Below are 57,479 nucleotides of genomic sequence, written 5' to 3' on the forward strand. Positions count from 1 at the left end.
GGCGCAGGTCCTTCTCCATCTGCACCAGGTCGTCGCGCTTCTCCGCCAGCATGGAGCGGGTGTAGAGCAGGTTGAGGTCGTCGGGGAACTGCTTGGTGCCCTGTTCGATGACCTGCCAGGCGCGGTCGGTCTGGTTGCGGTTGGACAGGCCCTCGGCCTCGATCAGGTACAGCTGGATGGCGTAGTCGGGCTGGCGCTCGCGGGCCTCGGCGAGGCGCCGCGAGGCTTCGGCGCTGCGCCCGGAGTCCATGAGGATTTCGCTCTGGCGCAGCTGTGCCGGGAGGAAGTCGTTGCCCGGGCCGACCTGGGCGTATTCCTTCAGTGCGGTTTCCGGGTCCTTCTGCTCCTCGGCGAGGCGGCCGAGGTTGAAGTGCGCGGCGTCGGTGTGGCTGTCGCGCTCGACCAGTTCCTGCAGGTAGACCTTGGCTTCGTTCCAGGCCTGGGCCTCCAGGCACACCAGGGCCAGGGAGAAGCGCAGGTCGTCGTCGTCGGGGAACTGCTGCACCAGGGCGGAGAACTCGGCCTTGGCGTCGTCCAGGCGGTTCTGCTCCACCAGCAGGCGGGCGTAGGCCAGGCGCACGCGCTTGTCGTCCGGGTGTTCCTTGATGCCGGCCTTGAGTAGCGGCAGGGCCTCGTCGCTGCGCTTCATGCTCTGCAGCAGGCGCGCGCGCAGCAGCATCGGCGCCACTTCGTGGCGGCTGGCCGGCTTGCTCTCCAGCAGGCTCAGGGCCTCCTGCGGGCGGCCGTCCTGCTGCAGCAGCAGGGCCTTGCCGAACAGCAGCTGGCCGTTGTCGGGGTACTTCTTCAGCAGGCGGTCGAAGCTCTGCAGCAGGCCGGCGCGGGTGTCCGCGTCGGTTTCCGCGGCGGACAGGGCGAGGAAGTCGAAATGGGTGTCGCCCTGGCCGTTGAGGACCTTCTCCATGTACACCATGGATTCGTCGTACTGGCCGGTGCGCGCCAGCTGCAGGGCGGCGGCGCGCTGCGCGTCGAGGTCGTCGGGGGCGGCCTTGGCCCAGATCAGCGAGGTGTCCAGGGCTTCCTGGTCGGCGCCCAGGTACTCGGCGATGCGGAAGGCGCGCTCGGCCACGCCCGGGTCCTGGGTCTGCTTGGCCTGGTCGACGTAGTTGGCCAGGGCGATGTCGAAGCGGTTGCGCTGGCCGGCGATCTCCGCCACCAGCAGGGAGTACAGGGTGTCCTCGCTGAAGGAGCCGTACTTGCGGCCCTTCTCTGCGCTGGCCGCACTGTCCTTGGCCGGTTTCGGCGCCGGTTCCTTGTGCAGCATGGATTGGCAGCCACCGAGCAGCAGCAGGGCGGTCAGCAGCGCTAGGGATTTGTTCATAGACGAAAGAGAGGGACCTGAACGGCGGGTTGTGCCCCATCATGACATAAGCCATTCGGCAAGCCCATGGGGTGGGGGCCGCCAAACCCAGCATAGACGCACAGATCGGCTGCTTGTATTGCGGTGGTTGTCCTCCACCGGTCGACGTAGGACAATTGCGGGCTTCCCGAATTACCTCAGCGATCCCGCATGGCCTTCATCGCCCTTGGCATCAACCACAAGACAGCTTCCGTGGCCGTCCGCGAGCGCGTGGCGTTCACCCCCGGGCAGATGGTCGAGGCCCTGCAGCTGCTCTGCCGGCTGACCGCCAGCCGCGAGGCGGCGATCCTCTCCACCTGCAACCGCAGCGAGCTGTACCTGGAGATCGAGCATCCGGAAGCCGAGGACGTGCTGGCCTGGCTCGCCGACTACCACCGCCTGAGCCTGGACGAGCTGCGCAACTGCGCCTACGTGCACCAGGACGAGGACGCGGTGCGCCACATGATGCGCGTGGCCGCCGGCCTGGACTCCATGGTGCTCGGCGAGCCGCAGATCCTCGGCCAGATGAAGTCCGCCTACGCCGTGGCCCGCGAGGCCGGCACCATAGGCCCGATGCTCGGCCGCCTGTTCCAGGCCACCTTCAGCACCGCCAAGACCGTGCGCACCGACACCGCCATCGGCGAGAACCCGGTGTCGGTGGCCTTCGCCGCGGTCAGCCTGGCGCGGCAGATCTTCAGCGACCTGCACCGCAGCCAGGCGCTGCTGATCGGCGCCGGCGAGACCATCACCCTGGTCGCCCGCCACCTGCACGAGCAGGGCGTGAAGCGCATCGTGGTGGCCAACCGCACCCTCGAGCGCGCCAGCCTGCTGGCCCAGGAGCTGGGCGCCGAGGCGATCCTGCTGGCGGACATGCCCGAGCACCTGGCGCACAGCGACATCGTCATCAGTTCCACCGCCAGCCAGTTGCCGATCCTCGGCAAGGGCGCGGTGGAGCGGGCGCTCAAGCAGCGCCGGCACAAGCCGATGTTCATGGTCGACATCGCCGTGCCGCGCGACATCGAGCCGGAAGTCGGCGAGCTGGACGACGTCTACCTCTATAGCGTCGACGACCTCCACGAAGTGGTCGCGGAAAACCTCAAGAGCCGCCAGGGCGCCGCCCAGGCCGCCGAGGAGCTGGTCGGCGACGGCGTCCACGAATTCATGCAGCGCCTGCGCGAGCTGGCCGCGGTGGACGTGCTGCGCGCCTACCGCCAGCAGGCCGAACGCCTGCGCGACGAGGAACTGCAGAAGGCCCAGCGCCTGCTGGCCAACGGCGGCGACCCGGCGGACATCCTCGCCCAGCTGGCCCGCGGCCTGACCAACAAACTGCTGCACGCGCCCAGCGTGCAGATGAAGAAACTCTCCGCCGAGGGCCGCATCGATGCGCTGGCCCTGGCCCAGGAACTGTTCGCCCTCGACGAGGGCCCTGAGAAGCGATGAAAGCCTCCCTGTTGACCAAGCTGGACACCCTCAGCGACCGCTACGAGGAGCTCACCGCTCTGCTCGGCGACGCCGAGGTGATCAGCGACCAGACCAAGTTCCGCGCCTATTCCCGCGAGTTCGCCGAAGTCGAGCCGGTGATCCTGGCGTTCCGCGACTTCCGCAAGACCCAGGCCGACCTGGAGGGCGCCCAGGCGCTGCTCAAGGACAGCGACCCGGACCTGCGCGAAATGGCCGAGGAAGAAGTCGCCAGCGCCAAGGCGCGCCTGGCCGAGCTGGAAGACGCCCTGCAGCGCATGCTGCTGCCCAAGGACCCGAACGACGGGCGCAACGTGTTCCTGGAAATCCGCGCCGGCACCGGCGGCGACGAGGCGGCGATCTTCTCCGGCGACCTGTTCCGCATGTATTCGCGCTATGCCGAGCGCCAGGGCTGGCGCGTCGAAGTCCTCTCGGAGAACGAGGGCGAACACGGCGGTTATAAAGAGGTGATCGCCCGCGTCGAGGGCGACAACGTCTACGCCAAGCTCAAGTTCGAGTCCGGCGCGCACCGCGTGCAGCGCGTGCCGGCCACCGAATCCCAGGGCCGCATCCACACCTCCGCCTGCACCGTGGCGGTGCTGCCGGAGCCCGACGAGCAGGCGGCCATCGAGATCAACCCGGCCGACCTGCGGGTGGACACCTACCGCTCCTCCGGCGCCGGCGGCCAGCACGTGAACAAGACCGACTCTGCCGTGCGCATCACCCACATCCCCTCGGGCATCGTGGTCGAGTGCCAGGAGGAGCGCTCGCAGCACAAGAACCGCGCCAAGGCCATGGCCTGGCTCGCGGCCAAGCTCAACGACCAGCAGCAGGCCGCGGCGCAGCAGGCCATCGCCAGCACCCGCAAGCTGCTGGTGGGCTCGGGCGACCGCTCCGAGCGCATCCGCACCTACAATTTCCCCCAGGGGCGGGTCACCGACCACCGCATCAACCTTACCCTGTACTCCCTGGGCGAGGTGATGGAGGGAGAAGTGGAGCAGGTGATCGAACCGCTGCTGCAGGAATACCAGGCCGACCAGTTGGCCGCCCTGGGGGATTGAGGCGCCATGGCCACCATCATGACTCTGCTCGCCGAAGCGCAACTGCCGGATTCGCCCAGCGCGCGCCTGGACGCCGAGCTGCTGCTGGCCGCCGCCCTGGGCAAGCCGCGCAGCTTCCTGCGCACCTGGCCGGAGCGGGTGGTCGACCGTGAGGTGCGTGAGCGCTTCGAAGGCTGGCTGGTACGCCGCCGCGCCGGCGAGCCGGTGGCCTACATCCTCGGCCGCCAGGGCTTCTGGAGCCTGGACCTGGAAGTGGCGCCGCACACCCTGATCCCGCGGCCGGACACCGAGCTGCTGGTGGAAACCGCCCTGCAACTGCTGCCGGCCAGCCCGGCGCGGGTGCTCGACCTGGGCACCGGCACCGGCGCCATCGCTCTGGCCCTGGCCTGCGAGCGCCTGAGCTGGCAGGTCAGCGGCGTCGACCGCATTCCCGAGGCCGTGGCCCTGGCCGAGCGCAACCGCGAGCGCCTGCGCCTGGCCAACGTCGGCTTCCGCCAGAGCCACTGGTTCTCCGCCCTGGAAGGCGAGCGCTTCGCCCTGATCGTCGGCAACCCGCCGTACATCCCCGGCAGCGACCCGCACCTGCAGCAGGGCGACGTGCGCTTCGAGCCGAAGAGTGCGCTGGTGGCCGGCCACGACGGCCTCGACGACATCCGCCTGATCGTCGCCCAGGCCCCGCGCTTCCTCGAACCGGGCGGCTGGCTGCTGCTGGAGCACGGCTATGACCAGGCCTCGGCGGTGCGCGACCTGCTGCTGGGCAACGGTTTCAGCGAAGTGGAGAGCCGCCGCGACCTGGGTGGCCACGAACGCATCAGTCTGGGGCGCCTGCCATGTTGAACGACCAAGAGTTGAACGACGACGAACTGCTGCGTTACAGCCGGCAGATCCTCCTGCCGCAGATCGACATAGACGGCCAGTTGCGCCTGAAACAGGCCCGCGTGCTGATCGTCGGCCTCGGCGGGCTGGGCTCGCCGGTAGCGCTGTACCTGGCCGCGGCCGGCGTCGGCGAACTGCACCTGGCCGACTTCGACAGCGTCGACCTGACCAACCTGCAGCGCCAGGTGGTGCACGACAGCACCCAGGTCGGGCGCAGCAAGGTGGACTCGGCCATGGCCCGCCTGGCCGCCATCAACCCGCAGGTGAAGCTGGTGCCGCACCGCCAGGCGCTGGACGAGGATTCCCTGGCCGCGGTGCTGGCCCAGGTCGACCTGGTGCTGGACTGCTGCGACAACTTCTCCACCCGCGAGGCGGTCAACGCCGCCTGCGTCGCCGCCGGCAAGCCGCTGGTCAGCGGCGCGGCCATCCGCCTGGAAGGCCAGCTCTCGGTGTTCGACCCGCGCCGCGACGACAGCCCCTGCTACCACTGCCTCTACGGCCACGGCAGCGAAGCCGAGCTGACCTGCAGCGAAGCCGGCGTGGCCGGGCCGCTGGTGGGCCTGGTCGGCAGCCTGCAGGCGCTGGAGGCGCTGAAGCTGCTGGCCGGCTTCGGCGAGCCGCTGGTGGGCCGCCTGCTGCTGGTGGACGCCCTGGGCACGCGCTTCCGCGAGCTGCGCGTCAAGCGCGACCCGCAGTGCGCGGTCTGCGGCGTGGCGCATGGCTGACGAGCGGCCGATAGGGGTCTTCGACTCCGGCGTCGGCGGCCTTTCGGTGCTGCGCGAGATCCGCGCGCGGCTGCCGGACGAATCGCTGGTGTACCTGGCCGACTGTGGCCACGTGCCCTACGGCGAGAAAACCCCGGAATACATCCGCGAGCGCTGCCGGCGCATCGCCGAGTTCCTCATCGCCCAGGACTGCAAGGCCCTGGTGCTGGCCTGCAACACCGCCACCGCGGCGGCGGCCTCCGACCTGCGCGAGCGTTATCCACAGCTGCCGATCCTGGCCATGGAGCCGGCGGTGAAACCGGCCGCCGCTGCAACGCGCAGCGGCGTGGTCGGCGTGCTGGCCACCACCGGCACGCTCAAGAGCGCACGCTTCGCCGCGCTGCTCGACCGCTTCGCCAGCGACGTGCGGGTGATCACCCAGCCCTGCCCGGGGCTGGTCGAGCGCATCGAGGCGGGCGACCTGGAGGGGCCGCAGACCCGCGAGCTGCTCCAGGGCTTCGTCGAGCCGCTGCTGGCCGAAGGCTGCGACACCCTGATCCTCGGTTGCACCCATTACCCCTTCCTGCGCCCGCTGCTGGGCCGGATGCTGCCGCCCGGCGTATCGCTGATTGACACCGGCGCCGCAGTGGCCCGCCACCTGCAGGCGTCGCTGGCCAGCCGCGGCCTGGAGGCGCGGGGGCCGGCAAAAAAAACGCACTTCTTCACCAGCGGGGCGGTCGAGATGTTCGAGAGGGTGTTGCCGGTGCTGTGGGGCCTTGATGAATCGGTCAGTTTTTTTGCCGATTGAGCAAGGAAGTTTCCGCGCATACGTAACAATGCGCTGACATTTCGCAGGCCATATCTGGCAAATCGCCTTATAATCATTAGCTATTCGCGGGGATTTTTCATTCAGCTTATCCATAAGGATCTTTCGATGAAGAAGCTACTCTCGCAGGCCGCCTTGGCCGCAATCATGATGGTGGGTGCCGCCGGCGCAGCGCAGGCCGCGAATCTGACCGCCGCGGCAGGCGCCACCGGCCAGGGCGACATGACCCTGCGCCTGGGCGCGAGTTTCGACTGGGACAAGACCTGGTGGGAAAGCAGTACCGGCCACCTGACCGGCTACTGGGACACCGGCGTCACCTACTGGGGGGCCGGCGACCGCGCGGGCGCCCGTTATTCGCTGTCCGTCGCGCCGGTGTTCGTCTACCAGTTCAACGGCGACAGCGTGAAGCCCTTCATCGAGGCCGGCATCGGCATCGCCGGCTTCACCGGCTCCGAGGTCGGCGACCATGACCTGGGCAGCGCCTTCGCCTTCGAAGACCGCCTGGGCTTCGGCCTGAAGTTCGCCGGCGGCCAGTCGGTGGGCATCCGCGCCATCCACTACTCGAATGCCGGGCTCGCGATGCCCAACGACGGCATCGAGTCCTACAGCCTGTTCTACAGCCATCCGCTGTAAGTTCTAGCTGTGCGAAAAAACCGGCCCTGGTGGCCGGTTTTTTCATGCCCGCTTGCCGACTACGCCAAAGGGTTTTTCGTAGGATGGGTTGAGCTTGCGAAACCCATGCGGTCATGGCGATGGGTATCGCTTCGCTCAACCCATCCTACGGGGTGCTTCTTCCGGACCATGTCACACCCCGGCGCGATTCGCGGATGAGATCCGCCTACGCCGCCCCACCCACACCATTCCATGTAGGAGCGCGCCCTGCGCGCGATTTCGCGGGCAGGGCCTGCTCCTACAGGCCCCGAGAAGCCATGTTCGCCTGCAACGTGGGCAGACTAGGCAGCTCCCGGCAGATTGCGGAAGGCCTCCAGCACCCGCTCGCGGCTCGCCGCCAGATCGAGCATCGGCGCCGGGTAGCCGGGCGCGCCGAACAGGCCCAGGCGCGATGGCTCGTGCAGGCTTTCGTTGTCCAGCCCGGCCAGCTCCGGCAGCCACTGGCGCAGGAAGCGCCCGTGGGGATCGAAGCGGCGCGATTGCGCCAGCGGGTTGAACAGGCGGAAGTAGGGCGCGGCGTCGGTGCCGGTGGAGGCGCTCCATTGCCAGCCGCCGTTGTTCGCCGCCAGGTCGCCGTCCACCAGGTGGCGCATGAACCAGCGTTCGCCTTCGCGCCAGTCGATCAGCAGATTCTTGCTGAGGAACATGGCGGTGAGCATGCGCAGACGGTTGTGCATCCAGCCGGTGGCCAGCAGCTGGCGCATCGCCGCGTCGATGATCGGGAAGCCGGTGCGGCCCTGCTGCCAGGCTTCCAGCTCGGCCGGCGCGTGGCGCCAGGGCAGGGCCTCGGTTTGCGCGCGGAAGGCGCGGCCGCGGCTGACCTGCGGGAAGCCGACCAGGATGTGCTTGTAGAACTCGCGCCAGAGCAGCTCGTTGATCCAGGCCACGGCGCCCGGGCCGCCGCTCTCGAATTCGCCCCGGTTGTTCGCCAGCGCTGCGTGCAGGCACTGGCGCGGCGAGAGCACGCCGGCGGCCAGGTAGGCGGAGAGCTGGCTGGTGCCGTCGAGGTCCGGGCGGTCGCGTCGCTCGTGGTAGTGCGCCAGGCCATCTTCGGCGAAGCCGGCCAGGCGTTCGCCGGCGGCCTTTTCCCCGGCGGGCCAGAACTCCCGAGCCAGTGCTGCGCTGGGCGTGAAGCCGGGCAGTTCCCCTGGCACGGGGTCGCTGTCCACCTCCAGCGGCGCCTGCGCTGGCGGTACCGGCAGGCAACTGGGCAGGGCAGTGGCCAGGCGCTGGTAGCAGAGCTTGCGGAACTGGCTGAAGACCTGGAAGTAGCTGCCGCCGCGGGTGAGCAGGCTGCCGGGGGCGAACAGCAACTGGTCCAGGTGGCTGTGGAAGCCGATGCCGGCTTCGGCCAGTCGCCGTTTCACCGCCTCGTCGCGGCGGCTTTCGTGGATGCCGTACTCCTCGTTCACCCGCACCGCGGCGATGCCCAGGCTGCGGCACAGCTGCAGCAGCACTTCCGGCGCCTGGCTCCAGGTGTCCGCCTCGCGCAGCAGCAGCGGGATGTTCAGCAGCTCCAGGTCGCGCTGCAGCGTGTGTAGGTTGCGCAGCCAGAAGTCGACCTTGTTCGGCGAATCGTCGTGAGCGCGCCACTGGCCGGGGCTGAGCAGGTAGCAGGCGACGATCGGGCCGGCCTGGGCGGCGGCGGCCAGGGCGCTGTTGTCGCGCACGCGCAGGTCGCTGCGTAGCCAGAGCAGTTGGCGCCTCATTCGCCACCCCCGCTGTTGAGCAGGCCCAGGGCGTGCAGGGTGGCGCGCGCTTGCAGCGGGTCCTGCGCCAGGTGCAGGCCCGGGTGGCTTTCACGTTGCAGCTCGGCCAGCTCCTGGGCATGGATGTCCACGCTGGCGCCCACCAGCAGGGTGGGGCAGATGCAGCCGGCGAGCAGGCGCGACAGCTGCGCCGGGCTCAGGCTCTGGTCGGAATAGAGGAGCAGGGCGCGTGGGTTCAGGCGCTGCTCGACCAGGGCTATTTCGGCGCAGGACAGCGGGCCGTCGAATACCTGCACCGGGCACCCGGCGGAGCTGGCCAGCCAGGCGCACAGCCAGTGGCCGGTTTCCCGCGGGTGTTCCGACTGGTTCACCAGCAGCAGCGGCCGCCCCTGGTGCTGGCGGTTGTAGTGATACAGGCGGCCGCCCAGCTTGCTGCGCAGCCAGGAGTGGTAGAGCAGGCGCTCCAGGCCGCTGCCGAACTGGCCCTGCCAGCGTAGCTGGAGGTCGCGCTGCAATGGCAGCATCAGGTGCTCGCACAGCGTCTGCGCCGGGTAGATCGACAGCGCGCCGTTGAACAGCTCGTCCAGGCGTGGCTCGTCGAGCCGGGCGATGGCGCTCAGCGCCTGCTGGCGCAGGTCGTCCCAGGGCGAGTGGGTCTCGGCTGCCGCCCGCGGCGGTTCGTCGAGCAGGTCGCGCACCTTGCCGACCGCCACGCCGCGCTCCAGCCAGGTGAGCACGCGGCGGATCCGCTCCAACTGCTCGGCGGAGTACAGGCGGTGGCCCTTGGCGGTGCGCTGGGGGATGACCAGCCCGTAGCGGCGTTCCCAGGCGCGCAGCGTCACCGGGTTCACCCCGGTGCGCCGGGCTACTTCGCTGATCGGCAGCCAGCCGGCGGCCAGCGCCTGGCGATAATCGTCGGGAAGGGTGTTGCTCGGTTCAGATGGCATTGCGTAGACCCAGGGCCTCGGGGTGGGGTTGCAGGTACGCCTGGCGGGCGATGTACGGGTGCGGGTGGCGGCGGAAGTGGTGCTTGAGCAGCGCCAGGGGCACCACCAGCGGTACCTCGCCGTGGCGGTACTGTTCGATCAGCCGCTGCAGCTCGGCGCGGTCGTCCGCCCCCAGCGCGCGCTTGAGGTAGCCGGCCAGGTGCTGCAGCACGTTGCTATGGCTGCCGCGGCTGGCGCAGTGGCCCAGCGCCTGGCTGAAGGCCCGGTAGTACTGCGGGCCGAACTGCCCCGCTGGGTAGCGGCCGATGTCCGCCAGCAGCCGGCCCAGTTCGGCGTACTGGCGCGGGTCGTGGGCGAGCAACTGGTACTTGTGGCGCGAGTGGAAGTCGAGGATCGCCTTGTGCGTCAGCCCCGCGCGGCACAGGGCGAGCCAGTCGAGGTGGGCGTAGACGCGGGTGACGAAGTTCTCGCGCAGGCGGGGATCGTGCAGGCGGCCTTCCTCTTCCACCGGCAGCTCGGGGCGGGCGGCGCAGAAGGCTTCGGCGAACAGGCCGCGGGCGCCGGCCATGGGCGGCTGGCCATCTTCTGCGTAGAGCTTGACGCGGTGCAGTCCGCAGGAGGGGGACTTCTGCATGAAGATGAAGCCACCCAGCTCGCTCAACTGGTCGGCCTGTTCCGCGCCATAGCGACGCAATGCCGCACTGTGGTCCAGGGTCGCATCGCGGCTATCTACCGCACTGGCCACCGCGCGCGGCTGCGTGGCCTCGCCGACCAGGCGCAGGGTAGGGCGCGGCACGCCCAGGCCGATGGCGACTTCCGGGCACAGCGGGACGAAGTCGAAATGCCGGGCGAAGTCCTCCAGGCACAGGCGCGAAGCCTTGTGCCCACCGTTGTAGCGGACGTTCGCGCCGAGCAGGCAGGCGCTGATGCCGAGCTTGGGCCGGGGAGGGGAGGTGGACATGGTCGGACCCTGTACAAGTAGGCTTTGCGTGTACAACTATTTTTCAGCATAGGCCGAACGTTGTACAGCCGCAAATCATTTGTACAGGGTGCGGCGCCCAGGCGGGCGCCGTGGGGCTCAGAGGTGTTGCAGCAGCCGGCGCGCCGCTTCCAGGCCGCTCAGCCAGGCGCCTTCGACACGGCCGGAGAGGCACCAGTCGCCGCAGGCGTAGATGCCCAGGTCGGCATCGGCCAGTGCGCCCAACTGGTGCGCTTCCAGCGGCCGGGCATAGAGCCAGCGGTGGGCCAGGGCGAACACCGGCGCTGGCACCGCGCAACCGATCATCTCGGCGAAGGTGCCCAGCAGGTGCTCGATGACGGTTTCCTTGGGCTTGTCGATGTTCTGCCGGCTCCAGCTGCTGCTGGCGTGCAGCACCCAGGTGTCCATGTGCTCGTCGCGGCCGGGCTTGCAGCGGTTGCTGGCCATCCAGGTCAGCGGGCCTTCCTGGACGAAGCAGCCTTGCACCGGCGTCTGCAGGGGCTCGGCGAAGCCCAGGGCCACGGCCCAGGTCGGCTCCATGGCGATGCTCGCCGCCGCTGCTGCCAGCTTGGGCGCGCCGGCCAGCAGCGCCGCGGCCTGCGGCGCCGGGGTGGCGACCAGGACGTGGCTGAACGGGCCGTGATTGCAGCCTTCGGAGTCCTGCAGGTGCCAGTGCTGTTGGCCGCGGAAGACTTCGGTGATGCGGCAGGAGAAGGTGACCTGCAGCCCCTGCAGCAGCGCGCGGGTGATGGCGCTCATGCGCGGGGTGCCGACCCAGCGCGGCTGCTCGTCCGGCGATGGGCTGAGCATGCCGTCGCGGTACTGGTACAGGGCCGGGTCCCACTCGGCGACCCAGCCGGCGTCGCGCCAGTGCTGGATGGCGTCGAGGAAGCGGCGGTCGCGGGCGGTGAAGTACTGGGCGCCGAGGTCGAGCGCGCCAGCATCGCTGCGCTTGCTCGCCATGCGGCCGCCGCTGCCGTGGCCCTTGTCGAAGAGCTGGACTTCCTGTCCCGCGTCGAGCAGGGCGTGGGCGGCTGAGAGTCCGGCGATTCCGGTGCCAATGATGGCAATGGGGGCGCTCATGACATGCCTCGCAGGTTGTTGTGTTCAGGTTAGCGAGTCGAACAACCTTGTACAATCTGTTTTATTTGTATAGTTGTTCGGTCGCCGTTCGAACGGTCGAGTGGGAATCCGTCCACGCTTCGCGGTCACTCCTTCGGGGACGTCGCGTATCGGTTCCGGCATTTACAGCGTAGACGTTCACCACACTCGGACGGGTGCAGGAATGCAAGCGTCGTTCCCTCGTCCAGACTGATGGTAGGTGTGGGAGTTCAGCGCAAGGAGGTCCAGATGCACATCTTCATTACCGGCGGTACCGGCCTGATCGGCCGCCGCCTGTGCCGCCACTGGGGCGCCGCCGGTCATCGGCTGACGGTGCTCAGCCGCCGTCCGGAACGCGTCGCCGAGCTCTGCGGGAACGAAGTGCGGGGCGTTTCCAGTTTCGAGGCCGTGGGCGACGAGCCTGTCGATGCGGTGGTCAACCTGGCCGGCGAGCCCATCGCCGAGCGGCCCTGGACATCGCGGCGCAAGGCGCTGCTGTGGGACAGCCGGGTACGCCTCACCGAGCGCCTGGTGGAGTGGCTGGAGGGCCGCAGCCAGCGGCCCTCGGTGCTGATCAGTGGCTCGGCGGTGGGCTGGTACGGCGACGCCGGCGAGCGGCCGTTGGACGAGGGCAGCGCGGCGGCCGGCGAGGATTTCGCCAGCGAGCTGTGCCTGGCCTGGGAACAGATCGCCATGCAGGCCGAGGGCCTGGGCATCCGCGTGGTGCGCCTGCGCACCGGGCTGGTGCTGGCGCCGGAGGGCGGCTTCCTCGCGCGCCTGCTGCCGGCCTTCCGCTTCGGCCTGGGCGGCCAGTTGGGCAACGGCCGGCAATGGATGTCCTGGGTGCACATCGAGGACATGATCGGCCTGATCGATTTTCTCTTGCAGCTAAGCGACGCCAGCGGTCCGTATAATGCGTGCGCGCCGCAGCCGGTGCGCAACCGCGACTTCACCCGGGCCCTGGGCCAGGCGCTGCACCGCCCGACCCTGCTGGGCGTGCCGGCCTTCGCCCTGCGCACCCTGCTCGGCGAGCTGTCGCTGCTGTTGCTCGGCGGCCAGCGCGTGGAGCCCCGGCGCCTGTTGGAAGCCGGCTTCGTGTTCCGCTACAACGATCTGCCGGCCGCCCTCGCCGATGTCCTCGCGCATCGCCCGGCGGCCGCCGCCCACCGTCACTAAGGATGCTGCATGACCCTCAACGCCCTGCTGCTGGTCAACCTGGGCTCGCCGGCCTCGACGGAGGTGGCCGACGTGCGCCGTTACCTGGACCAGTTCCTCATGGACCCGTACGTCGTCGACCTGCCCTGGCCGGCGCGGCGCCTGCTGGTGTCGCTGATCCTGCGCAAGCGCCCGGAGGAGTCGGCGCACGCCTATGCCTCCATCTGGTGGGACCAGGGCTCGCCGCTGGTGGTGATCAGCCGCCGCCTGCAGCAGGTCATGCGCAAGTACTGGCCGCACGGCCCGGTGGCGCTGGCCATGCGCTACGGCCAGCCGTCCATCGAGAACGCCCTGCTGGACCTCTACGAGCAGGGCGTGCGCCAGGTGACCCTGGCGCCGCTGTACCCGCAGTTCGCCGACAGCACCACCACCACCGTCATCGAGGAGGCCCGCCGGCTGATCCGCCAGCTCGGCCTGCACGGCATGCACCTGCTGGTGCTGCCGCCGTTCTACGCCGAGCCGGAATACCAGCAGGCCCTGCTGACCAGCGTGCAGCCCTACCTGGAGCAACCCTACGACCACTTGCTGCTGAGCTTCCACGGCCTGCCCGAGCGGCACATCCGCAAGCTGGTGGGCGACCGCAAGCATGACCTCGACGCCGCCGACAGCCGCCACGTGCGCCCGGAGGTCCTGGCGCTGTGCTACCGCAGCCAGTGCCTGCGCACCGCGGAGCTGTTCGCCGAGAACGCCGCCCTGGAGAAGGGCCGCTGGTCGGTGTCGTTCCAGTCGCGCCTGGGCCGCGCCAAGTGGATCGGCCCCTACACCGACGCGCAGCTGGAAGTCCTGGCGAAGCAGGGCGTGAAGCGTTTGCTGGTGATGTGCCCGGCCTTCGTCGCCGATTGCATCGAGACTCTGGAGGAAATCGGCCAGCGCGGCCGCGAGCAGTTCATCGCCGCCGGCGGCGAGGAGCTGGTGCTGATCCCCTGCCTGAACGACCAGCAGGCCTGGGCGCTGGCGCTGGCGCGGCTGTGCGAGCGGTTGCCGGAGCCGCTCTGACGGCCGACTTTGCGCCCGCAGGAGAAACGTCATCGTAGGATGGGTTGAGCGAAGCGATACCCATCACCACGGCTCGGCCTTGGCCCGGCGGCTCCGGGGCTGGCCTTGGCGTTGGCTATGGCCCCGGTGTATCGGCGGATAACCGCGAACGGTTATTCGCCCTACGTCCCGGTCGGGCCTGGCGTAGGGCGCATAACGCCTACGGCGTTATCCGCCGCTTGGCCTTGGTTCCCGGCGGCTCCGGGGTTGGCCTGGGCGTTGGCTGTGGCCCCGGTGTATCGGCGGATAACCGCGAACGGTTATTCGCCCTACGTCCCGGCCGGGCCTGGCGTAGGGCGCATAACGCCTACGGCGTTATCCGCCGTTTGGCCTCGGTCCCCGGCGCCTCCGGGGCTGACCTGGGTTATGCCGATTCAGGGCGGCAGCCAGGCCCTACACCTTGAATTGATTCACCAACCGCCGCTGCTGCTCCGCCAGCCGCGTCAGCTCGGCGCTGGCCTGGGAGGCCTCGTCGGCGCCGCCGGCCACCTGGTTGGCGACCAGGCCGATGTTGGCGACGTTGCGGTTGATGTCCTCGGCCACCGCGCTCTGCTCCTCGGCGGCGCTGGCGATCTGGGTGTTCATGTCGTTGATCACCGACACTGCCTGGGTGATCGACTCCAGCGCATGGGCCGCCTCGTGGGCGTGGCGCACGCTGTCGTCGGTCTTCTCCTGGCTCTGCTGCATCACCTGCACCACTTCGCGGGTGCCGTTCTGCAGCTGCTGGATCATGCTCTGGATTTCCTCGGTGGCCTGCTGCGTCTTCTGCGCCAGGTTGCGCACTTCGTCGGCCACCACGGCGAAGCCGCGGCCCTGCTCGCCGGCCCGCGCCGCCTCGATGGCGGCGTTGAGCGCCAGCAGGTTGGTCTGCTCGGCGATGCCGCGGATGGCCACCAGGATGGCGTTGATGTTCTCGCTGTCGCGGGCCAGCGACTGCACCACGCCGACCGCGCGGCCGATCTCGGTGGCCAGGGCCTGGATCGCCGCCGAACTGCTCTCGACTATCTGCTTGCCCTGGTGCGCGGCCTGGTCGGCGTGGCTGGCCGCTTCCGCCGCGTGGGTGGCGTTGCGCGCCACGTCCTGGGCGGTGGCGGTCATCTCGTGGACGGCGGTGGCCACCAGTTCGATCTCCGCCAACTGCTTCTGCACGCCCTGGTTGGTGCGGATGGCGATGTCCGCGGTGTGCTCGGAGGAGTCGCTGACGTGCTGCACCGAGGTCACCACCTGGCCGATCATGCCCTGCAGCTTGCCGAGGAAGGTGTTGAAACCGCGGGCGATGGAGCCCAGCTCGTCGGCGCGCTCGCTGGTCAGGCGGCGGGTCAGGTCGCCTTCGCCCTGGGCGATGTCGTCGAGCATGCCGACCAACTGGCGCAGCGGCCGGGCGATGCCGTGGCCCACCAGCCAGATCACCAGCAGGCCGCCGGCGGCGATGAGCAGGCCGACCAGGGTCATGCCCAGGGTGTCGGAATCGCTCTGCGCCTTGAGCGCGCCCTGCAGTTGCTTGAGTTCGCCGAACACGGCCTGCCGCGGGATCTCCAGCATCAGCGTCCAGCGCGTGCCGGTGTCGCCGATGGCGAAGGGCAGGAACACGGCGATGGTGTCGCGGGCCTCGTCCTGCTGGTACAGCGGCTGCTCGCCCTGCAGCTTGCCGAGGCTGGCGGCCTGGCTCGCGTCCAGCACCTTGTCGGCCGGTTCGCCGAGCTTGCCGGCGTCCTTGGTGTAGGCCACCAGGCGGCCGTTGGCGGAGATCAGCGCCAGCTCGCCGGCGCCGTCGTAGAGGGTGGCGTCGGCGGCCTTGAGCAGGTCCTGGATGAAGTCCAGGGACAGGTCGGCGCCCACCGCGCCGCGGAACTGGCCGTCGACCAGGATGGGCGCGTTGAAGGACGACATCATTACCATCCTGCCGCCCATTTCATAGGGCGCGGGGTCGATCACGCAGGGCTTGTGGCGTTCCTTCGGGCACAGGTAGTACTCGCCCTCGCGCACGCCGGTGGGCAGCACCTTCTGGCTTTCCAGGGTGTCGCCCATGGCTTCCACGGTGAGGCTGCCGTCGGCCTTGCGGTACCACCAGGGCATGAAGCGCCCGCTGGCGTCGTAGCCGGCGCCGGTCTGCCCGGCGTAGAGGCTGTCGGGGCCGGCGAAGGCGCCGGGTTCCCAGCCGGCGAAGGCGTCCAGCAGCTTGGGGTTCTGCTGCACGGTCTGGCGCAGCAGGTTGGACATCTCGCCGCGGCTGATGCCCAGCAGCGGCTTGCCCTCGGCATCCTTGCCGTCCATCAGCATGTTGGCCTGGGCCAGGCCCTTGACCACCGTCAGCGGGTATTCCAGCTCGCGCTGGATCTGGCTGGCCTGGGCGCGCGCCAGGGCCACCAGGCGTTCGTCGATGACCTTCTCCAGCAGCGCCTGGGTGCGCTCCTGCACCAGCGCCTGGGTGCGCCCGCCGGCGAACAGGGCATAGAGTACCAGCGCCGCCACCACGGCCAGGACACTGGCCCCGGCCAACGCCACCACGGAAAACTGGATCGACTTGAACTTCATGGCGAAATACTCGCGTACCAGGGACAGCCTGTTCCGCTGTATCGGCAGGACTTCAGAGTTTCCTTAGGAAATGCCTGTAATGGGTTGTAACGCCCTTGTGTCGTCTCCTTTGCGGAGCGGTTGCCGGCCATCGGGGGGCGGCCTACCATTGCGCGCTGTCCAAGGGAGATTGCATTGTTTCAGGAGAGCATCATGCCCAGCCTATTCCGCTTCACCGGCCTGGCCGCCGCCCTGCTCCTGGCCGGGTGCCAGCAGGTCAACACCACCAGCGGCGGCGCCGTCGGCGTCGAGCGCAAGCAGTACATGTTCAGCATGCTGTCGAGCCAGCAGGTCGACCAGATGTACTCGCAGTCGTACCAGAAGACCCTCACTGACGCGACTTCGGCGGGCAAGCTGGACAACGACAGCAGCGACGCCAAGCGCGTCAAGGCCGTGGCCGCGCGGCTGATCCCGCAGACCGGCGCGTTCCGCCAGGACGCCCCGGGCTGGGACTGGCAGGTCAACGTGATCAAGAGCGACGAGCTCAACGCCAACTGCGGCCCCGGCGGCAAGATCATCTTCTACAGCGGCCTGATCGATCAGTTGAAGCTGACCGACGACGAGATCGCCGCGGTGATGGGCCACGAGATCGCCCACGCCCTGCGCGAGCATGGCCGCGAGCAGATGTCCCGCGCCTATGCCGTGCAGATGGGCGAGAACCTAGGCGGCGCGCTGCTGGGCCTGGGCGAGACCAGCAAGCAGTTGGCCGACCAGGTGGTGCAGTACAGCCTGACCCTGCCCAACAGCCGGCAGAACGAGACCGAGGCCGACCTCATCGGCCTGGAGCTGGCCGCCCGCGCCGGCTACAACCCCCAGGCCGCGCTGACGCTGTGGCAGAAGATGGGCCAGGCCGGTGGCGACGCGCCGCCGGAAATCCTCAGCACCCACCCGGCGGACAGCACGCGCATGGCCAACCTGCAGGCCGCCATTCCCAAGGTGATGCCGCTGTACGAGCAGGCCAAGGGCCGCAATTGACGAGCGGGGGGATCGACGCCGTCGATCCGTTGCAGCCGGCCGCCGACGCGGCCGGTTCGACCACCACCAGGGAGCGCCAGTGAAAATCGCAGTACTCGGAGCCACCGGGCTCCTCGGCCACCACGCCGCGCGCGCCATCAAGGCCGCCGGCCACCAACTGGTGCTGATCCATCGCCCGTCCTCGCAGATCCAGCGCCTGGCCTACCTGGAGCCGGAATGCCGGGTCGCCGAACTGTTCGACTACAAGGGGCTGGAGCGCGCCCTGAGCGGGCTCGACGCGGTGATCTTCAGCGCCGGCTACTACCCGCAGCGGCCGCGCCGCTGGCAGGAGGAGGTGGCCAGCGCCCTGGACCAGACCAATCATTTCTACGCGGCCTGCCTGCACAACAAGGTGCCGCGCATCCTCTACGTCGGTTCGGCCTTCGCCATGCCCCCGCACCCCCAGGGCCTGCCCGGCCACGAGGGGCTGTTCTACGAGAGCCTGCCCACCGGCAAGAGCGCCTACGTGATGTGCAAGTGGGCGCTGGACGAACAGGCCCGCGAGCAGGCCCGCGGCGGCCTGCCGGTGGTGATCGGGATTCCCGGCATGGTGCTGGGCGAGCTGGACATGGGCCCGACCACCGGGCGCCTGATCACCGCCATCGGCCGCGGCGAGATGTCCCACTACGTGCCGGGGCGGCGCAACGTGATCGATGCCGGCGAGGCGGGGCGCGGCCTGCTGATGACGCTGGAACGCGGGCGCATCGGCGAGCGCTACCTGCTCACCGGGCACAACGTGGAGATGGCCGAGCTCACCGCCACCATCGCCCACCTGCTGGGCCGCCCGGCGCCGCAGCCGATGCCGCTGCACCGCGCCCGCGCCCTGGCCACCCTGGGCCGCTGGCGCTACCGCCTGACCGGCAAGCTGCCGCTGCTGGACGAAACCGCCATCGAGGTGATGGCCGGCGGGCAGTTCCTCGACGGACGCAAGGCCCGCGAGGAGTTGGGCTTCGAAAGCCACGTGCCGCTGGAAGACACCTTGCAGCGGGCCATCGACTGGTTCCGCGCCAACGGGTACCTGTAGGCGCAACAGTCTTGCCGACTGCGCCGGGGAATACCGTGCCTTACCGCAAACTGTAGGAGCGGGCCCTGCCCGCGATTCGCGCGCAGGGCGCGCTCCTACAGGGGAATGGCGTGGGTGGGGTGGCGTAGGAGCGGATCTTATCCGCGAATCGCGCCGATACGTCCGGCTATCGCGGACAAGGTCCGCTCCTACGGGGAAACTCCGTGCCTTACCGAAAACTGTAGGAGCGGGCCCTGCCCGCGAATCGCGCGCAGGGCGCGCTCCTACAGGGGAATGGTGTGGGGGGGGGCGTAGGAGCGGATCCTATCCGCGAATCGCGCCGATATGTCCGGCTATCGCGGACAAGGTCCGCTCCTATGTATGGACTCACCCCCACCGTCAACCCGCTTTTGAACATGAAAACCCGACTGCATCTATGTATTAGGCCTGTTCGAGGAAGCCACGTCGGGCTTCTGGCCAACATTGGGTAAGCCCGCGGAATGCCGATTACAAAGAGGCCTCGAAGGCCGGTAGGAGCGTAGGCATCGATCCGCGACGGTCTGACCAGGGGTCAATGTTCTTCAGCAAGGGTTGGAGCGACTTGGCGCCCCGTTGGCGGGAACTCGTTGATCAGTGGCTCATTTCCATCTCCCGGCAAGCATTCGGCTTGCGCTGGTAGGTTTGTTCGCTGCACAGCAGCACCCAGGCGATACGCAGGTTGCGGTTGGCCAGTCGCACTGCCGCGCCCTTGCGCCCCAGACGTTGTAGCCAGCGCTGCAGGCGCCGATCATCCGGGTGTTCGGAATCGGGCCGCAGTTGCTTCAACACCGCATGCGAGCCTACGACCATCAGGCTGCGCACATAGGCGTCGCCACGTTTGGTCATCTTGCCCAGCCGCACCTTCTGCCCGCTGCTGTGCTGGTCGGGCACGATGCCGAAGTAGGCAGCGAACTGACGCGCATTGGCGAAACGTTCCGGCTCGACCTGTTTGGCCAGCAAGGCCGTAGCCGTGATCGGACCGATACCACGTACCGTCATCAGCCGTTTGGCTGTCGGGTCGGCGGCGGCACAGGCTTCCAGACGCCCGGTCAGCGCGGCGATACGCTCGCCCAGCCGTTTCCATTCGTTCAGCATCTCGTCGATCAGCTCGCGCAGCAGCGCCGGCAACGGCTGTCTAGCGTCTTCCAGCACCCGGGTGACACCTTGCTTCAAGCCCACATCCCCCTGCGCCAGGGCGATACCCTGCTCCAGCAGCAGCCCGCGGATCTGATTACCCATGGCGGTGCGCCGCCGCACATAGCCCCGCCGGACACGGTGCCAGGCCTGCATCGCCAGTGCCGCGACGCTCTTCACCGGCACCGACGCAATACTGCTATCCCGGCCCGCCCGCAGAATGGCGTGGGCATCATTGCGATCATTCTTCGCTCCGCTCCGGTGCTCGGCCACCCGCTGGGCCGGCAGGATACGCACCAGGTTGCCCTGCGCCTGCAGCAGCCGGGCCCAGGCTTGTGCTCCAGGACCGGTCTCCATCAGCACCGTCACGCCCTCCGGCAGCTTCTGCAGAAACACCTGAAACGCTTCACGCGACTTGATTCGCTGTTCGTATGCCAGTTGACCCTGGGCGTCTTCCCCCGCCACCTGGAAGACCTTTTTCGCCAGATCCACGGCGACTGTCGTGCACACCGATACATCGGTTGCAGACACCGGCTTATTCATCGTCGTATGCTTTTTCATGGATTCACCCTCACTGTCGGTGGCTTCTTAGACCGCCACCGTGGCGCCTCGACGCCTCGGTGAGGGTGAGTCCATCCAATTACAGGGAGACTCCGTGCCTTACCGCAAACTGTAGGAGCGGGCCCTGCCCGCGATTTCGCGCGCAGGGCGCGCTCCTACAAGAGAAGGCTGCCGCCTCAGGGCAGCGCCTGCTCCGCCAGCGGGCGGTTCTGCAGGCCCATCTGGCTGCGGAAGCTTTCCATGTCGATCAGCGTGCACAGCTCCTGCAGCTTGCCCTGGCTGTTGAACAGCCACAGGGCCATGCCGGGGATGCTGACCACCTTGTCGCTGGCCGGGTAGCCGAAGGCGGGACGGCTGATGGTGCCCACCAGAGTGCTCCAGGTGAACACTTTGTGGCCCTCGCTTATGCATTCCTCGACCACCACTTCCAGGTCGTCCATGGACGCGCGGATGCCCTCGATCAGTTGCCGGTAGCCGGCGCTGTCCAGGGGCTGGGCGGAGAAGCTGCTCTTGTAGAGGAAGTCCGGGCTGTGCAACTGGGTGGCCAGGGCCAGGCGGCCCTTGTTCCAGCTCAGGTCGATGTGCTGGCGGGCGAGGCGTTTCAGGTCCTTGTCGGTCATGGCTGTTTCCTTCAGCGAAGGGACGACGGCCACAACTATAGGACGAAGGCGTGGCGGCAGCATTGGCCGCCACGCCGGAGCGCCTGTCAGAACAGCCCGGACAGCGTGGCCGCGTGCCAGGCTGCGGCCAGGCCCAGGACGGCGAAGGCGCAGGCGGCCAGGCGGCGGATCAGCGCCAGCGGCAGGCGCTCGGCGGCGAAGTTGCCGGCCAGCACCACCGGCACGTTGGCCAGCAGCATGCCGATGGTGGTGCCCAGCACCACCAGCCAGAAGTGCGGGTACTGCGCGGCCAGCATCACGGTGGCGACCTGGGTCTTGTCGCACATCTCGGCGAGGAAGAAGGCGATCAGCGTGGTGAGGAAGGGGCCGAACTTCTTCAGGCCGCCCTCTTCGTCGTCATCCAGTTTGTCCGGCACCAGGGTCCAGGCCGCCACGGCGAGGAAGGAGGCGGCCAGCAGCCAGCTCAGGGCGGCTTCGGAGAAGAAGGTGGAGACCCATTTGCCCACGGCGCCGGCGGCGAAGTGGTTGACCAGGGTCGCGGCGACGATGCCGGCGATGATCGGCCAGGGCTTGCGGAAGCGCGCGGCGAGGACGAGGGCGAGCAGTTGCGTCTTGTCGCCGATTTCGGCGAGGGCAACCACCAGGATGGGGACGAACAGGGATTCCATCAGGCTTTTCCTAAGGGGGCGGGTCGACTAATCACCAATGACACGCGCCATCCGCCCACCCCGGGTCGGATCGCTCGTGTCATAGGTCTTGTCAAACCCGGGCCCGACTGCTGCGGGCCTTGGGGCCGCGCGCGCCATGGTCTGCGGACCAAGTGTGTTGACGCGTGCCGGGCGAGGGCGGGAACCGCTCGCGGGAGACTACTCCCCTAGGACGGGGCGCATTCTGCCCAAGTCGTCCGGCTTGGGCAAGCCCGGCGTTCAGTCGACGTCGCGGCCGGAGGTGACGTCCATCTCCTCGTAGCGGACGAAGCGGCTGCCGTTCTTCAGCCGGTAGCCCCACCAGATGACGAGGAATAGCGGCAGGCTGACGTAGGTGGCGACCAGCCCGGTCCAGTCGATCGTCTCGCCGACGAACGCCTGGTAGTTCTGCCCGAGGGTTATCGCCAGGCACAGGGCGAAGGCGAACAGCGGGCCGAAGGGGAACCACTTGGCGCGGTAGGGCAGCTCCTCCAGCTTGCCGCCCTGCAGCAGGTAGCCCTTGCGGAAGCGGTAGTGGGAGATGGCGATGCCCAGCCAGACGATGAAGCCGCACATGCCCGAGGTATTGAGCAGCCAGGTGTAGACGGTCTTGTCGCCGATGAAGCTGGTGAGGAAGCACAGCCCGCCGACCAGCGTGGTGGCGTAGAGCGCGTAGCGCGGCACGCCGCTCTGGGAGATCTGCCGGAACAGGCGCGGCGCCTGGCCATGCAGGGCCATGGTGTAGAGCATGCGGGTGGAGGCGTACATCCCCGAGTTGCCGGCGGAGAGGATCGCCGAGAGGATCACCGCGTTCATCACTCCGGCCGCCGCGGCCAGGCCGGCGCGCTCGAAGAGCAGGGTGAAGGGCGAGGTGCTGATGTCGCTGCTGTCGGTCTTGAGCAGGTTCGGATCGGTGTAGGGGATGAGCATGCCGATGACGAAGATCGACAGGATGTAGAACATCAGGATCCGCCAGAACACCTGGCGGATGGCGATGGGGATCGACTTGTGCGGGTGCTCCGACTCGCCGGCGGCGACGCCGATCAGCTCGGTGCCCTGGAACGAGAAGCCGGCGATCATCGCCACCCCGACCATGGCCTGCAGGCCGCCGACGAAGGGCGCGTCGCCGGTGGTGAAGTTGCTGAAGCCGGGGGAGTCGATGCCATGCATGATGCCGAAGATGCTGGCCAGGCCGATGCCGATGAAGATCACCACGGCCACCACCTTGATCAGCGCGAACCAGAACTCGCTCTCGCCGAAGCCTTTCACCGAGAAGAAGTTGAGGCCGAACATGATGGCCAGGAAGATCGCGCTCCAGTACAGGCCGGGCACGTCGGGGAACCAGAAGTGCATCACCAGCTGCGCGGCCACCAGTTCCGCGGCGATGGTCACCGCCCAGTTGTACCAGTAGTTCCAGCCCATGGCGAAGCCGAAGCCTTCGTCGATGAAGCGGCTGCCGTAGGTGGAGAAGGAGCCGGAGTCGGGAATGTAGGCGGCCATCTCGCCCAGGCTGGTCATCAGGAAGAACACCATCAGGCCGATCAGCGCGTAGGCCAGCAGCGCGCCGCCGGGGCCGGCGGTGGCGACGGTGCTGCCGGAGGCGACGAACAGCCCGGTGCCGATCGAGCCGCCGATGGCGATCATGTTCAGGTGCCTGGGCTTGAGCGAACGCTTCAGGTGCGCTGGGGTCTTTTCCGGCGACTTCACGAAGGTCAGCTCGGCTTCTTTCACGGTGCTTTTCACGGCGATCCTCGGCTCGTGAGGCGCGCCGGCCCGGCGCGCCCTTTCGGTCTGGGTGGAGTGTAGTGGGGCTGCGGCGAGGCGCCCGGGCTCAGGGGCGACGGGCGCTGTAGATGCGGAAACCGTCGCCCTCGGCGAGGCTGCGGCAGGGCCCCAGGTGCTGTTCGATCAGCGGCGGGTACTTGAGGAAGCTGTTGGCCACCAGACGCAGTTCGCCGCCCGGGCGCAGGTGTTGCGCGGCTTCGCGCAGCAGGCGCTCGCTGGCCTGGTAGTCGGTGTGCACGCCCTGGTGGAAGGGCGGGTTGCTGACGATGGCGGCCAGGCCGGCCGGCGCCGCGTCGATGCCGTCGCCGCCGATCACCTCGCCTTCCAGGCCATTGGCGGCGAGAGTCAGGCGGCTGCTCTCCAGGGCGAAGGCGTCGACGTCGAGCAGGCTCAGGCGGCTGCCCGGGTAGCGGCGCTTGAGCACCGCGCCGAGCACGCCGGCGCCGCAGCCGAAGTCCAGCACCTGGCCTTCGGGCAGGCCGTCCAGGTGTTCCAGCAGCAGGGCGCTGCCGCGGTCCAGGCGGCCATGGCTGAACACACCGGGCAGGGTGACCACCTGCAGTTCGCCGTCGGCCAGGGCCAGCGTGTAGTGCTGGGCCAGGGCGTGCAGGTCGGGGCAGGGCAGGGCGCCGTCGATGGCGGCGTGCCACAGCTGGCAGTGCCGCGCGCTGTCGAGCTTGGCGGCCTTGGCCAGGGCGCCGAGCTGCTTGGCGGCGCGCTCGACGCCGGCGCGCTTCTCGCCCACCAGGTACAGCTGGCCGCCGGGCACCCGGCTGGCCAGGGCGGCCAGCAGGTAATCGGTCAGCTCGCGGGACTTGGGCAGGAACAGCACGGCGGCGTCGAACTCGCCCTCCGGCGGCGTCACGCCGAAATGGCAGCGCCCCGGATAGCGGCCGTCCAGCTGCCGCTGTTCGCCGGCGTGCCAGCTCCAGCCCAGGGCCTGGGGCAGTTCGCCGAGCAGGCCGTCGGCGGGCAGGCCGGCCAGCAGCACGCGGCCGGCGAAACGTTCGATCTGGCGCAGCAGCACCTCGCTGGTGGGGGCATTGGACATGCGGCCTCCTGAAAAAGGGCGCGAGTTTAGCACTTCGCGCTTCAGTCGACCCGCCGCAGCTTGTCGCCACGGAAGAAGGCCGCGGCGTTGTCCGTCACCTGGCCGACGATGCGCTGCCGCGCCTCGCGGCTGCCCCAGGCGTTGTGCGGGGTGACGATCAGCCGCGGGATGTCGCCGGCCAGCAGCGGGTTGCCGTCCTTCGGCGGCTCGACGCTGAGCACGTCGGTGGCGGCGCCGCCCAGGTGCCCGCGGCGCAGGGTGTCGGCCAGGGCCTGCTCGTCGATCAGGCCGCCGCGGGCGGTGTTGACGATGAAGGCGCCGGGCTTCATCAGGTCCAGTTCGCGCTGGCCGATCATCCCGCGGGTCTGCTCGGTCAGCGGGCAGTGCAGGCTGATGGCGTCGACCTGCGGCAACAGCTCGTCCAGCGCCAGGCGGTCGGCGCGCGGCGGGCGGCCAGGAAGCTGGCCGAGCAGCACGCGCATGCCGAAGGCCTCGGCCAGGCGGGCCACCGCGCCGCCCAGTTCGCCATGGCCGAGCAGGCCGAGGGTCTTGCCTTCCAGCTCGACGATGGGGAAGTCCAGCAGGCAGAACTGGGTGGACTGTTGCCAGCGTCCGGCGCGGACCGCCGCCTGGTAGTCGGGCAGCCGGGTGGCCAGGGCGAGCAGCAGCAGGATGGCGTGCTGGGCCACCGAAGCGGTGCCGTAGCCCTGGCAGTTGGCCACGGCGATGCCACGCTCGCGGGCGGCGGCCAGGTCGACGTTGTTGGTGCCGGTGGCGGTGACCAGGATCAGCCTGAGGTCCGGGCACTGGGCCAGGGTCTCGGCGCTGATGGGCGCCTTGTTGCTGATGGCCACGTTGGCCTCGCGCAGGCGCCCGGCGATCTCGTCCGGGGCGCTGGCGGGGTGCAGGACCAGCTCGCCGAAGGCCTGGCGCAGGGGCTGCAGGTCGAGGTCGCCGAGGTCGAGGGAGGCGGTGTCGAGGAAGACGGCGCGGGCACTGTTCATCTGTGGCTGTACCTTTTGCGGGAAGCGGGGCTGGCGTGAGAACCTGCTCACGATCTGCTGCGCGTCGGCATAACTGCGTTAAAAACAGGCGAGTAATGCTCATTTAGCGGACTAAACTGCGCTTCCTCGCCTGTTTGACTCGCTGCGCTCGCCCTTCGGGCCAGCCTTCGGCTGTTACTCCCGTTGGTCGTTGCGCCTTGTTCTGCTCTAGCTCGCGAGATCGTGAGCAGGCTCTTAAAGTTGCCAGCCTAACGGTTTTTTCCCACCCCTGCGGAGGTTGCATGTACTGGACGGAATTTCTCACCGTGGCGCTGATCCACCTGCTGGCGGTGGCCAGCCCGGGCCCGGACTTCGCCGTGGTGGTGCGCGAGAGCGTCACCCACGGCCGCCGCGCCGGCACCTGGACGGCGCTGGGCGTGGGCTGCGCCATTTCCATCCACGTGACCTACTCGCTGCTGGGCATCGGCCTGATCGTTTCGCAGTCGATCATGCTGTTCAACACCCTCAAGTGGCTGGCTGCGGCCTACCTGTTCTACATCGGCATCAAGGCCTTGCGCGCCAAACCCAGCGGTGGCGACGGCAGCGTGGCGGCCGCCGCGCCCAGCGAACGCACCCCGCGCGGCGCCTTCGTCGCCGGCTTCGTCACCAACGGCCTGAACCCCAAGGCCACGCTGTTCTTCCTCTCGCTGTTCACCGTGGTTATCAACCCGCACACCCCGGTACTGGTGCAGGCCGGCTACGGCGTCTACCTGGCCTGCGCCACCGCGGCCTGGTTCAGCTTCGTGGCGCTGCTGTTCAGCCAGCAGCGCGTGCGCGCCGGCTTCGCCCGCATGGGGCACTGGTTCGACCGGATGATGGGGGTGGTGCTGGTGGGGTTGGGGGTCAAGCTGGCGTTTACCGAGTTGCGCTGAGGGTTAGGGGCCGCCTTTTGTAGGGGCGAGCTTGCTCGCGGATGGTGTTTGGCTGGGGCTTTGGGGGTTGCGCTTTAGAGCGCCCTCTCCCTAACCCTCTCCCTGAAGGGAGAGGGGACCGTTCGGTGTGTTCGGTTGCTTCGGCGTTAGCCGGCTTGAGCCGGCTTGTACCGATTACCCGGCTAACACCAAATCCTTTCTCGGCACGGACAAGCTCCCTCTCCCTTCAGGGAGAGGGCTGGGGAGAGGGGCTCTCAAGCAGCCGAGAATCGCGACAGCCCTGTCCGCGATATCACGCGCAGGGGAATGGCATACACAGCGGCTCGCACGGAGCCGAAACGCAAAGGGCGCGACCGAAGTCGCGCCCTTTGCGTTACCGGTAACGCTTACAGCAACTCGACGGCCACCGCGGTGGCTTCGCCGCCGCCGATGCACAGCGAGGCCACGCCGCGCTTGCCGCCCTTCTTCTGCAGGGCGTTGATCAGGGTGACGATGATCCGCGAGCCGGTGGAGCCCACCGGGTGGCCCTGGGCGCAGGCGCCGCCGTAGACGTTGACCTTGGCGTGGTCCAGGCCGTGCTCGCGCATGGCCAGCATGGTGACCATGGCGAAGGCTTCGTTGATCTCGAACAGGTCGACGTCGTCCTTGCTCCAGCCGGTCTTCCTGAACAGGTTGGTCATGGCGCCGATGGGGGCCAGGGTGAATTCGCTCGGGTCCTGGCTCTGGGTGGCGTGGCCGACGATCTTCGCCAGCGGCTTGAGGCCGCGGCGGGCGGCTTCCTCGGCGGTCATCAGGACCAGCGCGCTGGCGCCGTCGGAGATGGAGCTGGCGTTGGCCGCGGTGATGGTGCCGTCCTTCTTGAACGCCGGCTTCAGGCTGGGAATCTTGTCCAGGTTGGCGGTCAGCGGCTGTTCGTCGTCCTTCACCACCACCTCGCCCTTGCGGGTGGTGACGGTGACCGGGACGATCTCGCTGGCCAGCGAGCCATCCTGGATCGCCGCCTGGGCGCGCTTGAGCGATTCGATGGCGTAGGCGTCCATCTCTTCGCGGGTGATGCCGTTGCTGTCCGCGGTGTCCTGGGCGAAGGAGCCCATCAGGCGGCCTGTGCGGGCGTCCTCCAGGCCGTCGAGGAACATGTGGTCCTTGATCTCGGCGTGGCCCATGCGCAGGCCGGTGCGGGCCTTTTCCAGCACGTAGGGGGCGTTGGACATGCTTTCCATGCCGCCGGCGACCATCACCTTGTTGGTTCCGGCCTTGAGCAGGTCGTGGGCCAGCATCACCGCCTTCATGCCCGAACCGCACAGCTTGTTGATGGTGGTGCAGCCGGTGGCGGCGGGCAGGCCGGCGTTGAGCGCCGCCTGTCGGGCCGGGCCCTGCTTCAGACCGGCGGGCAGCACGCAGCCCATGATCACTTCCTCGACATCGCCGGCCTCGATGCCGGCGCGGGCGACTGCTTCGCGGATGGCGATGGCGCCCAGGTCGACGGCGGAAACGCCGGCCAGGCTGCCCTGGAAGCCGCCCATGGGAGTGCGGGCGCCGCTGACGATGACGATTTCGGACATGGAAACTACCTCTTGGCTTTTGTTCTCGGGGTGTTCTGGAGGCTCGGCCGTGAACGACCGGGTGGCGGCGATTCTAGCGCGTGACCCGATCAGGCCAAAGAGTCACCCGCAAATCACTCTTTGGATGGATGATTGGTCATGGTTGCGCCTCTACAGTCACCGGCATCGACTCCCATGAAGGTCCCACAGGTAAGCCGAACATGCTCAAGACCCGTCTCCTCCCCGCTGCGAGCAATGCCTACCAGTACCCGTTGCTGATCAAGAGCCTGCTGCTGTCCGGCGCGCGCTACGAAAAAAGCCACGAGATCGTCTACCGCGACCTGGTGCGCTACAACTACGCCACCTTCAACGAGCGCGTCGCGCGCCTGGCCAACGTGCTCACCGAGGCCGGTGTGCAGGCCGGCGACACCGTGGCGGTGATGGACTGGGACAGCCATCGCTACCTGGAGGCGATGTTCGCCATCCCGATGATCGGCGCGGTGCTGCACACCATCAACATCCGCCTTTCGCCGGAGCAGATCCTCTACACCATGAACCATGCCGAGGACCGCTTCGTGCTGGTCAACGCCGAGTTCGTGCCGCTCTACCAGGGCATCGCCGGGCAACTGACCACGGTGCAGAAGACCCTGCTGCTGACCGATGGCGCCGACAAGAGCTGCGCACTGGCCGACTGCATCGGCGAGTACGAGACGCTGATGGCCGCGGCCAGCCCGCGCTACGCCTTCCCCGACTTCGACGAGAATTCGGTGGCCACCACCTTCTACACCACCGGCACCACCGGTAACCCCAAGGGCGTGTACTTCACCCACCGCCAGTTGGTGCTGCACACCCTGGCCATGGCCTCGACCATCGCCAGCCTGGACAGCATCCGCCTGATGGGCAACAGCGACGTGTACATGCCGATCACGCCGATGTTCCACGTGCACGCCTGGGGTACTCCCTACGTGGCGACCATGCTCGGTATCAAGCAGGTGTACCCGGGGCGTTACGACCCGGAACTGCTGGTCGAGCTGTGGAAACGCGAGAACGTCACCTTCTCCCACTGCGTGCCGACCATCCTGCAGATGGTGATGAACGCCAAGGCCGCCCAGGGCGTGGACTTCAAGGGCTGGAAGATCATCATCGGCGGCAGCGCGCTGACCCGCTCGCTGTACGAGGCGGCCCAGGCCCGCGGCATCCAGTTGACCGCGGCCTACGGCATGTCCGAGACCTGCCCGCTGATCTCCTGCGCCTACCTCAACGATGAACTCCTGGCCGGCAGCGAGGACGAACGCACCACCTACCGGATCAAGGCCGGCGTGCCGGTGCCGCTGGTGGACGCGGCGATCATGGACGAGCACGGCCAACTGCTGCCGGCCGACGGCGAGTCCCAGGGCGAGCTGGTGCTGCGTTCGCCCTGGCTGACCCAGGGCTACTTCCGCGAGCCGCAGAAGGGCGAGGAACTCTGGGCCGGCGGCTGGATGCACACCGGCGACGTGGCCACCCTCGACGGCATGGGCTTCATCGACATCCGCGACCGCATCAAGGACGTGATCAAGACCGGCGGCGAATGGCTGTCCTCGCTGGAGCTGGAAGACCTCATCAGCCGTCACCCGGCGGTGCGCGAAGTGGCGGTGGTGGGGGTGCCGGACCCGCAATGGGGCGAGCGCCCGTTCGCCCTGCTGGTGCTCTTCGAGGGCCAGCAGCTGGACGCCAAGGGGCTGAAGGAGCACCTCAAGCCTTTCGTCGAACAGGGCCACATCAACAAGTGGGCGATTCCTTCGCAGATCGCCGTTGTTACTGAAGTTCCCAAGACCAGCGTGGGCAAGCTGGACAAGAAGCGCATCCGTGTGGATATCGCTCGTTGGCAGGAGTCCGGCAGCGAATTCCTCTCCGCCCTGTAAGCCCTTCCCTACAGGCTGCGTCCCCCGAGCAAGCGCTTGGCACGAGGCGCGGCCTCTGCTAATCCTTCCTGCGAGCCGTCTAGCTTGCGGCTCGTTGCCGCAGCGACGCGCTAAATCACACTTTCGAGGGATCAAGCCCGCCGGGGGGCTGGCTATAGTCGCTGCCACTCATAACAAAAAACACACATGGAGTAGCGTCGATGACACAAATGAAGAAGATCTGGCGCCTGGCTCGTTTGCCACTGGCCGTCAGCCTGGCTTCCACGCTTGCCACCCCCGCTTCGGCGGTCACCTTCAACATCGGCGAGATCGAGGGTTCCTTCGACTCCAGCCTGTCGGTCGGCGCCAGCTGGTCGACGCAGAATCCGGACAAGAACCTGATCGGTTCCAACAACGGCGGTCACGGCCTGTCGCAGACCTCCGACGACGGCCACCTGAACTACAAGGCCGGCAAGACCTTCTCGAAGATCTTCAAGGGCATCCACGACCTGGAGCTGAAGTACGGCGACACCGGCGTGTTCCTGCGCGGCAAGTACTGGTACGACTTCGAGCAGAAGGACGAGAGCACCGAGTTCAAGCCGCTCAGCGACAGTGGCCGCAAGACCGCCGCCAAGGCTTCCGGCGCCGAGCTGCTGGACGCCTTCATCTACCACAAGTACAGCATCGCCGACCTGCCGGGCAACGTGCGCCTGGGCAAGCAGGTGGTGAACTGGGGCGAGAGCACCTTCATCCAGGGTGGCATCAACTCGATCAACCCGTTCGACGTCACCGCGCTGCGCCGCCCGGGCTCCGAGATCAAGGAAGCCCTGGTGCCGGTGAACATGTTCTACCTGTCGCAGAACCTCACCGACAACCTCTCCGCCGAAGGCTTCTACCAACTGGAGTGGGACCAGACGGTGGTGGACAACTGCGGCACCTTCTTCTCTCAGCCGGACGTGATCGCCGACGGCTGCACCGACAACCTGCGCGTGCTGACCAACGCCCAGGCGCTGGGGGCGGGGAACGTGGCGCTGGCCAAGCAGTTCGGCGTGGACGTCAACAACGAGGGCGCCCTGGTGCGCCGCGGGCCGGACCGCGATGCCCGCGACAGCGGCCAGTACGGCCTGTCGCTGAAGTACTACGCCGACGCCCTGAACACCGAGTTCGGCGGCTACTACATGAACTATCACAGCCGCCTGCCGATCTTCAGCGGCCGTGGCGCTTCCCAGTCCATCTACAACCTGGCCAACTCCCTCAGCGGCACCCCGCTGCAAGCCTTCGCCCCGCTGCTGGTGGCGGGCAACTCCTCGTACTTCGTCGAGTACCCGGAGGACATCCACCTGTATGGCCTGAGCTTCTCCACCACCCTGCCCACCGGCACGGCCTGGCAGGGCGAGATCAGCTACCGGCCCAACGCCCCGGTGCAGCTGAACACCACCGACATCCTGTTCTCCGGCGTGGTGCCGCTGGGCGGCGTGTACGGCAACGCTTCGGTGCTCGAGGGGGTTCCGGACACCGACCTGCACGGCTACCGCCGCAAGGAAATCACCCAGCTGCAGACCACCTTCACCCACTTCTTCGACCAGGTCATGGGCGCCGAGCGTCTGACCCTGGTGGGCGAGGTGGGCTGGACCCACGTCGGCGGCCTGGAAAGCACCTCCAAGGCGCGCTACGGCCGCGACCCGGTATTCGGTCCCGGCCCGCTCCCGGCGACCGGCAACCTGAACACCTGCCAGGTGCTGAACAACTCGACCCTGGGCAGCGCGCCGAAGAACAACCTGTCGCGCAACTGCGAGAACGACGGCTTCACCACCGCCGACTCCTGGGGCTACCGCATGCGCGCCATCTGGGACTACAACGACGTGTTCGCCGGGGTGAACCTCAAGCCCAACGTGGCCTGGTCCCACGACGTAGACGGCTATTCGCCCGGCCCGGGCGGCAACTTCGAGGAAGGCCGCAAGGCGATCAGCCTGGGCGTCGACGCCGACTACATGAACACCTACACCGCGAGCCTTTCCTACACCAACTACTTCGACGGCAAGTACTCCACCCTGGTCGACCGCGACTTCGTCGCGCTCAGCTTCGGCGTGAACTTCTAAGCGGCACCCGCGCCCCGCCCGGGCCCGGGCGGGGCGCCAGCAGACAGAGATCGCGAGCGCGGCGGCGCGGCCGCCGCGCGAGCAGTAACGACTCATCGAGGACGACGCGATAATGAGAACAACAAAGAGACTGCTGCAAACCGGCGCACTGGCCCTGGGCCTGAGCCTGCTGGCCACCCAGGTGATGGCTGCGGTGTCCGCCGCCGACGCCGCCAAGCTGGGCACCACCCTGACCCCGGTCGGCGCCGAGAAGGCCGGCAACGCCGACGGCAGCATTCCCGCCTGGACCGGCGGCCTGCCGAAGAACGCCGGCGCCGTGGACAGCAAGGGCTTCCTCGCCGACCCCTTCGCCAGCGAGAAGCCGCTGTTCACCATCACCGCGCAGAACGTCGAGCAGTACAAGGACAAGCTGACCCCCGGCCAACTGGCCATGTTCAAGCGCTACCCCGACACCTACAAGATGCCGGTGTACCCGTCGCACCGCACCGCCACCCTGCCTGACTCGGTGCTCGAAGCGACCAGGAAGAACGCCACCGCCACCAACCTGGTGCAGGGTGGCAACGGCCTGCAGAACTTCCAGACCGCCAACCCCTTCCCGATCCCGCAGAACGGCCTGGAAGTCATCTGGAACCACATCACCCGCTACCGCGGCGGCCACGTGCGCCGTCTGGTGACCCAGGCCACCCCGCAGGTCAACGGCAGCTACTCGCTGGTGTACTTCCAGGACGAGTTCGTGTTCCGCACCGACCTGAAGGACTACGACCCGAGCAAGCCGAGCAACGTGCTGTTCTACTTCAAGCAGCAGGTCACCGCCCCGGCGCGCCTGGCCGGTAACGTGCTGCTGGTGCACGAGACCCTCGACCAGGTCAAGGAACCGCGCCTGGCGTGGCTCTACAACGCCGGCCAGCGCCGTGTGCGCCGCGCCCCGCAGGTGTCCTACGACGGCCCCGGCACCGCCGCCGACGGCCTGCGCACCTCGGACAACCTGGACATGTACAACGGCGCGCCGGACCGCTACGACTGGAAGCTGGTGGGCAAGCAGGAGCTGTACATCCCGTACAACAACTACAAGCTCGACGATCCCAAGCTGAAGTATGCGGACATCATCAAGCCCGGCCACCTCAACCAGGACCTGACCCGCTACGAGCTGCACCGCGTCTGGCATGTGGTCGCGACCCTGAAGGCCGGCGAGCGCCACATCTATGCCAAGCGTGACTTCTACATCGACGAGGACACCTGGCAAGCCGCCGAGATCGACCACTACGACGGCCGCGGCACCCTGTGGCGCGTAGCCGAGGCCTTCTCGCAGTACTACTACAACAACCAGGTACCGTGGTACACCGCGGAAACCCTGTACGACCTGCTCTCCAGCCGCTACCTGGTGCTGGGCCTGAAGAACGAGGAGAAATCCGCCTACGACTTCAACTACAGCGCCTCTGAAAGCGACTTCACCCCCGCAGCGCTGCGTCAGGAAGGCGTGCGCTAAGTCGAGTCGCCTTGCTGAGAGCCGGCCTTCGGGCCGGCTTTTTCATGGGCGGACGGATGCTGTGATGTGGCGATATGCCGCTATACTCGCAGCAAAACGCCGCCATGGGTGAGCCCTTGCCTCACGCGTACCGCAACCTGCTCGACGACGAAGAGATCGAGGCGCTGCTGGAAATCACCGTCCGTCCCGAGCGCCCCCCGACGGTGCTGCTGGTGGACGACGACCCGCAGGTGCTCGCCGAGATGCGCGAGCTGATCGAAAGCGCCGACCTGCAATGCCTGACCGCGAGCAACAGCGCCCAGGCCCTGCGCCGTATCGGCCGCGACGAATCGGCCATCGACCTGCTGGTCACCGACCTGTGCATGGAAGGCGAGGGCGCCGGCCTGGAGCTGATCCGCCAGCTCCACGCCCGGGGCACCTTCCTGCCGATCATCGTGCTCTCCGGCACCACCCGCGCCCGCGACGTGGTCGAGGCGATGCGCCTGAACGTACTGGACTTCCTGCTCAAGCCGGTGGAGCCGGAGGAGTTTCTGCGAACGCTCAAGCGTTGCCTGTGAGGCGTTCCGATAGCCCTGGCCATCTCCGCTACGGGGGGAGGAATACCGCGCTTTCCCGGCTACCTGTAGGAGCGGGCCCTGCCCGCGATATCGCGCGCAGGGCGCGCTCCTACATGGGAATGGCGCGGGTGGGGCGGCGTAGGAGCGGATCTCATCCGCGAACCGCGCCGGGATGGCCGGTTATCGCGGACAAGGTCCGCTCCTACGGGGGGAGGACCGTGCTTCCAGGCTACCTGTAGGAGCGGGCTCTGCCCGCGATTCGCGCGCAGGGCGCGCTCCTACATGGGAATGGCGTGGGCATGGCTTTTCGTGGGAGCGAGCTTGCTCGCGAACATGTCCCCGCGGCGGAATCTCTTCGTACTGGTTACAGCGCCTGCGCCTTGAAGGTATCGCACTTGCCCGGCGAGCCCGTGTCGAAGCCGAGCTTGAACCAGCGCATGCGCTGCGCCGAGGTGCCGTGGGTGAAGGAGTCCGGCACCACGGTGCCGCGCGACTGCTTCTGCAGGCGGTCGTCGCCGATGGCGTTGGCGGCGTTCAGCGCGCTTTCGATGTCGCCCGGCTCCAGCCATTGCAGGCGCTGCTGGGCTTTGTTGGCCCATACGCCGGCGAAGCAGTCGGCCTGCAGTTCCAGGCGCACCGAGAGGCCGTTGGCGCCCTCCATGGGCGCGCCGCGGCGGCGCGCGGCCTCGACCTTGGCCGAGATGCCCAGCAGGTTCTGCACGTGGTGGCCGACCTCGTGGGCGATCACGTAGGCGCGGGCGAAGTCGCCGGCGGCGGCGAAGCGCTGCTCCATCTCGCGGAAGAAGCCCAGGTCCAGGTACACCCGGTGGTCGCCGGGGCAGTAGAACGGGCCCACCGCCGAGGAGGCGAAGCCGCAGGCCGAGTTCACCCCGCCGTTGAACAGGATCAGCTTGGGCTGTTCGTACTGGGTGTTGCTGTGGGCGAAGATCTGCCCCCAGGTGTCCTCGGTGTCGCCGAGCACGGCGCGCACGAAGTCCACCTGCGGGTCGGCGCCGGTCGCCGGGCGGCCCTGCACCTGCGGGCGCGCCGGGGCTTGGCCGGCGTCCATCTGGCCGAGCAGGCTGCCGAGGATCTGCATCGGGTCCTGGCCCATCAGCAGGCCGACCACCACCACGATGGCCACCCCGCCCAGGCTCAGGCCGCGGCCGCCGATGCGCATGCCGCCACCGCCCATGCCGCCGCCGCTGTCGTCGCGGGCATCCACCACGTTGTCGCTGCGTCGTCCTTTGCGCCAGAGCATGGCGTCTTCTCCTGAAAGTTCGTGGATTGAGTGTCGTCGGCGCCCGGCCGACCCGCCAGGCCGGCCGTCAGGCCAGCGCGCAGAGCAACTGGGCGTGGGCCAGCAGCTGCACCTTGCCGCCCACCTGCACCTGGTCGTCGTCGCCGACGCGCACCTCCAGCAGGCTGGGGCGACCGGCGAAGCGGCCCTGGTGCAGCTCGAAGGTCTCGCCGCGACGGGCCTTGCCCAGCTCCACCAGGTAGGCGGCGACCGGGCCGGCGGCGCTGCCGGTGGCGACATCCTCGACCAGCCCGGCGTTGTCCCAGGTGCGGCCCTCGCGGTTATCCACATCCAGCAGGAAGACGAAGGCCGCGCCCAGGGCGGCCAGGCGCTCGGCCAGTTGTGCGGTGAACTCGGCGCACTGACGGATGCGCCCGAGAGCCTCGCTGCGCACCGGCAGCAGCACGTAGGGCAGGCCGGTGCTGGTCACCTGCGCCGGGTAGTCGGCGAGGTCGCCCGCGTTCAGCGAGAAGGCTTCGGCGAACCAGCGACGTTCCTCCGCGTCGAGCACGGCGCCGAACTGCGCCTGGCCCTGGTTCATCTGCGCGATGAAACCTTGACCGTGGCGGCGAGTGGTGAGGTTCACGTCCCTGGTCGCCAGCTGCAGCGTCCAGTGCTCCTGTTCGCCGCGCTGGTGGATGTGGTGCAGCAGCGCGGCGGCGCCCAGCAGCGGGTGGCCGGCGAAGGGCAGTTCTTCCTCGGGAGTGAAGATGCGCGCGGCGTAGGTGTCCAGCTCGGCGCTGGGGAACAGGAAGATGCTCTCGAACTGGCGCAGCTCCTGGGTCAGCGCCTGCAGCGTGGCGTCGGCCAGGCCGCGCGCGTCGGCGAACACCGCCAGGCCGTTGCCGGCCAGCGGGCGGTCGGCGAACACGTCGAGTTGCCAGTAATGCAGAAAGGACATGGTGTTCCCGTGGAAAGTAGGGCTCGACAGCGAGCCTAGCGGCGGATATGTTCGCCGACAAGAAAAGCCCAGCTTTTCAGGCCACCGCAGTGGCCGGCGTCGCTCGGACGGTTCCGGGCGCTTACGTTCACCGAGGAAATCATGACTGAACCCCGTTCAGCACGCCGTTTCGCGCGTATCGACCGTCTCCCGCCCTACGTCTTCAACATCACCGCCGAACTGAAGATGGCCGCCCGCCGCCGTGGCGAGGACATCATCGATCTGTCTATGGGCAACCCCGACGGCGCCACCCCGCCGCACATCGTCGAGAAGCTGGTGCAGGTCGCCCAGCGCGAAGACACCCACGGCTACTCCACCTCCCGCGGCATTCCGCGCCTGCGCCGGGCGATCTCGCACTGGTACAGGGAGCGCTACGCGGTGGACATCGACCCGGAAACCGAGGCCATCGTCACCATCGGCTCCAAGGAAGGCCTGGCACACCTGATGCTGGCCACCCTGGACCACGGCGACAACATCCTGGTGCCCAACCCCAGCTACCCCATCCACATCTACGGCGCGGTGATCGCCGGCGCCCAGGTGCGCTCGGTGCCGCTGGTGCCGGGCATCGACTTCTTCAACGAGCTGGAGCGGGCGATCCGCGAGTCGATCCCCAAGCCGAAGATGATGATCCTCGGCTTCCCCTCCAACCCGACCGCGCAGTGCGTGGAGCTGGACTTCTTCGAGCGCGTGGTGGCCCTGGCCAGGCAGTACGACGTGCTGGTGGTGCACGACCTGGCCTACGCCGACATCGTCTTCGACGGCTGGGAGGCGCCGTCGATCATGCAGGTGCCGGGGGCCAAGGACATCGCGGTGGAGTTCTTCACCCTGTCCAAGAGCTACAACATGGCCGGCTGGCGCATCGGCTTCATGGTCGGCAACCCGGAGCTGGTCTCGGCGCTGGCGCGGATCAAGAGCTACCACGACTACGGCACCTTCACCCCGCTGCAGGTAGCCGCCATCGCCGCCCTGGAAGGCGACCAGCAGTGCGTGCGCGACATCGCCAGCCAGTACCAGGCGCGCCGCGACGTGCTGGTGAAGGGCCTGCACGAGGCCGGCTGGATGGTCGAGAACCCCAAGGCGTCGATGTACGTCTGGGCGAAGATTCCCGAGCCCTATGCGCACCTGGGCTCGCTGGAGTTCGCCAAGAAGCTGTTGAAGGATGCCAAGGTGTCGGTGTCGCCGGGTATCGGCTTTGGTGACTATGGCGACGACCATGTGCGCTTTGCGTTGATCGAGAACCGTGATCGCTTGCGCCAGGCGGTGCGGGGGATCAAGGCGATGTTCCGGGCAGATGGGGTGTTGCCGAAGGCCAAGGTGGCTGAATAAGGCGGGAATGAAGAAGGGGCGGCCGGTTGGTCGCCCCTTTTTGTTTGTGGGGGAGGGGCGGAAGGGCTTGGTGGGGGGCCTAAGAGCGCCCTCTCCCCAGCCCTCGGCTACGCGCCCCGCCCTGAAGGGAGAGGGGGCTAGTCCGTGCCGAGAGGGAATTGGCTCCAGCCGGAAGCCACGAGGCTGCCGGCTAACGCCACAACATCAAGCTCTGCCCAACGGTCCCCTCTCCCTTCAGGGAGAGGGTTAGGGAGAGGGAGCGGAGCCGATCCCTGACTCCATAACAGCAGGAATGCTCCACGCCCTGACAAAAAACCAACCCTCAACGCCCCGGATAATCCGCCAACACCACCGCCTTCCCATCCTTGCCCAACCCCAGCACCTGGTAGGCATCGTAACGCCCACCCATCTCCATCCCCGGCGAGCCCATGGGCATCCCCGGCACCGCCGCGCCCACCAGGTCGGCGCGCTCGCGCAGCTTGAGCACTTCGCTGGCTGGCACGTGGCCTTCGACGAACTTGCCGTCGATCACCCCGGTGTGGCACGAGCCCATGGTGTAGGGCACGCCCAGGCGCGTCTTCACCGCGCTCATGTCCGCCTCGACGTGGTCGTTGACCGTGAAGCCGTTGGCCGGCAGGTGCTTGATCCAGTCCTTGCAGCAGCCGCAGTTGACGTCGCGGTGCACGTCGATGGTCAGCGGCTCGGCGGCCTGGGCGGTGCCGGCGAGGAGGGCGGCGAGAAGGAGGATGCGGCGCATGGGAAGCTCCTGTCAGAACGAAATCCGTGGAGCATACTCTCAGGGACGGCGGTGCCCGTCCCTGCTCTGTATCAGCTTATGACGCCGCCGGCGAACTCGGCGTGCCGAGCAAGGTCTGTGTCCTTTATCCATCTTCATTTTGCCGAGGGCTGACGGGCCCCAGGAGGAACAGGATGCTCTTCGCCCGCTTCGTCTTGCTGCTACAGGCCCTGGTGTGGGCCGGCCTGGGCCTGCTGTACTGGGTGCGCCCCTACGAGATGGCCAACCTCAGCGGCATGCTGCTGATGGAACCGGAGTCGGTCAGCGACGCCCAGGTGTTCTACGGCGGCCACCAGTTCGCCCTGGCGCTGTTCCTGCTGTTCGCCCTGCGCCGCCGCGAGCTGCTGCGCGCCGGGCTGATCCTGGTGGTGCTGGTGCAGCTCACCCTGACCCTGTCGCGGCTGCTCATCGCCTGGTCCTCGGGCCTGGGCATCGACACCGACGCCACCCTCTACGGCCTGGTCTACCGCGGCAGCGTGTCGCTGCTGGCGATCTTCGCCCTGTACTGGCTGGAGCGCGGCCGGCGCGAGCCGGAGCCGGCCGAACCGCTGCCGGAGGCGCCGGTGGAGAAGGTGCGCGACGCCGACTTCGAAGGGCTCTGAAACAAGGTCCGAATGACTCTGCGGCGAGTCAGGATGACTCCGCCGGATGATGTCATTTAGACTCCTTCATCGCGCCAACCCTTGATCCATGGGCCCTCGGGGGCTGGCACGCTTGCTGTAATGGCTTGGCTACCTTCAAACGCCAATGGAGCGATCATGAAAGTAGCGAGCCTGTGTGCAATGGGTGTGGTGCTGTTGTCCTGCGCGGTGGCGCAGGCGGACCAGGTGGTGGCTGAACGGCCGGACAACACGGTCGGCGGCGGTTTCGGCGCGGGCAGTGGGGTGCTGATCGGCGGCGCCCTGGGCGGGCCCTTCGGCGCGCTGGCGGGGGCCGGCATCGGCTGGCTGGCCGGCAGCGGCGTGCAACAGGCCAGCGGCGCCAGCCAGAAGGCCTACGTGGTGCAGGCGGAGGACGGCAGCCAGCGCAGCGTGCGTTCGCCCAACGCCGAGTTCCAGGTGGGGCAGCGCGTGGAGGCCGACGGTATCCGCCTGCGCGCCGCGAACTGACGCGCATCCGCCCGGCGCCGCTGGGGCGGCGCCGGCTTCCGTGCTATCGTTGCGCCCCGTTCGACCGTCACCCGCAGGCCCGCAACATGAAATTCATCCACAAGCGCGAACACCTCAACGAGGGCGACCTCGTGGTCATCGAATGCTCGCGCACCTGCAATATCCGCCTGATGACCGACGCCAACTTCCGCAGCTTCAAGAACGGCGCGCGCCACGCCTACCACGGCGGTGCCTTCGAGCGCTTCCCGGCGCGCATCCGGGTGCCCAGCACCGGGTTCTGGAACGTCACCCTGGACACCGTCACCCGCCGCGCCATCAGCGTCACCCGCAAGCCGGACTTCAGCTACAGCATCAAGTTCGTGCGCAAGACTCCTTCCAGCTATAGCTGAGAGCTGAGCCGCCTCAGGGGCGGTGCGCCGGGAAATCCTCCAGCAGCTTCGCCAATGCCTTGTCGAAAGCCTCCTGGCTCAGGTTCGGGTCCTGTAGCTGGCTGCTCAGCTGCGCTTCGTAGAGCACTTCGCGGCTGCGTTCGTCGACGATGCGCATGACCAGCCGCGCCAGGTCGGAATCGGCGATCTGCGTCTGGTTCACCACGCCTTCCTGGGTCGCCACCGGGCGCTGGATCACCCCGGTCTGGCGCTCCAGGCCCAATGCATAGAGCACCCGCAATTCGCCATTCTGCGCCTGGAAGCGGTAGCCCTTGGCTTCCAGGGCGCGGCGCAGGGCGGCGTCGAAGCGCTCCTCCAGGTCCAGGCGATGGCCGGGGGCGCGTACCGCCTGGATGGAGAAGCTGCCCTGGTGGCCATCGGCGGCCGGGGAGACCGTGACTTTGGCCGGGTCGCTGCCGGCGCAGGCGGCCAGCAACAGGGCGAGCAGGGGAAGCAGGAAGCGGTGCATGGCGAGGCTCTCTTGTGGTTATCCACAGCAGCCTAGCCGGCGACGCGGTGCGCGCCGCCCAACCCAGGTTGGGTTAGCCGCGGCGTTCCAGTAGCACGCCCGCTTCCATGTGATGGGTATAGGGGAACTGGTCGAACAGCGCGCAGCGCGTCACCTGGTGGGTGTCGTGCAGTTGGGCGATGTTCTGCGCCAGGGTCTCCGGGTTGCAGGAGATATAGAGGATGCGCTCGAAGCGGCGGGTCAGCTCGCAGGTGTCCGGGTCCATGCCGGCGCGCGGCGGGTCGACGAACACGCTGCCGAAGTCGTAGCCCTTCAGGTCGACGTCGGCCAGGCGGCGGAAGGGGCGCACCTCGTTCAGCGCCTGGGTCAGCTCCTCGGCGGACAGGCGCACCAGGGTGACGTTATCCACGGCGTTGTCGGCCAGGTTGGCCAGGGCGGCGTTCACCGAGGTCTTGCTGATCTCGGTGGCCAGCACCTTGCGCACCCGGGTGGCCAGCGGCAGGGTGAAGTTGCCGTTGCCGCAGTACAGCTCCAGCAGGTCGTCGTCGCGCTGGCCGAGGGCCTCGTAGGCCCAGTTCAGCATCTTCTGGCAGACCGCGCCGTTGGGCTGGGTGAAGGCGCCTTCCGGCTGGCGGTAGCGGAAGGTCCGCCCGGCCACCTGCAGTGCTTCCTCGACATAGTCGCGGCCGACCACCAGGCGCTTGCCGCGCGAGCGCCCGACGATGCTCACGCCCAGCTCGGCGGCCAGCTTCTGCGCGGCGGCCTGCCAGGCGTCGTCGATGGGGCGGTGGTAGCAGAGGGTGATGAGCGCGTCGCCCGTCAGGGTGGTGAGGAATTCCACCTGGAACAGCTTGTGGCCCAGGGCGCGCTCGGCCCAGGCGGCCTTCAGGCGCGGCATCAGTTCGTTGATACGCTGGCTGGCGATGGGGAACTGCTCGATGTAGATGGGCGTGTGCTTGTCGCCCTGCTCGAACATCGCATAGTGCCGGCTTTCGGTCCCGGCATCGCGCCACAGGCGGAACTCGGCGCGCAGGCGGTAGTGCTCGCGGGGCGAGTCGAACACCTGCGGCTCGGGCGCGGCGAAGGGCGCCAGCAGCTCGCGCAGGCGCGTGGCCTTGTCGGCCAGTTGGGTGTCGTAGGTGGCGGGGTCGAAACGGGGACTGCTCATGGGGAACTCTTGCTGCGCGGTGGCGGGCGATGGGTTTCGTTGCGCCCGACCCATCCTGCAGGCGACTCGCGGGATGGGTGGAGCGAAGCGATACCCATGCTGCACGGGTATCGCTATCGGTCAGGCGTTGTACCAGCCCAGCTTGATGACGAACAGCACCGAGAGGATCACCAGCGCCCAGTTCAGTTCGCGGAAGCGGCCGGACAGCAGCTTGCAGGCGGTCCAGGTGATGAAGCCGAAGGCGATGCCGTTGGCGATGGAGAAGGTCAGCGGCATGGCCAGGGCGGTGACCACCACCGGCGCGGCGACGGTCAGGTCGTCCCAGTCGATCTCGGCCAGGCCCGAGGCCATCAGTACGGCGACGAAGAACAGCGCCGGCGCGGTGGCGAAGGCCGGGACGTTGCCCGCCAGCGGGGCGAAGAACAGCGCCAGGAGGAACAGGATGGCGACTACGATGGCGGTCAGGCCGGTGCGCCCGCCGGCGGAAACGCCCGCGGCCGACTCGATGTAGCTGGTGGTGGTGGAGGTGCCCAGCAGCGAGCCGAACATGGCCGCGGTGCTGTCGGCGATCAGCGCGCGGCCCATCTTCGGCATGTGCCCGTCCTTGCCCATCAGCCCGGCGCGCTTGGCCACGCCGATCAGGGTGCCGGAGTTGTCGAACAGGTCGACGAAGAGGAAGGCGAAGATCACGCTGGTCAGGCCGATGTCCAGGGCGCCCTTGATGTCCAGCTGGAGGAAGGTCGGCGCCAGCGACGGCGGCATCGACACCACGCCGCCGAACTGGGTCACGCCCAGGGCGATGGCGACGAAGGTCACCACCAGGATGCCGATCATCACCGCGCCGGTCACGCGGCGGGCTTCCAGGGCGACGATGAGGATGAAGCCGAGGATGGCCAGCAGCGGCTCGGGCCTGGCCAGGTCGCCCATGCCCACCAGGGTGGCCGGGTTGGCGATGACTATGCCCGATTCCTTGAGCGCGATCAGCGCCAGGAACAGGCCGATGCCGGCGGCGATGGCCGAGCGCAGGGCCAGCGGGATGCTGTTGATGATCCATTCGCGGATACGGAAGATCGAAATGACGAAGAACATGCACGCCGAGAGGAACACCGCGCCGAGCGCCACCTGCCAGGTGTGGCCCATGTGCAGCACCACGGTATAGGTGAAGAAGGCGTTCAGGCCCATGCCCGGGGCGAGGGCGATGGGGTAGTTGGCGATCAGGCCCATGATCGACGAGCCGATGGCTGCGGCCAGGCAGGTGGCGACGAACACCGCGCCCTTGTCCATGCCGGTCTCGCCGAGGATGCTCGGGTTGACGAAGAGGATGTAGGCCATGGTCAGGAAGGTGGTGATCCCCGCCAGGATCTCGGTGCGTACGTTGGTATTGTGCGCCTTGAGTTGGAACAGCTTTTCCAGCATGTCGTGCTCCCGTGTTTGGGCGTCTTGTCGGCTCGACCGGTCGGTCAGGATTGGCCGTCTTGCGCGGCCTGGGCAAAAAAGGCGGGCATGATAGCAGCTCGCCGGAAACGCGGGTATCGAGCCCGTCGACCGGCCCCACGACGAGCCTAGTTGGCCGGGGCCGTCACTGCCAGCGCAGGGCCCGCGCCAGCCCCTTCGTTGACTTCGGCCACGCCTGCCGGGCCGCCATCGGCGTTATCATGCGCCGGCCGGTACGCAATGACCGGCGCGCGCCGTTGTCCAACCGGCATTCGGCCCGATTCCCTTGTTGCCTGACCCCATCGTCGACCCATGAAACGCCTGATTCCGCTCTGCCTCCTCGCCCTGCTGGGCGCCTGCGCCGGCGCGCCGCCAGTCCTGCCGCAGCACAGCTTCGACATCCACGCCACCGCCGACAAGCCCACCGCCAGCACGCGCACCCTGGCCGACCCGCAGGGCCAGGCGGTGCTGGTCATCGCCCGCGCCGAACTCACCCAGCGCGACGTGCAGCGCGCCGAGGTGGTGCTGGGCAACGGCGGCCGCCCCGGCGTGCTGGTGACCTTCGCCCCCGACGCCAGCAAGCGCCTGGCGCAACTGACCGAAAAGCAGCGGGGCAAGGCCCTGGCGGTGGTGATCGACGGCCAGTTGCGCATGCTGCCGCAGGTATCCGAGCCGGTGCGCGACGGCCGGGTGATGCTGGAGGGCTTCGACAGCCAGGCCGAGGCGGAGGTGCTGGCGCGGCAGCTCAATGGGCTGCGGGATGTGCCGGCGCGGCCTTGAGGGGGCGGCTTTTCGTAGGAGCGAGCTTGCTCGCGAACGGCGTTTGCCGGCGGGGGCCTGGTGTTCATCCCGAAGAGCGCCCTCTCCCTAACCCTCTCCCTGAAGGGAGAGGGGACCGTTGGGCAGACGCTGATGTTCTGGAATCAGCCGGCTAGCACAGAGATTGCCGGCTGAAACCACGCCATTTCTCGGCACGGACAAGCCCCCTCTCCCTTCAGGGAGAGGGCTGGGGAGAGGGAGCGGAGTCGATCTGTCGCACCTCAATGGCCGGGAGGCACCCTCGCGAGCAAGAACTAGGCGTCCCCCTCGCTCCTACAAAAAAGCGAAAACAAAAAGCCCGGCAAATGCCGGGCTTTTCGTCGTTCTCGGCTATGGCTTACTTGCCATACACCGGGAACTGGGCGCACAGGGCCTTGACCTGCTCGCGCACGCGGCCTTCTACGGCTTCGTCGCCCAGGTTGGCGAGGATCTCGCAGATCCAGCCGGCCAGTTGGCGGCACTCGTCTTCCTTGAAGCCGCGGGTGGTCACGGCCGGGGTGCCGATGCGCAGGCCCGAGGTGACGAAGGGCGAGCGCGGGTCGTTCGGCACGCTGTTCTTGTTCACGGTGATGAAGGCGCGGCCCAGGGCAGCATCCGCGTCCTTGCCGGTGATGTCCTGCTTGATCAGGCTGAGCAGGAACAGGTGGTTCTGGGTGCCGCCGGAAACCACGTCGTAGCCGTTCTCGATGAACACCTGGGCCATGGTCTGGGCGTTCTTCACCACTTGTTCCTGGTAGGCCTTGAACTCGGGCTGCAGGGCTTCCTTGAAGCACACGGCCTTGGCGGCGATGACGTGCTCCAGCGGGCCGCCCTGGCCGCCCGGGAAGACCGCGGAGTTCAGCTTCTTCTCCAGCTCTTCGTTCTTGCGCGCCAGGATCAGGCCGCCGCGCGGGCCGCGCAGGGTCTTGTGGGTGGTGGTGGTGACGACGTCGGCGAAGGGCACCGGGTTCGGGTAGATACCGGCGGCGACCAGGCCGGCCACGTGGGCCATGTCGACGAACAGGTAGGCGCCCACCTTGTCGGCGATGGCGCGGAAGCGCGGGAAGTCGAGGATCTGCGAGTAGGCGGAGAAGCCGGCGATGATCATCTTCGGCTTGTGCTCCACGGCCAGGCGCTCGACTTCGTCGTAGTCGATCAGGCCGTTGCCGTCGATGCCGTACTGCACGGCGTTGTAAATCTTGCCGGAGAAGCTGACGCTGGCGCCGTGGGTCAGGTGGCCGCCGTGGGCCAGGCTCATGCCCAGCACGGTGTCGCCGGCGTTCAGCAGGGCCATGTAGACCGCGGCGTTGGCCTGGGAGCCGGAGTGCGGCTGGACGTTGGCGTAGTCGGCGCCGAACAACTGCTTGGCTCTGTCAATCGCAAGCTGCTCGACCACGTCGACGTACTCGCAACCGCCGTAGTAGCGCTTGCCCGGGTAGCCTTCGGCGTATTTGTTGGTCAGCACGCTACCCTGGGCTTCCATCACCGCCGGGCTGGTGTAGTTCTCGGAGGCGATGAGCTCGATGTGCTCTTCCTGGCGCTGGGCTTCCTGCTCCATCGCGGCGAAGAGTTCGGCATCGTAGCGGGCGAGGGTCAAATCACGGCTGAACATGGCGGTCCTCATAAGGATCGGTGCTGGGAAAGGGGCGCATTCTAACCCAGGGCGCGCGCGCTGGCATATGAAAGGCGGTCATGTGGCGGATAAGCGGGGTTCACGCGGGGGGAGCGCTGTAGGAGCGGGCCCTGCCCGCGATTCGCGCGCAGGGCGCGCTCCTACAGGTGGCGCCGGGGGCATGGTGACTGTCTTGCCGACTACGCCGAAGTGCTCCTACGAGAAGCCGTGCCTGCCCGTACAGGGGAATCCTGGCGCTAGCCGAGCAGGAACAGCGCATTGCTGGAGAACAGCGCGGCGAACTGCTCGGCGGTCATCGGCCGGCCGAACAGGAAGCCCTGCACCTCGTCGCAGCCGTGCTCGCGCAGGAAGTCCAGCTGCGCCTGGCTCTCCACGCCCTCGGCGATCACCATCAGGTTCAGGCTGTGGGCCATGGCGATGATGGCGCGGGCGATCTGTGCGTCCTGCTCGCCGTGGGGCAGGCCGTCGACGAAGCTGCGGTCGATCTTCAGCACGTCGATGGGGAACTGCTTGAGGTAGTTCAGCGACGAGTAGCCGGTGCCGAAGTCGTCCACCGCGATGGCCAGGCCCAGGCGCTTGAGGCCGGAGAGGATGTGCATGGCCTCGGACACGTCGCTCATCAGGATGCTTTCGGTCAGCTCCAGTTCCAGGCAGGCCGGCGGGATGCCGGTTTCCATGAGGATGCCGGCGATGCGCGTGCCCAGTTGGCCATCGGCGAACTGCCGCGCCGAGAGGTTCACCGAGACCTTGGGCACCCGCACCTTGTCGCGGTGCCAGATGCGGATCTGCCGGCAGGCCTCGGCCAGCAGCCAGTCGCCGACCTGGGCGATCAGCCCCAGTTCCTCCAGCACCGGGATGAACTCGGCGGGCGCGATCAGCCCGCGCGTGGGGTGCTGCCAGCGCAGCAGGGCCTCGGCGCCGGTGAGGCGGCGGCCGTCGCCGGTGAACTGCGGCTGGTAGTGCAGGACGAATTCGTCCTGCTCGATGGCGCGGCGCAGGTCGCTTTCCAGCTCCAGGCGCTCCAGGGCGCGGGCGTTCATCTCGGCCTGGTAGAACTGGAAGTTGTTCTTGCCCACTTCCTTGGCGTGGTACATGGCGGTGTCGGCGTTCTTCATCAACTGGCTCAGCTCGGCGCCGTCCTGCGGCGACAGGGCCACGCCGATGCTGGCGGTGACGAAGAACTCGCGGCCTTCCAGGGTGAAGGGCCGGGCGAGGCTGGCGAGGATGCGCTCGGCCACCTGGATGGCGCGCTTGAGGGCGCGTTCGCGGTCCTCCAGGCCTGGCAGCAGCAGGGTGAACTCGTCGCCGCCCATGCGCGCCACGGTGTCGTTGTCGCTGACGCACTGGTTCAGGCGCTCGGCCACTTCCTTGAGCATGCGGTCGCCCGCGGCGTGGCCGAGGGAGTCGTTGATCGGCTTGAAGCGGTCGAGGTCGAGGAACATCAGCACCACCCACTGGCGGTGCCGCTCGGCCTGCATCAGCGCGGTGTGCAGGCGGTCCTGGAACAGCGTGCGGTTGGGCAGGTGGGTGAGGGCGTCGTAGTAGGCCAGGCGGTGGATGCGCCGTTCGCTGGCCTTGCGCTCGCTGATGTCGCTGAAGAAGCAGACGAAGCTGACCAGGTCGCCTTCCTCGTCCTGCACCGCGGTGATGCCCACCCAGGACGGGTACAGCTCGCCGCTCTTGCGCTTCTGCAGGATCTCGCCCTCCCAGCTGCCGCTGCGCTGCAGGCTGTCGAGCACGTGCTTGAGCTGGTTGGCCTCCTGCTGGTCGGCGGTGAGCAGGCGCGGCTGCTGGTCGAGCACCTCGGCGGCGCTGTAGCCGGTCAGGCGCGAGAAGGAGTCGTTGACCTGGACGATGTAGCCGGCCGGGTCGGTGACCATGATGGCCGCGGTGGAATGCTCGAACACGGTGGCGGCCATGCGCATCTCGCGCTCGGCGCGGCGCTGCTGGCTGATGTCGCGGGCCACGCCGAGCAGGCCGACGAAGCGCCCGTTGTCGTCCCACATCAGGGCGATGCGCAGCTCCACCGGGACCTTGCGGCCGTCGGCGCGCAGGCAGTCGAAGGTGAACAGGTGCACCGCGCTGGATTCGCGCAGGGCGGCCAGCCGGCGCGGCGCGCCTATGGCGTCGCGCACGCGCTCCAGCAGGTCGTGCAGGCGCCCCAGCTGCGCCGGGTTGGCGGCGATCTGCTGCAGGTCGTTGTGCAGCAGCCAGGCCGGGCTGTAGCCGAAGGTCTGCTCGATCGACGGGCTGATGTAGTCGATGTTCAACTGGGCGTCGGTGGTGAGGATCACGTCGCTGATGCTTTCCGCCAGCATCTGGTAGCGGCGGCTGCTCTCGCGCAGCGAGTTGTTCGCCTCCACCGTGTCGGTGATGTCCTTGGCCACGCCGATCAGGCGCGCCACGCGGCCGTCGGCGTCGCGGCTGAAGGCCTGCTCGCGGATGTCGAACCAGTGCCAGCTGCCGTCGCGGTGGCGCCAGCGCAGCAGGCTGTCGAGCAGCAGGTTGTCGCCGATTACCTGTTGCAGGTTGCGCACGCGCCAGTAGTACTCGACGTCGTCCGGGTGCAGCAGGCATTCCCAGAAGCGCTCGCCCATCTGCTGCAGCTCGTCCTTGCCGTAGCCCAGCTGGCTGCCCAGGTGGTGGTTGCTGAAGATCACCCGGCGCGCGGTGATGTCGTGGATGTAGAGGGTGTCGGGCACCGCGCGCACGGCGTCGGACCAGAACTTCTCGCGCTCGATCAGCGATAGCTCGACCTGCTTGCGGCTGCTGATGTCGGACAGGCTCAGGGTGACCGCGCGGTAGTCCGGCAGGTGCTCGGGGATGCGCAGCTGCAGCCAGAAGTGGCGCAACTCGCCCTGGCCGGTGCGGATGGCGACTTCCTGCTCGATGGGGCCGGTGCCGCAGAGGATCGCCTCGATGATGCGCGCGCGGGCGCTGCCGGGGCGCCGCGGGCTGTCGCTGATCAGGCGCCGCCAGGCCTGCTCGCCGCTCTCCACACCGAGCAGCCGGCGCGCCACCTCGTTGACCTCGCTGATGCGGATCAGCCGCAGCAGCTGCGGCCAGTGTTCCTCGCGGCGATCCAGCCAGGCCTCCAGGCGGCCCGGCTCGCGCAGGCCGTTGTCGGTGAAGAAGCGCTGCAGGTCCGAGAGGTCGAGCACGCAGAGCGCCACGCCGACGCCGTCGAAGATGTCCTGGTAGCGTCGCCGGGTTTCTTCCAGCACCTGCAGCGAGCGCTGCTCCTCGGTGACGTCGCGCAGCACCCAGACGTGCCCGCCCGGCGCCTGCTGGCCGCGCAGCACCCAGCCGGGCGCCTCGCCCGGCGGGGATTCCTCCAGCGGATGGCGGCTGACGGTATAGCGCCGGCGGCGGCCGTTGCGTTCCAGGGTGACGTGCTGGGTGCCCGATGGCTGGCCTTCGCCGCTTTGCCGTTCCAACTCCGGCAGCAGGCGGGCGAGATGGTGCTGCGGGGCGTCTTCGGCGCTCACGCCCAGCAGCCGCTCCGCCGGCGGGTTGAGGTAGACCAGGCGGCCGTCGGCGCTGGTCACCAGCACCCGCTCGTCCACCGCCGCCAGGGCCTGGGCGGCCTGGCGCAGGCGCGACTGCGAATCGGCGGTCTGCGCGCGCAGGCTCTGTTGTTCGCGTTGCAGGCGCAGCAGGGCGGCGCAGCTGATGCCGGCCAGCAACAGCAGCAGGCCCAGCTCGCCGAGCAGGCGCGGCGGCAGCCTGGGCTGCAGGACGGGCGCATCGACCAGCGGGCGGACCTGCCAGTCGCTGTTGGCGACCTTCAGCGCCGGCGCTTCGACGCTTTCCGGCGCGGCGTCGGTCGGCTCGTCGGGCGCGGCCAGGATCGGGTGGCCGACCTCATCTTCCAGCACCCAGGCGTGGCCGCCGTCCAGGATGCGTCCGGTCCATTGCCGGCGCGCCTCGGCGGCGTCCAGGCGGAGCACGGCGAAGGGGTCGCCGGCATCCTGGAGGCGCAGCAGCAGGTAGAAGTGGCCGCCATCGGCGTCGCTGTAGGCGTAGTGGAAGGAGCTGGCGCCGGCGCGCTGACGCAGGCCGGCGATGAAGGCGTCGTCGCCGCTGTCCGGCGCGCTGTCCAGTTGCTTGGCGCCGCTGGCCGCGTACCAGGCCAGGCTGCGCAGGGCGGGGTAGACCTGGCGCAGGTCGTCGAGCAGCAGCGCCGGTTCCTCGCCGCGGCCCAGGCGTTGCAGCGCCAGGCTGCGCGCGGCCAGGGCCTTGAGTTCCAGGGCCAGGGACAGCTGGTGCGCCAGTTCCTGGCTCTGGTGCACCACGCGCTCGCGCTCCAGCCGCGCCTGGCCGAAGTATTCCTGGCCCAGTTGCCAGAGCAGCAGGCCGAGCATCAGCGGCACCAGCAGCAGGGCGCTCCTGATGGCCAGCCGTTCAGGCCGGGCCAGGCTGGCCGGAGGGCGGGGAGGTCTGGACAAGGAGCGGCTACCTGGAACGGGGCGACGGGGTTCGGCGCGCAGTAGCATGCCCGGAAGCAGGGCCAAGTGCCAGTATCGCCGACGAGCGTCGTTTGCCCTTCACGGTCCATTCCGGTAGCTTTGCCGCACGCGCGCGTTGAACGCTGCGCCCTGTTTCCGCGAGTCCGGCCCTGCCGTCGCCGTTCTCGCCGGTCGCCCGCGGCCAATGGTCGCGCCCGGAGCCCCGGGCAACACCGGCCCGCAGGCCGCGACAGCCATAACGGCCATTCACACTTTCATCCCAGAAGCTAGGTATCCATGGCTCAATACGTCTATACCATGCACCGGGTCGGCAAGGTCGTGCCGCCCAAGCGTGAAATCCTCAAGGACATCTCCCTGTCGTTCTTCCCCGGCGCCAAGATCGGCGTGCTGGGCCTGAACGGCGCGGGTAAATCCACCCTGCTGCGCATCATGGCCGGCGTCGACACCGAGATCGAGGGCGAAGCCCGCCCGATGCCGGGCATCAAGGTCGGCTACCTGCCGCAGGAGCCGCAGCTCGACCCGCAGAAGACCGTGCGCGACGTGGTCGAGGAAGCGGTGGACGAGGTCAAGCAGGCCCAGGCCCGCCTGGACGAGGTCTACGCCGCCTACGCCGAGCCGGACGCCGACTTCGACGCCCTGGCAGCCGAGCAGGCCAAGTTGGAAGCCATCATCCATTCCTCCGACGGCCACAACCTGGAGCGCCAGCTGGAAGTCGCCGCCGATGCCCTGCGCCTGCCGCCGTGGGACGCGAAGATCGAACACCTCTCCGGTGGCGAGAAGCGCCGCGTGGCGCTGTGCCGCCTGCTGCTGTCGGCTCCCGACATGCTGCTGCTGGACGAACCGACCAACCACCTGGACGCCGACTCCGTCGCCTGGCTGGAACACTTCCTCCACGACTTCCCCGGCACCGTGGTGGCGATCACCCACGACCGCTACTTCCTCGACAACGTCGCCGGCTGGATCCTCGAACTGGACCGTGGCCACGGCATCCCCTTCGAAGGCAACTACTCCGGCTGGCTGGAATCCAAGGCCAACCGCCTGGCCCAGGAAGCCAAGCAGGAAGCCTCCCACGCCAAGGCCATGAAGGCCGAACTGGAGTGGGTGCGCCAGGGCGCCAAGGGCCGCCAGGCCAAGTCCAAGGCCCGTCTGCAGCGCTTCGAGGAAATGCAGTCGCAGGAATTCCAGAAGCGCAGCGAGACCAACGAAATCTACATCCCGGCCGGCCCGCGCCTGGGCGACAAGGTCATCGAGCTGCGCAACGTGTGCAAGGGCTACGGCGACCGCGTGCTGATCGACGACCTGTCGCTGAGCATTCCCAAGGGCGCCATCGTCGGCGTGATCGGCGGCAACGGCGCGGGCAAGTCCACCCTGTTCCGCATGCTGACCGGCAAGGAACAACCGGACTCGGGCACCATCGAGATCGGCGAAACCGTGCAGATCGCCAGCGTCGACCAGAGCCGCGACAGCCTGGACGGCACCAAGACCGTGTGGGAGCAGGTTTCCGACGGTTTCGAGCAGATCAGGATCGGCAACTACGAAGTCCCCTCGCGCAGCTACGTCGGCCGCTTCAACTTCAAGGGCGCCGACCAGCAGAAGTTCGTCAAGGACCTCTCCGGCGGTGAGCGTGGCCGCCTGCACCTGGCCCTGACCCTGAAGCAGGGCGGCAACGTGCTGCTGCTCGACGAACCGTCCAACGACCTCGACGTGGAAACCCTGCGCGCCCTGGAAGAGGCGCTGCTGGACTTCCCCGGCGCCGCCATCGTGATTTCCCACGATCGCTGGTTCCTGGACCGTATCGCCACCCACATCCTGTCCTACGAGGACGACGGCAAGGTGACCTTCTTCGAAGGCAACTACACCGAGTTCGAAGCCGACCGCAAGAAGCGCCTGGGCGAGGCTGCAGCGCAGCCGCACCGCGTGCGCTACAAGAAGCTGGCGTAAGCCGCTTCTTACGACAGACGGGGCCTTCGGGCCCCGTTTTCGTAGGTGTACGAAGCCATCTGAAACATTTAGAAATACTTGCTGTAGCCCAGTAGCTGAAAGGGCTTTCTTACAGATTTGCACCAAAAAGATTCATAAAGGCGTCATGTCGCACTGTCTCGGTGCGATATCGGTTGTTAGAGTCTCGCCGCAAAAGGGCCCCGCCCATAATCAGAAAGACCGGTGTAGACATGACGCAATCCGTTGACTCGTTCCTCGAGCGCCTCAAGCGGCGCGACCCCGATCAGCCCGAATTCCACCAGGCGGTGGAAGAGGTGCTGCGTTCCCTCTGGCCGTTCCTCGAAGCCAACCCGCGCTACCAGCAGGCCGGCATCCTCGAGCGCATCGTCGAGCCCGAACGCGCCATCCTGTTCCGCGTGCCCTGGGTCGACGACCAGGGCCGGGTGCGGGTCAACCGCGGCTTCCGCGTACAGATGAGCAGCGCCATCGGCCCGTACAAGGGCGGCCTGCGCTTCCACCCCTCGGTGAACCTGGGCGTGCTCAAGTTCCTGGCCTTCGAGCAGGTGTTCAAGAACTCCCTGACCTCGCTGCCCATGGGCGGCGGCAAGGGCGGCTCGGACTTCGACCCCAAGGGCAAGAGCGACGCCGAGGTGATGCGCTTCTGCCAGTCGTTCATGAGCGAGCTGTACCGCCACGTCGGCGCCGACCTGGACGTGCCGGCCGGTGACATCGGCGTGGGCGCCCGCGAGATCGGCTACCTGTTCGGCCAGTACAAGCGCCTGGCCAACGAGTTCAGCTCGGTGCTCACCGGCAAGGGCCTGGCCTATGGCGGCAGCCTGATCCGCCCGGAAGCCACCGGCTACGGCTGCGTGTACTTCGCCCAGGAGATGCTCAAGGCCCGCGAAAGCGGCTTCGACGGCCAGCGCGTGGCCATCTCCGGCTCCGGCAACGTGGCCCAGTACGCGGCGCAGAAGGTGATGGAACTGGGCGGCAAGGTGATCTCGCTGTCCGACTCCGAAGGCACCCTGTTCGCCGAGGGCGGCCTGAGCCTGGAACAGTGGGAAGAGGTGATGGAGCTGAAGAACGTCCGCCGCGGCCGTCTCAGCGAAATGATCGGCCCCGGCCTGCGCTTCCTGGCCGGCCAGCGCCCCTGGGCGCTGCCCTGCGACATCGCGCTGCCCTGCGCGACGCAGAACGAGCTGGACGCCGAGGACGCCCGCACCCTGCTGGGCAACGGCTGCATCTGCGTGGCCGAGGGCGCCAACATGCCGTCGACCCTGGAGGCTGTGGATATCTTCCTCGAAGCCGGCATCCTCTACGCGCCGGGCAAGGCCTCCAACGCCGGCGGCGTCGCCACCAGCGGCCTGGAGATGAGCCAGAACGCCATGCGCCTGCACTGGAGCGCCGGCGAAGTGGACCAGCGCCTGCACGGCATCATGCAGAACATCCACCACGCCTGCGTCGCCCACGGCGAGGAGAACGGCCGGATCAACTACGTGAAGGGCGCCAACATCGCCGGCTTCGTCAAGGTCGCCGATGCCATGCTGGCGCAGGGCGTGGTCTGACCTGCTGGTGCGTAGGGCGTATAACGCTCCACGTTATACGCCGCCTGGCTTTGGTCCCAGGCGCGACCGGATTTGGTCTCGGAGCACCTGTTCCCGGGTGCTTCGAGTTCGACCAATAAGCCGGGCATGAGCGGGGTGTAGCGGCGGATAACCGCGAACGGTTATTCGCCCTACGTCCCGGCCGGCCATGGCGATGGGTATCGCTTCGCTCCACCCATCCTACGCGAGCGCACCGAGGTGCTTTTCGTAGGAGCGGACCTTGTCCGCGATAGCCGGACGTCCCGGCGCGATTCGCGGATGAGATCCGCTCCTACACTGCGCCACCTACGCCTTTCCCCTGTAGGAGCGCCCCTGCGCGCGAATCGCAGGCAGGGCCTGCTCCTACAGGGGGAGGCCCCTGGTCAATCCACCGGGCGCGGCGTGCTGGCGGTGCTCGGCGGCAGCAGCGGGTATTCCACCTGCGGCTGCTTGCCGGTGACGGTCTTGAGGAAGGCGACTATGTCGCTCACCTCGCCGGCATCCAGCTGTTTGCCCAGTTGCGCGGTGCCCATGATCGTCACCGCTTCCTCCAGGTCCCACACCTGCCCGCTGTGGAAGTAGGGCGCGGTGAGGGCCACGTTGCGCAGCGGCGCGGCGCGGAACACGTATTCGTCGTTCTGCGTCTTGGTCACCGCGAAGCGGCCCTTGTCGCCGCTGGGCAGGATGCTGGCGTCGGGCTTCTTCACCAGGCCGAACGGGAAGTAGGCCTGGCCGCCCAGGTTCACGCCGTTGTGGCAGCTGATGCAGCCGGCGCTCATGAAGGCCTGCAGCCCTTTCTTCTCCTTGGCGTCCAGGGCCTTGTCGTCGCCCTTGAGGTACTGGTCGAAACGCGAGTCGGGGGTGATCAGCGTCGATTCGAAGGCCTGCAGCGCGCGGGCCATGTTGTCGAAGCTCACCGCCTGCTTGTCGCCGGGGAAGGCCTTTTCGAAGGCCGCCACGTACTCGGGCATGCTCTTGAGCGTGGCCTCGACGTTCTTCGGCGTGTTGTGCATCTCCACCGGGTTCTGCACCGGGCCCTTGGCCTGTTCCTCCAGGTCCTTGGCGCGGCCGTCCCAGAACTGCGCCACGTTGAACACCGCGTTGAACACCGTCGGCGAGTTGCGCGCGCCTTTCTGCCAGGCATGGCCGCTGGAGGCCGGCACGTTGTCGGCGCCGCCGGTGCCGATGTTGTGGCAGGTGTTGCAACTGATCACGTGGCTGGCCGACAGGCGTGGCTCGAAGAACAACTGGCGGCCCAGCTCCACCTGGGCCGCATCCAGCCCGGTGGTCTGCTCGGGAATGGGCTTGAAGATGGCGTTGGCCTGGTCGCGCAAGGCGTCGGCGTGGGCGGCGGTGCTGCTGGCGGCCAACAACAGGCCGCCCAGGGCCAGTTTCAGGGGCTGCATGGAGTGTTCTCCTCGTTATCAGGCTATTGGTTTTTTCCTGTTTCAAGGAGAGGCCAGGCGGCGAGGGCGAGAATTGACCGGGATCAAGCCGCCCCTCCCGGGGCAATGGGTGCGGGGATATGCCGCAGCTTCAACCCTTCACGCAGACCACCTGGCGCAGGGTGTGTACCACTTCCACCAGGTCGCGCTGGGCGGCCATCACCGCGTCTATGTCCTTGTAGGCCATGGGGATTTCGTCGATCACGTCCTTGTCCTTGCGGCACTCGACGTGGGCGGTGGCGCGCACCTGGTCCTCGACGCTGAAGCGCTTCTTCGCCTGGGTGCGGCTCATGCTGCGGCCGGCGCCGTGGCTGCAGGAGCAGAACGCTTCTTCGTTGCCCAGGCCGCGGACGATGAAGCTCTTCGCCCCCATGGAGCCGGGAATGATGCCCAACTGGCCCTTCTGCGCCGACACCGCGCCCTTGCGCGTGACCAGCACCTCGCGGCCGAAATGCCGCTCGCGCTGCACGTAGTTGTGGTGGCAGTTCACCGCTTCCAGGCTGGCCTCGAAGGGTTTGCGGATCACCTTGCGCGCCGCGGCGATCACCGCCTGCATCATCAGCTCGCGGTTCTGCCGGGCGAAGTCCTGGGCCCAGCCCACCGCTTCCACGTAGTCGTCGAAGTGCCGGCTGCCTTCCTCGAAGTAGGCCAGGTCCTTGTCCGGCAGGTTGGCCAGGTGCTGGCGCATGTCGGCCTGGGCCAGTTCGATGAACAGGCAGCCGATGGCGTTGCCCACCCCGCGCGAGCCGCTGTGCAGCATGAACCACACGCGCCCGGCCTCGTCCAGGCAGACCTCGATGAAGTGGTTGCCGGTGCCCAGGGTGCCCAGGTGCTGGCGGTTGTTGGTCTTCTCCAGGCGCGGGTACTTGTCGGTGATGGCGCGGAAGCGCCGGGCCAGGCCCTTCCAAGCCTGGTCGGCGTGCGCCGGCACCTCGTTCCAGGCGCCCTGGTCGTGGCGGCCGAAGGTCTTGCCGTGGGGCACCGCCTTCTCGATGGCGCTGCGCAGGCCGTGCAGGTTGTCCGGCAGGTCGGCGGCGAGCAGCGAGGTGCGTGCGGCGATCATGCCGCAGCCGATGTCCACGCCGACCGCGGCCGGGATGATGGCGCCGACGGTGGGGATCACGCTGCCGATGGTCGAGCCCTTGCCCAGGTGCACGTCGGGCATCACCGCCAGGTGCCTGAAGATGAACGGCAGGCGCGCGGTGTTCATCAGCTGCTGGCGCGCCTCGTCTTCCACGGGCACGCCTTGGGTCCAGAGCTTGATCGGCTTGCCGCCGGCGACTTCGAGCAGGGTGGGGGCTGGGGTTTTCATGGCGCGCTACCCGCCCGCCATCGCGGCGGGCGCTGAATCCGTCGATTCAGTAATGGTACCAGCGCAGCTCCAGCATGACCTCGCTGACCGGCCCGGCCTGGTGGCTGAACTGGCGTTCGGCGGACAGCCGCAGGCCCAGGTTGCGGCCCAGTTCCACCTGCTGGCCGAGGCTCAGGCTGCGGCGCACCTCGCCGTTGTGGAAGTAGTCGCCCTTGCCCTCCAGGGCCAGGTTGCCCAGCGGGTTGCGCCAGAGCACGCCGGTGTCGAAGCCCACTGCCGGCGCCACGGTCGCGGCGAAGTCGGGGTTGTTCTCGATGCGCGCGGTGCCCAGGGCGTAGGCCTGCAGGTCGTCGGCGAGCTTCCAGCTGCCGCCGGCGCCGCCGTTGACGTGGCCGGCCAGGGTGTCGTGGTCGTCGTCGCTGTGCTTGCCGGGCACCCGCTCCCAGCCGCCGGTGACCTGCCAGGACAGCGGCTGCAGCAGGGCGTTGCGCGGCGTCATGGAGCGGATGCTGACCACGTCGAAGCGCTGCAGCTGCCAGCGGTTGCCTTCGTACTGGCGCAGGCGCAGGTCGCCCAGTTCCAGCTGCGCGCCCTGGGGGAAGCCGTAGCTATTGTCCAGCAGGTCGTGGTAGGCCATGCGCAGGCCGTAGTCGGCGAAGGCCTGGCCGTCGCGGCTGCCGGCGCCGAGCTGCCAGGTCAGCGACTGGTGGCCTTCCTCCGGCTGCCCCGGGCGTTCCACCTGGGCCGGCGGCGGCGGGTTCTGGTTGATCGCCCGCAGCAGCTGGTAGCTGCGCGCGGCGTCGGCCTCGTCGCGCTCCTTGCCGGTGGCGCGGTAGCGCAGCAGGCGGAAGGCGGTGTCCTGCACCAGGGCCTGGCGCGGCGCGGGCAGGGCCTTGAATTCGGGGGAATCGAGCAGCCGGTCGTCGTCGGCCAGGCGCCGGGCCAGCTGCTTCTCGCCGGCGTCCAGCGGCTCGGCGCGGGCCAGCAGTTCCTTCTCCCGCGAGGGGCGGTAGTCGACCTTGTCGATCATCCCGGCCTGCTTCACCGCGCGCACCGTGTCGGTGGGGATGGCGTAGAGCGGGAATTCGCCGGTCAGCTTCACCCCGGGGCGGGCGATCTCCAGCAGTTCGAGCAGGCGGAAGGAGCAGTTCTCGTCGAAGAAGAAGTACTTGAAGCGGACCTGCTTGAGCTCCCAGACGTGCTCGACCATGCGCCCGGTCTCCTCGGGCGTGAGGTTCAGGCGGTACTCCCAGAGGTCGCGGTTCTCCAGGCGGCTGTATTCGGAGAGCTTCTCGCGGTAGGGCACCAGGGCGAACAGGCCGGGGTAGCCGCCCATCAGGCCCTTCCAGGCGTAGAGGATGCTGTTGTCCATGCCCTCGATGTAGGCGCCGAAGTTCAGCGCGTAGCTGAGCAGGGCGGTGTTGTTGCTGTCGACGTCGG

Annotated in this window: 46 protein-coding genes and 1 riboswitch (2 of these 47 only partly in view); of the genes, 22 read left to right on the forward strand and 24 right to left on the reverse strand. The window is 68.1% G+C overall.

The genetic code is table 11. The features are described from left to right. Window positions 1-1,339 carry the 5' portion of a tetratricopeptide repeat protein gene (locus FG99_RS28760; RefSeq protein ID WP_043273584.1) on the reverse strand. It extends 383 nt beyond the left edge of the window, so only the first 1,339 of its 1,722 coding nucleotides appear in the window; its start codon is at window positions 1,337-1,339; its stop codon lies beyond the left edge, outside the window. 189 nt (window positions 1,340-1,528) lie between these two features. On the opposite strand from FG99_RS28760, the gene hemA reads away from it, so the two are divergent. The 6 genes from hemA (at window position 1,529) to FG99_RS28790 (ending at window position 6,915) form a co-directional block, all read left to right on the forward strand. After that, a complete protein-coding gene (hemA, locus tag FG99_RS28765) occupies window positions 1,529-2,797 on the forward strand; it encodes a glutamyl-tRNA reductase (RefSeq protein WP_043273585.1) in 1,269 nt (422 codons plus the stop codon). Then, window positions 2,794-3,876, forward strand: coding sequence for a peptide chain release factor 1 (prfA, locus tag FG99_RS28770; protein ID WP_043273586.1), 1,083 nt, complete (start codon window positions 2,794-2,796; stop codon window positions 3,874-3,876). Before hemA ends, prfA begins: the two co-directional genes overlap by 4 nt. 6 nt (window positions 3,877-3,882) lie before the next feature. Continuing rightward, the gene (gene prmC / locus FG99_RS28775; RefSeq protein WP_043273587.1) at window positions 3,883-4,713 is read left to right on the forward strand and encodes a peptide chain release factor N(5)-glutamine methyltransferase; all 831 of its coding nucleotides are present in this window, start codon (window positions 3,883-3,885) and stop codon (window positions 4,711-4,713) included. Next, window positions 4,707-5,477: a molybdopterin-synthase adenylyltransferase MoeB gene (locus tag FG99_RS28780; protein WP_168187672.1), complete on the forward strand. Its 771-nt coding sequence runs from the start codon at window positions 4,707-4,709 to the stop codon at window positions 5,475-5,477. Before prmC ends, FG99_RS28780 begins: the two co-directional genes overlap by 7 nt. Next, window positions 5,470-6,264, forward strand: a complete 795-nt coding sequence (murI, locus tag FG99_RS28785; protein ID WP_043273588.1) for a glutamate racemase — start codon at window positions 5,470-5,472, stop codon at window positions 6,262-6,264. The genes FG99_RS28780 and murI overlap by 8 nt, the downstream gene beginning before the upstream one ends. 126 nt (window positions 6,265-6,390) lie before the next feature. Next, window positions 6,391-6,915 (forward strand): acyloxyacyl hydrolase, encoded by a 525-nt coding sequence (locus tag FG99_RS28790; protein WP_043273589.1) that lies wholly within the window; start codon window positions 6,391-6,393, stop codon window positions 6,913-6,915. Window positions 6,916-7,235: 320 nt separating this feature from the next. Here the strand turns inward: FG99_RS28790 and phrB are convergent, their stop codons facing one another. The 4 genes from phrB to FG99_RS28810 all read right to left on the reverse strand — a co-directional run bounded on the left by phrB (window position 7,236) and on the right by FG99_RS28810 (window position 11,672). Next, window positions 7,236-8,663 (reverse strand): deoxyribodipyrimidine photo-lyase, encoded by a 1,428-nt coding sequence (phrB, locus tag FG99_RS28795; RefSeq protein WP_043273591.1) that lies wholly within the window; start codon window positions 8,661-8,663, stop codon window positions 7,236-7,238. Continuing rightward, entirely contained in the window at window positions 8,660-9,610 is a 951-nt protein-coding gene (locus FG99_RS28800; RefSeq protein ID WP_043273592.1) for a MerR family transcriptional regulator, read from the reverse strand. Before FG99_RS28800 ends, phrB begins: the two co-directional genes overlap by 4 nt. Next, window positions 9,600-10,571, reverse strand: coding sequence for a YbgA family protein (locus FG99_RS28805; RefSeq protein WP_043273594.1), 972 nt, complete (start codon window positions 10,569-10,571; stop codon window positions 9,600-9,602). The genes FG99_RS28800 and FG99_RS28805 overlap by 11 nt, the downstream gene beginning before the upstream one ends. A gap of 117 nt (window positions 10,572-10,688) precedes the next feature. Beyond that, window positions 10,689-11,672: an NAD(P)/FAD-dependent oxidoreductase gene (locus FG99_RS28810; RefSeq protein WP_043273595.1), complete on the reverse strand. Its 984-nt coding sequence runs from the start codon at window positions 11,670-11,672 to the stop codon at window positions 10,689-10,691. A gap of 267 nt (window positions 11,673-11,939) precedes the next feature. Between FG99_RS28810 and FG99_RS28815 the strand changes: the two genes are divergently transcribed. Then, window positions 11,940-12,866 (forward strand): TIGR01777 family oxidoreductase, encoded by a 927-nt coding sequence (locus FG99_RS28815; protein WP_043273597.1) that lies wholly within the window; start codon window positions 11,940-11,942, stop codon window positions 12,864-12,866. Window positions 12,867-12,875: 9 nt separating this feature from the next. Beyond that, window positions 12,876-13,901: a ferrochelatase gene (gene hemH, locus FG99_RS28820; protein WP_009617462.1), complete on the forward strand. Its 1,026-nt coding sequence runs from the start codon at window positions 12,876-12,878 to the stop codon at window positions 13,899-13,901. 432 nt (window positions 13,902-14,333) lie between these two features. Here the strand turns inward: hemH and FG99_RS28825 are convergent, their stop codons facing one another. Beyond that, window positions 14,334-16,475: a methyl-accepting chemotaxis protein gene (locus FG99_RS28825; RefSeq protein WP_043273598.1), complete on the reverse strand. Its 2,142-nt coding sequence runs from the start codon at window positions 16,473-16,475 to the stop codon at window positions 14,334-14,336. A gap of 192 nt (window positions 16,476-16,667) precedes the next feature. On the opposite strand from FG99_RS28825, the gene FG99_RS28830 reads away from it, so the two are divergent. Together FG99_RS28830 and FG99_RS28835 are read left to right on the forward strand one after the other, a co-directional pair. Beyond that, window positions 16,668-17,489, forward strand: coding sequence for a M48 family metallopeptidase (locus tag FG99_RS28830; RefSeq protein ID WP_043273599.1), 822 nt, complete (start codon window positions 16,668-16,670; stop codon window positions 17,487-17,489). A gap of 79 nt (window positions 17,490-17,568) precedes the next feature. Continuing rightward, window positions 17,569-18,552 (forward strand): NAD-dependent epimerase/dehydratase family protein, encoded by a 984-nt coding sequence (locus FG99_RS28835; RefSeq protein WP_043273600.1) that lies wholly within the window; start codon window positions 17,569-17,571, stop codon window positions 18,550-18,552. Window positions 18,553-19,161: 609 nt separating this feature from the next. Here the strand turns inward: FG99_RS28835 and FG99_RS28840 are convergent. The 6 genes from FG99_RS28840 to FG99_RS28865 form a co-directional block, all read right to left on the reverse strand. Beyond that, complete coding sequence (locus FG99_RS28840) at window positions 19,162-20,247, reverse strand: IS110 family RNA-guided transposase (protein ID WP_081884568.1); 1,086 nt, start codon at window positions 20,245-20,247, stop codon at window positions 19,162-19,164. Window positions 20,248-20,441: 194 nt separating this feature from the next. Beyond that, window positions 20,442-20,885: a ketosteroid isomerase-related protein gene (locus FG99_RS28845; protein ID WP_009617468.1), complete on the reverse strand. Its 444-nt coding sequence runs from the start codon at window positions 20,883-20,885 to the stop codon at window positions 20,442-20,444. Window positions 20,886-20,971: 86 nt separating this feature from the next. Further along, window positions 20,972-21,553 carry a TMEM165/GDT1 family protein gene (locus FG99_RS28850; protein ID WP_141766188.1) on the reverse strand — a complete coding sequence of 194 codons (582 nt, stop codon included), beginning with the start codon at window positions 21,551-21,553 and terminating at the stop codon, window positions 20,972-20,974. An 81-nt stretch (window positions 21,554-21,634) separates the two neighbouring features. Beyond that, a riboswitch (yybP-ykoY riboswitch) is annotated at window positions 21,635-21,772 on the reverse strand. 39 nt (window positions 21,773-21,811) lie between these two features. Next, window positions 21,812-23,278, reverse strand: coding sequence for an amino acid permease (locus FG99_RS28855; RefSeq protein ID WP_043273699.1), 1,467 nt, complete (start codon window positions 23,276-23,278; stop codon window positions 21,812-21,814). A gap of 124 nt (window positions 23,279-23,402) precedes the next feature. Next, complete coding sequence (locus FG99_RS28860; RefSeq protein ID WP_043273602.1) at window positions 23,403-24,407, reverse strand: class I SAM-dependent methyltransferase; 1,005 nt, start codon at window positions 24,405-24,407, stop codon at window positions 23,403-23,405. A 41-nt stretch (window positions 24,408-24,448) separates the two neighbouring features. Continuing rightward, a complete protein-coding gene (locus tag FG99_RS28865; RefSeq protein WP_043273603.1) occupies window positions 24,449-25,411 on the reverse strand; it encodes a 2-hydroxyacid dehydrogenase in 963 nt (320 codons plus the stop codon). Window positions 25,412-25,692: 281 nt separating this feature from the next. Here FG99_RS28865 and FG99_RS28870 point away from each other — a divergent pair, with 281 nt between their 5' ends. Beyond that, the gene (locus FG99_RS28870; protein WP_043273604.1) at window positions 25,693-26,322 is read left to right on the forward strand and encodes a LysE family translocator; all 630 of its coding nucleotides are present in this window, start codon (window positions 25,693-25,695) and stop codon (window positions 26,320-26,322) included. Between the two features lie 386 nt (window positions 26,323-26,708). Here FG99_RS28870 and FG99_RS28875 read toward each other — a convergent pair whose 3' ends face one another. Beyond that, window positions 26,709-27,884 (reverse strand): thiolase family protein, encoded by a 1,176-nt coding sequence (locus FG99_RS28875; RefSeq protein WP_043273605.1) that lies wholly within the window; start codon window positions 27,882-27,884, stop codon window positions 26,709-26,711. Between the two features lie 200 nt (window positions 27,885-28,084). On the opposite strand from FG99_RS28875, the gene FG99_RS28880 reads away from it, so the two are divergent. From FG99_RS28880 to FG99_RS28895, 4 genes are all read left to right on the forward strand, one after another. Continuing rightward, window positions 28,085-29,767, forward strand: a complete 1,683-nt coding sequence (locus FG99_RS28880; protein WP_009617479.1) for a fatty acid--CoA ligase — start codon at window positions 28,085-28,087, stop codon at window positions 29,765-29,767. Window positions 29,768-29,967: 200 nt separating this feature from the next. Beyond that, a complete protein-coding gene (locus FG99_RS28885; protein ID WP_043273606.1) occupies window positions 29,968-31,845 on the forward strand; it encodes a DUF1302 domain-containing protein in 1,878 nt (625 codons plus the stop codon). 112 nt (window positions 31,846-31,957) lie between these two features. Continuing rightward, window positions 31,958-33,331, forward strand: coding sequence for a DUF1329 domain-containing protein (locus FG99_RS28890; protein ID WP_009617481.1), 1,374 nt, complete (start codon window positions 31,958-31,960; stop codon window positions 33,329-33,331). A gap of 116 nt (window positions 33,332-33,447) precedes the next feature. After that, window positions 33,448-33,888 carry a response regulator gene (locus FG99_RS28895; RefSeq protein WP_169720925.1) on the forward strand — a complete coding sequence of 147 codons (441 nt, stop codon included), beginning with the start codon at window positions 33,448-33,450 and terminating at the stop codon, window positions 33,886-33,888. Between the two features lie 364 nt (window positions 33,889-34,252). Here FG99_RS28895 and FG99_RS28900 read toward each other — a convergent pair whose 3' ends face one another. Beyond that, complete coding sequence (locus tag FG99_RS28900) at window positions 34,253-35,149, reverse strand: KPN_02809 family neutral zinc metallopeptidase (protein WP_043273607.1); 897 nt, start codon at window positions 35,147-35,149, stop codon at window positions 34,253-34,255. Between the two features lie 67 nt (window positions 35,150-35,216). Then, window positions 35,217-36,089 (reverse strand): PhzF family phenazine biosynthesis protein, encoded by an 873-nt coding sequence (locus FG99_RS28905; RefSeq protein WP_043273609.1) that lies wholly within the window; start codon window positions 36,087-36,089, stop codon window positions 35,217-35,219. 141 nt (window positions 36,090-36,230) lie between these two features. Here FG99_RS28905 and alaC point away from each other — a divergent pair, with 141 nt between their 5' ends. Next, window positions 36,231-37,454 carry an alanine transaminase gene (alaC, locus tag FG99_RS28910; protein ID WP_043273611.1) on the forward strand — a complete coding sequence of 408 codons (1,224 nt, stop codon included), beginning with the start codon at window positions 36,231-36,233 and terminating at the stop codon, window positions 37,452-37,454. Between the two features lie 322 nt (window positions 37,455-37,776). Here alaC and FG99_RS28915 read toward each other — a convergent pair whose 3' ends face one another. Further along, complete coding sequence (locus FG99_RS28915) at window positions 37,777-38,211, reverse strand: DUF411 domain-containing protein (RefSeq protein ID WP_043273613.1); 435 nt, start codon at window positions 38,209-38,211, stop codon at window positions 37,777-37,779. A 173-nt stretch (window positions 38,212-38,384) separates the two neighbouring features. Here FG99_RS28915 and FG99_RS28920 point away from each other — a divergent pair, with 173 nt between their 5' ends. The 3 genes from FG99_RS28920 (at window position 38,385) to FG99_RS28930 (ending at window position 39,748) form a co-directional block, all read left to right on the forward strand. After that, window positions 38,385-38,852 (forward strand): DUF4345 family protein, encoded by a 468-nt coding sequence (locus FG99_RS28920; protein WP_009617493.1) that lies wholly within the window; start codon window positions 38,385-38,387, stop codon window positions 38,850-38,852. Window positions 38,853-39,008: 156 nt separating this feature from the next. Continuing rightward, window positions 39,009-39,359, forward strand: a complete 351-nt coding sequence (locus FG99_RS28925) for a hypothetical protein (RefSeq protein ID WP_009617495.1) — start codon at window positions 39,009-39,011, stop codon at window positions 39,357-39,359. 86 nt (window positions 39,360-39,445) lie between these two features. Further along, entirely contained in the window at window positions 39,446-39,748 is a 303-nt protein-coding gene (locus FG99_RS28930) for a DUF1883 domain-containing protein (RefSeq protein WP_043273615.1), read from the forward strand. 13 nt (window positions 39,749-39,761) lie between these two features. On the opposite strand, the gene FG99_RS28935 is transcribed toward FG99_RS28930, so the two are convergent. From FG99_RS28935 to FG99_RS28945, 3 genes are all read right to left on the reverse strand, one after another. Then, window positions 39,762-40,256 (reverse strand): DUF4136 domain-containing protein, encoded by a 495-nt coding sequence (locus FG99_RS28935; RefSeq protein WP_043273616.1) that lies wholly within the window; start codon window positions 40,254-40,256, stop codon window positions 39,762-39,764. 73 nt (window positions 40,257-40,329) lie between these two features. Further along, on the reverse strand, window positions 40,330-41,424 hold the full coding sequence (trmA, locus tag FG99_RS28940; protein WP_043273617.1) for a tRNA (uridine(54)-C5)-methyltransferase TrmA: 1,095 nt from the start codon (window positions 41,422-41,424) through the stop codon (window positions 40,330-40,332). 120 nt (window positions 41,425-41,544) lie between these two features. Beyond that, a complete protein-coding gene (locus FG99_RS28945; RefSeq protein ID WP_043273618.1) occupies window positions 41,545-42,840 on the reverse strand; it encodes an NCS2 family permease in 1,296 nt (431 codons plus the stop codon). A 330-nt stretch (window positions 42,841-43,170) separates the two neighbouring features. Between FG99_RS28945 and FG99_RS28950 the strand changes: the two genes are divergently transcribed. After that, entirely contained in the window at window positions 43,171-43,638 is a 468-nt protein-coding gene (locus tag FG99_RS28950) for a SecDF P1 head subdomain-containing protein (protein ID WP_043273619.1), read from the forward strand. Between the two features lie 376 nt (window positions 43,639-44,014). Here FG99_RS28950 and glyA read toward each other — a convergent pair whose 3' ends face one another. Further along, a complete protein-coding gene (glyA, locus tag FG99_RS28955) occupies window positions 44,015-45,268 on the reverse strand; it encodes a serine hydroxymethyltransferase (protein WP_043273620.1) in 1,254 nt (417 codons plus the stop codon). 257 nt (window positions 45,269-45,525) lie between these two features. Continuing rightward, complete coding sequence (locus FG99_RS28960) at window positions 45,526-49,737, reverse strand: sensor domain-containing protein (protein WP_043273622.1); 4,212 nt, start codon at window positions 49,735-49,737, stop codon at window positions 45,526-45,528. Between the two features lie 297 nt (window positions 49,738-50,034). Between FG99_RS28960 and ettA the strand changes: the two genes are divergently transcribed. Next, complete coding sequence (gene ettA, locus FG99_RS28965; RefSeq protein ID WP_009617524.1) at window positions 50,035-51,699, forward strand: energy-dependent translational throttle protein EttA; 1,665 nt, start codon at window positions 50,035-50,037, stop codon at window positions 51,697-51,699. Window positions 51,700-51,929: 230 nt separating this feature from the next. Beyond that, window positions 51,930-53,264, forward strand: a complete 1,335-nt coding sequence (gene gdhA / locus FG99_RS28970; protein WP_043273623.1) for an NADP-specific glutamate dehydrogenase — start codon at window positions 51,930-51,932, stop codon at window positions 53,262-53,264. Window positions 53,265-53,665: 401 nt separating this feature from the next. On the opposite strand, the gene FG99_RS28975 is transcribed toward gdhA, so the two are convergent. The 3 genes from FG99_RS28975 to FG99_RS28985 form a co-directional block, all read right to left on the reverse strand. Continuing rightward, window positions 53,666-54,688, reverse strand: a complete 1,023-nt coding sequence (locus tag FG99_RS28975) for a cytochrome-c peroxidase (RefSeq protein WP_043273624.1) — start codon at window positions 54,686-54,688, stop codon at window positions 53,666-53,668. A gap of 130 nt (window positions 54,689-54,818) precedes the next feature. Beyond that, on the reverse strand, window positions 54,819-56,039 hold the full coding sequence (locus FG99_RS28980; RefSeq protein ID WP_043273626.1) for an RtcB family protein: 1,221 nt from the start codon (window positions 56,037-56,039) through the stop codon (window positions 54,819-54,821). Between the two features lie 46 nt (window positions 56,040-56,085). Beyond that, window positions 56,086-57,479, reverse strand: the 3' portion of a protein-coding gene (locus FG99_RS28985) for an Lnb N-terminal periplasmic domain-containing protein (protein ID WP_043273628.1). Its footprint extends 472 nt past the window's final position; only the last 1,394 of its 1,866 coding nucleotides appear in the window; the start codon falls outside the window, past its right edge; the stop codon is at window positions 56,086-56,088.

The organism is Pseudomonas sp. AAC (assembly GCF_000725445.1).
GTDB classification, from domain to species: Bacteria; Pseudomonadota; Gammaproteobacteria; order Pseudomonadales; family Pseudomonadaceae; genus Pseudomonas; species Pseudomonas citronellolis.

Coding starts and splice junctions, on each gene's coding strand:
- hemA (WP_043273585.1), top strand. CDS start 1,529: ATGGCCTTCATCGCCCTTGGCATCAACCACAAGACAGCTTCCGTGGCC.
- prfA (WP_043273586.1), top strand. CDS start 2,794: ATGAAAGCCTCCCTGTTGACCAAGCTGGACACCCTCAGCGACCGCTAC.
- prmC (WP_043273587.1), top strand. CDS start 3,883: ATGGCCACCATCATGACTCTGCTCGCCGAAGCGCAACTGCCGGATTCG.
- FG99_RS28780 (WP_168187672.1), top strand. CDS start 4,707: ATGTTGAACGACCAAGAGTTGAACGACGACGAACTGCTGCGTTACAGC.
- murI (WP_043273588.1), top strand. CDS start 5,470: ATGGCTGACGAGCGGCCGATAGGGGTCTTCGACTCCGGCGTCGGCGGC.
- FG99_RS28790 (WP_043273589.1), top strand. CDS start 6,391: ATGAAGAAGCTACTCTCGCAGGCCGCCTTGGCCGCAATCATGATGGTG.
- phrB (WP_043273591.1), bottom strand. CDS start 8,663: ATGAGGCGCCAACTGCTCTGGCTACGCAGCGACCTGCGCGTGCGCGAC.
- FG99_RS28800 (WP_043273592.1), bottom strand. CDS start 9,610: ATGCCATCTGAACCGAGCAACACCCTTCCCGACGATTATCGCCAGGCG.
- FG99_RS28805 (WP_043273594.1), bottom strand. CDS start 10,571: ATGTCCACCTCCCCTCCCCGGCCCAAGCTCGGCATCAGCGCCTGCCTG.
- FG99_RS28810 (WP_043273595.1), bottom strand. CDS start 11,672: ATGAGCGCCCCCATTGCCATCATTGGCACCGGAATCGCCGGACTCTCA.
- FG99_RS28815 (WP_043273597.1), top strand. CDS start 11,940: ATGCACATCTTCATTACCGGCGGTACCGGCCTGATCGGCCGCCGCCTG.
- hemH (WP_009617462.1), top strand. CDS start 12,876: ATGACCCTCAACGCCCTGCTGCTGGTCAACCTGGGCTCGCCGGCCTCG.
- FG99_RS28825 (WP_043273598.1), bottom strand. CDS start 16,475: ATGAAGTTCAAGTCGATCCAGTTTTCCGTGGTGGCGTTGGCCGGGGCC.
- FG99_RS28830 (WP_043273599.1), top strand. CDS start 16,668: ATGCCCAGCCTATTCCGCTTCACCGGCCTGGCCGCCGCCCTGCTCCTG.
- FG99_RS28840 (WP_081884568.1), bottom strand. CDS start 20,247: ATGAATAAGCCGGTGTCTGCAACCGATGTATCGGTGTGCACGACAGTC.
- FG99_RS28845 (WP_009617468.1), bottom strand. CDS start 20,885: ATGACCGACAAGGACCTGAAACGCCTCGCCCGCCAGCACATCGACCTG.
- FG99_RS28850 (WP_141766188.1), bottom strand. CDS start 21,553: ATGGAATCCCTGTTCGTCCCCATCCTGGTGGTTGCCCTCGCCGAAATC.
- FG99_RS28860 (WP_043273602.1), bottom strand. CDS start 24,407: ATGTCCAATGCCCCCACCAGCGAGGTGCTGCTGCGCCAGATCGAACGT.
- FG99_RS28865 (WP_043273603.1), bottom strand. CDS start 25,411: ATGAACAGTGCCCGCGCCGTCTTCCTCGACACCGCCTCCCTCGACCTC.
- FG99_RS28870 (WP_043273604.1), top strand. CDS start 25,693: ATGTACTGGACGGAATTTCTCACCGTGGCGCTGATCCACCTGCTGGCG.
- FG99_RS28875 (WP_043273605.1), bottom strand. CDS start 27,884: ATGTCCGAAATCGTCATCGTCAGCGGCGCCCGCACTCCCATGGGCGGC.
- FG99_RS28880 (WP_009617479.1), top strand. CDS start 28,085: ATGCTCAAGACCCGTCTCCTCCCCGCTGCGAGCAATGCCTACCAGTAC.
- FG99_RS28885 (WP_043273606.1), top strand. CDS start 29,968: ATGACACAAATGAAGAAGATCTGGCGCCTGGCTCGTTTGCCACTGGCC.
- FG99_RS28890 (WP_009617481.1), top strand. CDS start 31,958: ATGAGAACAACAAAGAGACTGCTGCAAACCGGCGCACTGGCCCTGGGC.
- FG99_RS28900 (WP_043273607.1), bottom strand. CDS start 35,149: ATGCTCTGGCGCAAAGGACGACGCAGCGACAACGTGGTGGATGCCCGC.
- FG99_RS28905 (WP_043273609.1), bottom strand. CDS start 36,089: ATGTCCTTTCTGCATTACTGGCAACTCGACGTGTTCGCCGACCGCCCG.
- alaC (WP_043273611.1), top strand. CDS start 36,231: ATGACTGAACCCCGTTCAGCACGCCGTTTCGCGCGTATCGACCGTCTC.
- FG99_RS28915 (WP_043273613.1), bottom strand. CDS start 38,211: ATGCGCCGCATCCTCCTTCTCGCCGCCCTCCTCGCCGGCACCGCCCAG.
- FG99_RS28920 (WP_009617493.1), top strand. CDS start 38,385: ATGCTCTTCGCCCGCTTCGTCTTGCTGCTACAGGCCCTGGTGTGGGCC.
- FG99_RS28925 (WP_009617495.1), top strand. CDS start 39,009: ATGAAAGTAGCGAGCCTGTGTGCAATGGGTGTGGTGCTGTTGTCCTGC.
- FG99_RS28930 (WP_043273615.1), top strand. CDS start 39,446: ATGAAATTCATCCACAAGCGCGAACACCTCAACGAGGGCGACCTCGTG.
- FG99_RS28935 (WP_043273616.1), bottom strand. CDS start 40,256: ATGCACCGCTTCCTGCTTCCCCTGCTCGCCCTGTTGCTGGCCGCCTGC.
- trmA (WP_043273617.1), bottom strand. CDS start 41,424: ATGAGCAGTCCCCGTTTCGACCCCGCCACCTACGACACCCAACTGGCC.
- FG99_RS28945 (WP_043273618.1), bottom strand. CDS start 42,840: ATGCTGGAAAAGCTGTTCCAACTCAAGGCGCACAATACCAACGTACGC.
- FG99_RS28950 (WP_043273619.1), top strand. CDS start 43,171: ATGAAACGCCTGATTCCGCTCTGCCTCCTCGCCCTGCTGGGCGCCTGC.
- glyA (WP_043273620.1), bottom strand. CDS start 45,268: ATGTTCAGCCGTGATTTGACCCTCGCCCGCTACGATGCCGAACTCTTC.
- ettA (WP_009617524.1), top strand. CDS start 50,035: ATGGCTCAATACGTCTATACCATGCACCGGGTCGGCAAGGTCGTGCCG.
- gdhA (WP_043273623.1), top strand. CDS start 51,930: ATGACGCAATCCGTTGACTCGTTCCTCGAGCGCCTCAAGCGGCGCGAC.
- FG99_RS28975 (WP_043273624.1), bottom strand. CDS start 54,688: ATGCAGCCCCTGAAACTGGCCCTGGGCGGCCTGTTGTTGGCCGCCAGC.
- FG99_RS28980 (WP_043273626.1), bottom strand. CDS start 56,039: ATGAAAACCCCAGCCCCCACCCTGCTCGAAGTCGCCGGCGGCAAGCCG.